This window comes from Pseudomonas sp. TH34 (assembly GCF_016650865.1).
In the GTDB taxonomy this organism is placed as follows: domain Bacteria; phylum Pseudomonadota; class Gammaproteobacteria; order Pseudomonadales; family Pseudomonadaceae; genus Aquipseudomonas; species Aquipseudomonas yamanorum.
On record NZ_JAEKFB010000006.1, the window covers coordinates 1 to 57,110 of the forward strand.

Here is a 57,110-nt window from a genome sequence, read left to right on the forward strand (position 1 = left end):
TGCAGCCAGTCACCAATGGCAGCAATCGGACAAAAGCAGCGAACAACGCCAACCCATCCGGCGTTACTGCACCTTGCATAGCCCTTCTCCAAACACATCCGTAGCCGATGTATTGGGCCAGCCTGGAAAATGTTGCGCCAAGCAACACTGGCCGATTTACAAATGTTAACGCCTTCACGTGGCCATTAGCTTTAGGCTTTGACTCACAAAGTCCGATCGGACCCAATCAGCTTTAAGACGGCTCTACAACCATGAATCTGCACGCCATCGCCGCGACGCTTTTTGCGTTTTTCACGCTGCTTCCTTACTCGGTGCAAGCCGCAGCCCCCATCACCCATGTCGCTATCTACCGAGGCCCCGCGGGCTGCGAGGAATGCTCGGAGAAGGTTAAAACAGCCCTGCTGCGCGTCCGCCCGAATGCGCAGATCGACTTTGTAGGTGCAGATGAATCGATCGACATCACGCCGCAAAGCCTCGCTCGTTATGACCTCTACGTCCAACCCGGTGGCGGTCAGGACATCCCTGCGGCGCTTGATAGTTTGGGGGATGCGCGGGTGCAAGCCATTCGTGACTTTGTCGCCCAGGGTGGGCGCTACCTGGGGCTGTGTATGGGCGCTTATCTGGCCGATGACAGCAATTTTGGCCTGATACCCTACGACCTTGATTCAGAGGCGGGCAGGCCTGGGTTTGAGGTCGCGGGGATTGCGGACGCGGCAGTGCAGGTTGTGTGGGATGGGAAAGCCGATAGCGTCTTTTATCAGGATGGGCCTTACTTTCCCAAGCCTGACGCGACCTCGCCTTCTTCAACCATTGCGACCTACCGGAATGGTGATGTGGCGGCAGCGCGTTACACCTATGAAAAGGGGGTAGTGGTGCTGAGTGGCCCGCATCCTGAAGCGGATCGGGAGTGGTTCGAGAAGGCGAATATTCCCTTGAGCGAGATGCCGCGGGGTGAGCTCTTTGGGGTGTTAGTGCGCAGCATCGAAGAGCGCAGGTAGGGGGCAGACGACCCGTCAGCGAAGATCGAGCCAGAACGGTCATTTGAAATTGTCTGTAACCCACAAGCGCTTTAGCATCGCGTGCAAATAACCAATGGTCGACAGGCGCATCGCTATGACGAGCTCTGCACACATTTGCTACAACTCAAAACGGCTGGGTTTGACGTTGTCAGACGTTGCCAGACATCTGCGAGAAAATTCCTCGTGGCACGTCTCGGTAACGGAGTGGCGCGGCTATGGGATGGTTATCCCGCAATTGCTGGTCCATACCCCCACGCCATTTCTGATTCAAATAGAGGACGACCCAGACTGGGTACCTGGGGAGATTCAGGAAATTATCGAATGGGAAAACCTCGACCCGAACGCCGAGATCGCGCAAAAAATAGCTGAATGTGATGCCAGGTTGGCCATTCAGTCGACCAAGCCAGACCAGGTGATTAATGACGGCTCGTCGATTACCGTCTCTACACTGGGTGCGGCGGTAGACCCTTGCGATCCGGACATTTCGGTTGTGCTGATGCTGTTGTGCCGCAAGCTTGAAGGCGTCATTCACGATTGTGTAAATGGCGGGGTCACCGTTCGCTGATTGAAAAATCGGAGTTATGAAAAATCGAGGTCAGACCACCACAGGTTTAAACGTGGTCTGAACCCATTTTGCACTGCTTCTTTTGTCAGAAGGGTGTGTTCATTTTGAGCGTGGACCGGATAACGCATAGCGACTTGCCTCTTCCATTAAGTCATCGCACATAGGATTGGCTTTGAGCAGGTACGCAGCCGGGTCGATTATCGACAAGCCAAGAGACGTCTCTTCTGTGGCAGATGCCCAAACTTCTCCCATAGGCCCGACAATCTGGCTTTCACCTCTGAATGTCGCCTCTGAGCCTGCATACATTTCCACACCGGTACGATTGGCACAGATTAGCGGAGTGGCGTTTTCCATTGCGCGAATACGCGCAAGCTGGGTCGTCCAAGGTCCGCCATAGTTGGCTGGACAACACAGTAGCTGTGCACCCTGGCGCACCAGCAGGCGGGCGGCTTCTGGCATCCAGAGGTCAAAACAAGTCAGAACGCCAAATCGGCAGGTTCCATCATCGAAACAGGTGAATGAATCGCCAGGTGTGAAGAGCGGCTTTTCTATGCGTGACAGATGGCACTTGCGTTGTTTCCCCAACCATCGCCCTCGCGATACGACAATCGCTGTGTTGTAGATCTGATCGCCATCTCGCTCAGCAATACCCGCAATGAGCGTTGCATCCTTGTCTGCCGACAGTTGTAGCAAGAACTGCGCGGTGGGCCCATCAAGCGCCAACTCGGCGTGCCTGGACAGTGCCTCACGTGAGTCGTGAAAATAACCGATGGTGCAAAGCTCAGGCATCACCAAGAGATCAAATTGCGCCGAATCTACGAGATCGCGAATCTTCCTGAAGTTTGCTGCAGGATTGCCAAACGAAACAGGGTATTGCAAAAACGCGGTGAGCATAAAGTCGTCCAGCCATTAAGGAGGTTTTCCGGGGCCCAGGCTTAGCTTCCGATGGGCGGCGTCAAGTCGAACGACAACAAATCGGATCAGACCACCCTTGTTTTAAATGTGGTCCAACCCCCGATTTTGCAATTTTGGACAGGCTACTTGAAATAGCCTGTGCGGCGTATCCGCAGGCTGTAGACCCAAACAGCAATCAGCAAGGCTGCTTGTAGGGCGGCCGGCAGTACGAACCAGGCAACCTGCACATATTGGCTGGCCGATACCAGGAAAACTTCCGGAAGCATGAGCGGGATTAGCATCAGCCCGAAAAGTAACGAGCCCAATAGAAACCACGAAGATTTTGCACTGCGCAACCACAACAACAGGCTACCCACGGCCAACAGAATGCAGGTCAGCGCAGCGGGGAGCAGCATGATGATCGAGATATCACCCGTCCTGGCCATACCCCAGCCGTCGCTGACCACCCAGTAGGCAATTTTTATTGTGAGAATCAAGCAATAAGCCACCGAAAATGTGACCATCGCCGGGCGCGAGGGGTTTCTTACCTGAGATGTACTTGTATCCATAAGTTCCAGATCCAGCGACAGGCCGGATCATCCAGCCAACTGCTGCAGTCTACCGAACGCTCGGGCAATCACGAAGCTGCCGGCGAACATGGCGCACGTCGAGCAAAACTCAGCCCAACTCCCGTCCCAAAAACGGCGCCGTCCGGCTGCTCTTGCTCTTCGCCACCTTCTGCGGCGTGCCACTCACCACCACCTTCCCGCCTCTATCCCCTGCCCCCGGCCCGATATCAATCACCCAATCACTCTGGGCCACCACACGCATTTCATGCTCCACCACAATCACCGTATGCCCCGCCTCCACCAGATGATTCAACTGGCTCAACAACCGGTCCACATCCCGCGGATGCAACCCGGTTGTCGGTTCATCCAGCACATACAGCGTCGCCCCCCGCGCATTGCGTTGCAGCTCGGTCGCCAGCTTGATCCGCTGCGCCTCTCCGCCCGACAACTCGGTCGCCGGCTGGCCAAGGCGCAAATACCCCAAGCCGATATCCCGCAGCACTTGCAGCGAGCGCAGCACACCCGGCTCTTCGGCAAATACCTCTACCGCCTGTTCAACCGTCAGCCCCAGCACTTGGGCAATGGTCAGCCCTTCCCACTTGATCGCTAACGTTTCCGGGTTGTACCGCGCGCCATGGCACGTCGGGCATGGTGCGTACACGCTGGGCATGAACAGCAATTCAACGCTGACAAAACCCTCGCCTTCGCAGTTCGGGCAGCGGCCTTTGGCGACGTTGAAAGAGAATTGCCCGGCATCGAAATGGCGCTTTTTCGCTGCGGGTGTGGCGGCGAACAGTTTGCGCACGTTGTCGAACAGCCCGGTGTAGGTCGCGAGGTTGGAGCGCGGTGTGCGGCCGATGGGTTTTTGGTCCACCTGGACCAGGCGGCGGATGTGTTCCAGCCCGCCACTGATGCGGCCACCACTGGTTTGTGGGGCGTCGTCTTCCAGGCTGGGTTCGTCTTCGGTTTCCACCACGCGGCCCAAGCCTGCGCCTACCAGTTCCAATAGCGCCTGGCTGACGAGGCTGGATTTGCCCGAGCCGGAGATGCCGGTGACGGCGGTGAAGCACCCGAGTGGAAAGTCCACGCTGAGGTCGTTGAGGTTGTTGCGCGTGACGCCTTCCAGGCTCAGCCAGCCGGTGGGTTGGCGCGGTGGTTGGCTGACGGGGCGCTTTTCGGCGAACAGGTATTCGCGGGTTTGCGAGGCTTCGATCTGTGCGAGGCCGGCGGGTGGGCCGCTGTACAAGACCTGGCCGCCGTGTTCGCCGGCAGCCGGGCCGACGTCGATCAGCCAGTCGGCGCGGCGCATGGTTTCGAGGTCGTGTTCCACCACGAACAGCGAGTTGCCGGCGGCCTTCAGGCGGTCGAGGGCGGCGAACAGGGCTTCGCCGTCGGCAGGGTGCAGGCCGGCGGAGGGTTCGTCGAGTACGTAGATCACGCCGAACAGTTGCGAGCCCAGTTGGGTGGCCAGACGCAGGCGTTGCAGTTCACCGGAGGACAGGGTCGGTGTGCTGCGCTCAAGGGCGAGGTAGCCGAGGCCGAGGTCGGTCAGGGTGCTGACGCGCTCGAGCAGGTCCTGGGCGATGCGTTGGGCGGCCAGGCGTTTTTCCACGGAGAGTTTTTTATCGCCCTGCCCTTCAGCCACCGGGCGCAGGAGCTCGGCGAGTTGCAGCAGGGACATTTGCGACAGCTCGCCAATGTCCACGCCGGCAAATTTCACCGACAGCGCGGCCTTGTTCAGGCGTTTGCCTTCGCACTGCGGGCATGGGCTGCCTTGCATGAACTGCGACACGCGCTTTTTCATCAGGGCGCTTTGGGAGTGGGTGAAGGTGTGCAGGATGTAGCGTCGGGCACCGGTGAAGGTGCCCTGGTAGCTGGGTTCGAGTTTGCGTTTGAGGGCGTCGCGGGTTTGCGCGGGCGTGAAGCCGGCATATACCGGGACGGTGGGGGTTTCTTCGGTGAAGAGGATCCAGTCGCGCTGCTTTTTCGGCAGGTCGCGCCACGGGATGTCGACGTCATAGCCGAGGGTGACGAGGATGTCGCGCTGGTTCTGCCCTTGCCACGCCAGCGGCCAGGACGCCACGGCGCGCTGGCGGATGGTGAGGGAAGGATCGGGCACCATCAGGGCTTCGGTCACTTCGTACACCCGGCCCAGGCCGTGGCATTGCGGGCACGCGCCTTGGGGCAGGTTGGGGGAAAAGTCTTCGGCGTAGAGCATCGGTTGCCCCGCCGGGTAGCTGCCCGCGCGGGAGTAGAGCATGCGGATCAGGCTGGACAAGGTGGTGACGCTGCCCACCGAGGAACGTGTGCTGGGTGTGCCGCGCTGTTGTTGCAGGGCCACGGCAGGTGGCAGGCCTTCGATGGAGTCGACGTCGGGCACGCCGACCTGGTCGATCAGGCGGCGCGCGTAGGGCGCCACGGATTCGAAGTAGCGGCGCTGGGCTTCGGCGTAGACGGTGGAGAATGCCAGCGAGGACTTTCCGGAGCCGGACACGCCGGTGAACACCACCAGGGCATCACGGGGGATGTCCACGTCGACGTTGCGCAGGTTGTGTTCCCGGGCACCCCGCACCCGCACGAAGCCTGGGCGTTGGGTGGTGAGTGAGGTGTCTGGGGGCAGGTTGCGCTGGGAAGTCATGGGTAACCTTATCGGTGTGTTCAAGGCAGTGAAGATCAACTGTGGGAGCCGGGCTTGCCCGCGATGGCGGAGTGTCAGGCACCCCATCCGGTAACTGGCACACCGCCATCGCGGGCAAGCCCGGCTCCCACAGTGGCTTGGCGTTGCTGGCTGGATCTTCATTCGTCACATCATTCGGGAGGTCAGCACCGAGCGCACCCGTTGCGCCAATTCATCCGGCCCATAGGGTTTGCTCAGCAGGTGAATGTCGGTGCCCAGCAGGTGGTTGCTGGAAAGAATGTCGCGGGTATGCCCGGACGTGAACAGCACCGCTATCGCCGGCACTTGCTCCCGAGCCCATTCGGCCAGGTCGGTGCTTTTGACCCGGCCCGGCATCACGACGTCGGTAAAAATCAGGTCCGGTTGCAGGCCGGCCTGGAGCATCAGCATGGCCCGGTCGCCGTCTTCGGCGGTGAGCACGGTGTAGCCGGATTGTTCGAGCAATTCCACCGCGGCCGCGCGTACGCCTTCGTTGTCCTCCACCACCAGGATGGTCTCCTGGCCGCCGCTGTGTTGTGTGAGCTGGACGGGCGTATCGTGGCTTTCCGGCTCTCCGAGGTTGCGCGGGAAATACATCTGCACCATGGTGCCGCTGCCCTCCACGCTTTCGACCTCCACATGCCCGCCACTTTGGCGCACGAACCCGAACACCATGCTCAGGCCCAGGCCGGTACCGTGCCCATTCGGCTTGGTGGTGAAAAACGGTTCGAAGGCCCGTGCCAGGATCGTCGGTGACATGCCGGCGCCGCTGTCGGCGACGGCCAGGCGCACATATTCACCGGGGTTGATGCTTTTGCCGGCGCAATCCGGGGGATTGAGGATGATGTTTTCGCCGGTGATCCGAATCACGCCCTCGCCTTTCATAGCATCCCGGGCGTTGATCGCCAGGTTGAGCAGTGCGTTTTCCAGTTGGTTGCGGTCGACGTTAATGCACCACGGATTCTGGGGCAGTTGCACATCAATGTGGATGGTTTCTCCCAACGCCCGCTGCAGCAACTCACCCAGGCCTTCATAGATGCGCAGTGGGTTGTACACCGCCGGTGACAGCGGCTGGCGACGGGCGAACGCCAGCAGTTGCGAGGTCAGTTTCGCCCCGCGTTCCACTGCCGCGATGGCGGCGCTGACGCGGCGCTGCACCTGGAGGTTGTCCGGTTCATGCCGGGCCAGCAGGTGCAGATTGCCGGAGACCACTTGCAGCAGGTTGTTGAAGTCGTGGGCCACGCCGCCGGTCAGGCCGCCGATGGCTTCCAGCTTCTGTGATTGGCGCAACTGTTCTTCGGCGGCGGAGCGGGCTTGCACTTCCGCTGCGACACGCTGCTCCAGGTTGTGGGTGAGTTCCTGGCGCAGGCGCTCGGAGATCACATGCTCGGTGGTCTCCACCACAATCGCCAGGACCCCGGCCGGTTGCTGATCGTCACCGGCCACGGGGCTGTAATACAGGTCCATCCACACTTGTTCCGGGCGGCCGTCGCGCAACAGTTCCAGGGGCAGGTTGCGGTAGGACAAGGTGCCGCCGGCCAGGCAGGTGTCGACCACATTGCGGTTGAAGTCGGCGACTTCCGGCCAACCCAGTTCTACCGGCACCCCCAGCAGATACGGGTGGCGGCCGCCGGCAAACACTGAATAGCTGTCGTTGTAGATCATGTAACCCGCCCGTCCCCACAGCATGACCATAGGGATGGGCGATGCCAGCATCATCTGCACGGCGCTGACCAGGCTGGAGGGCCAGGCACCAATCGGGCCGAGGTCGGTGCCGGACCAATCGAATGCGCGAATCCTCTGGGCCATTTCCCCAGCCCAGCCATCACAGCCATGGGTATCGGATAAAAACTGCATCAGTCGGCTCTGCAAAAGATAAAAGGTGGGCGGCGATGAAAACTTTGAGCCCGACAGCGGCGGTTGGTTTCATCGCATATTGCTTATGCGGCCATGAAGGAGCAAGAGCCGGATCAGCGAAAATCCCGGCTGCGCACACTGATGCCCGACAGCAGCGGGGTCAGGTCGGTCAGGCGCCCGGCGATCAGGTGCCGAACCTCCCCCACTGCCTCCCAGCGCCCATCCACTTTAAGCAACCGCGAGCCCACCAGTGCCTGGCGCTGCCGCTCGGCCAAATCGCGCCAGACCACCACATTGATATTGCCGAACTCATCTTCCAGGGTGACGAAGGTGACGCCGCTGGCCGTGCCCGGACGTTGTCGACCGGTGACCAGGCCGGCGACGCTGACGTTGCGCCCATGCTCAACCAGCAGCAACTCTTTGGAGCTGCGGCAGCGTCGTGCGCGCAGTTCATCGCGCAACAATGCCAGGGGATGTGGGCCCAGGGTAGTACCGACGCTGGCGTAGTCGGCATACAGGTCTTCGCCCACTGTCGGTTGGGGCAGTTCCACCACCGCTTCTTCGGGGCTGGCCACACCGGCAAACAGCCCCAGTTGCTTCTGCACCCCGGCCACCTCCCAGCGCGCTCGATGCCGATGCCCGGCCAGGCCGCGCAAGGCACCGGCATCCGCCAGCAGTTCCTGGGCACGGGTGTCCAAATCGGCACGTTCGCCCAAGTCGGCAATATCGAAAAACGCCCGAGCCTGACGCGCGGTTTCGATGCATCGGCCATCTTCTTCGCGAAACCCGGAGATCATCCGCAAGCCCATGCGGATGGCCGGTTGCTGGCCTTCGATGGATTCCAGGCTGCAGTCCCAGTCACTGGCCTGCACATCCACCGGGCGGATCTGCAAATGATGGCGACGGGCGTCCTGCAGGATCTGGTCCGGGCTGTAGAAACCCATGGGCCAGCTGTTGATCAGCGCACAGGCAAATGCCGCCGGTTCATGGCATTTGAGCCAGCAACTGGCGTAGGTCAGCAAGGCGAAACTGGCGGCGTGGGACTCGGGAAAACCGTAGCTGCCAAAGCCCTTGATCTGCTCGAAGATCTGCGCGGCGAAGGCTTCGGTGTAGCCGTTTTTCAGCATGCCGGTGCGCAGGCGCTGCTGGTGAGGTTCGAGGCCGCCGTGGCGTTTCCAGGCGGCCATGGAGCGGCGCAGTTGGTCGGCTTCGCCGGGGGTGTAATCGGCGGCGACCATGGCGATCTGCATGACTTGTTCCTGGAACAGCGGGATGCCCAGGGTGCGTTTGAGCACGCTTTCCAGCTCCGGCGACGGGTAGGTTTCGGGTTCTTCCTTGTTACGTCGCCGCAAGTACGGATGCACCATACCGCCCTGAATCGGCCCGGGCCGCACGATGGCGACCTCGATCACCAGGTCGTAGAACGCTTTCGGCCGCAGGCGGGGCAACATCGACATCTGTGCCCGCGACTCAATCTGGAACACGCCAATGGTGTCGGCCTTGCTGATCATTGCGTAGGTCGCCGCGTCTTCCTTGGGCACCGTGGCCAGGCTCAGGTCCAGGTTGCGATGGCGGCGCAGCAGGTCGAAGCAGCGGCGAATCGCACTGAGCATGCCCAGCGCGAGGATATCCACCTTGAGCAGGCCCACCGCATCGAGGTCGTCCTTGTCCCACTGGATAATGGTGCGATCGGCCATGGCGGCATTTTCTACCGGCACCAGAGTGTCCAGCGGGTGTTCGGAAATCACAAAGCCGCCGGGGTGCTGGGACAGGTGCCGGGGGAAGCCAATCAGTTGTTGGGTCAAGGTCAGCACCCGGCGAAGCACCGGGCTGTCGGGGTCGAAACCACCTTCGCGCAGGCGTTCCAGGGGTGGTGCCTCATCGCTCCAGCGCCCGCAGCAGTCGGCCAGGGCGTTGACCTGATCCGGCGGCAGCCCGAGGGCCTTGGCCACGTCCCGCACCGCGCCAGCGCCGTGGTAACTGCTGACTACCGCCGTCAACGCAGCGCGGGTGCGGCCGTAGCGTTGGAACACGTATTGCAGCACTTCTTCGCGGCGTTCGTGTTCGAAGTCCACGTCGATGTCCGGCGGCTCGTTGCGCTCCCGGGACAGGAAGCGCTCGAACAACATGTTCATCAGGCTCGGGTTGATCTCGGTGATGCCCAGGGCAAAACACACCGCCGAGTTGGCCGCCGAGCCGCGGCCCTGGCACAGGATCGAACGGCTGCGGGCGAAGCGCACAATGTCGTGTACGGTGAGGAAGTAGCTTTCGTAGCCCAGCTCGGTGATCAGCTTCAGCTCATCGTTGATCTGCCCAAGGGTCTTGGCGTCCACGCCGTGCGGCCAACGCTGGGCAATGCCCTCTTCGGTCAAGGTGCGCAACCAGCTCTCAGGCGTTTGCCCTTCGGGCACCAGTTCCCTCGGGTATTGATAGCGCAGTTGGCTGAGGTCGAAGGTGCAACGCCGGGCAATGTTCAGGGACTCTTCCAGCAAGTGTGCCGGGTACAGCGCGGCCAATGCGTCGAGGCTGCGCAAGTGCCGTTCGCCATTGGGATGCAGGCGCGCACCGGCTTCGGCCACCGGTACGTGGTGACGGATCGCGGTCATGGTGTCTTGCAAGGCACGGCGGCCACGCACATGCATATGCACATCGCCGCAGGCCACCGCCGGCAGGTGCAGGCTGGCGGCCAGGTTCAAGCGTTGTTCAAGGTGGCGGGCATCGTTCTGGCCGCAATGCAGCTCCACGGCCAGCCACAGGCGATCGGTAAAGGTGCTGCACAGCCATTGGATATGGGCCTGGGTGTCGGTGTCTTCGACCATCCATAACGCCAGCAAACCTCGCACGGATGTGAAGTCTTCCTGCAGCAGGCGGTAGTGACCTTTTTCTGCACGGCGGCGGGCGATGGTGATCAGCCGGCACAGGTGCTGATAGCCCTCCAGGTTCTCCACCAGCAGCACCAGCTTCGGGCCGTTTTCCAGGCGCATCTCGCTGCCGATAATCAGCGGTAACTCGACTTCCTTGGCCGCCTGCCAGGCACGGACGATACCCGACAAGGTGCATTCATCGGTGATCGCCAGCGCCTCGTAACCCTGCTGTTTGGCCCGCTCGAACAGTTCGCGGGCACTGGAGGCGCCACGCTGGAAACTGAAGTTGGACAGGCAATGCAGCTCCGCGTACTTCATGCGAACCAGCCTTGCAGCCACAGCGTGCCGCTTTCGCCCACGGTGCGATAAGCCCAGCCCTGTTGACCGGCGCGGGTACGCACCAGGTAGTAATCGCGGCGCACATCGGCGCCATCCCACCAGCCGGATTCGATGCGCTCCGGGCCCATCAGGATGTGTAGACCTTGCTCGGCCAGGGGCGTCGGTTCATGCAGCAACCAACCCGGGCGCTGCACTCTATTTGAGGGTGTGCACGGGCGACTGTCAGCACCGGCTTGCCAGGCACATTCCGGGCGGTGGTCGGCGTGAAAGCGCAGGCCTTGCACCGCTTCGTCCCCCAACCGCGCCCGCAGGCGTTCGCGCAGTTGCTCCCACGGCAGGGTTTGTTGCGGGCGCTCGTCGAACAGGTCCTGGCGCTGGGGCACAAACACCGGCAGGTCCTGGGCCACCAGGCGAAAGCCACGCACCGGCGAGGTGACTTGCACTTGCTCCAGGCGACCACGGGCCAGTTCGAACAGCATTGCTGCGTCACGCTCGGCGCTGAGCAGGCCGACCTTGATCACGCTGTCGGGTTCTGCGGCGTGCTCCAGGTGCAGGTCAAAACGCTGCACGCCACTGTCGCGGCCACACAGGAACGCCGATAAATCGCCAGTCAAACGGCGCAAGGGAAACAGCAAAGCCTGGTGGGACAGCACATCAAAATTCAGCTCGATGCGCACATCGAACTGGTCCGGCGGTTGGTAGAACGCCAGGGCCAGGGGCCGTTGCCCGCACAGTGCATCGAGGTGCTTGAGCAGCGCCGCGTCGAAACGCCGGGCCAGGGTATGCCGGGGTAATGCCTGCACCTGAGCCAGGGTGCGCAAGCCCATACGCGACAACGCGGTGGCGGCGTGTGGGTCGAGACCGGCGCGGTCGATGGGGATCGGCGCCAGGGCTTGTTGCAGGCTGTGCTCATCGGCCACGGCCAGGCCGTCGTAAGCATTCGCCAGAATCCGCGCCGCCGCCGGGTTCGGCGCGGCGACGATGCGATGACGAAACCCGAGGTCAGTCAGTTCCTTGCGCAAGCGCGCTTCGAGCAACGGCCAGGGCCCGAACAGGCCCAGGCTCGACTCGATCTCGAACAACAACGCCCGTGGGTAATACACGCTGACCTGGGAGCTGAAACGGTAGGCCCAGGCCGCAAGAAATTGCTGCCAGTATTCGATCTGCGCCGGGTCGTATTCGGCGCAGGCAAAAGCCTTGGTCAAGGCATGGGCCGCCGTCAGGGATTGGCCGGGGCGCAGGCCGAGTTTGCGCGCGGCCTCATTGACGGTTTGCAGCACCCGTCGTTGCGGCGTGCCGGCCAACAGGGCCAATGGCTGATCCGGTTCGGAGCGCAGACGCAGCACCCCGTCCAGCGCCAATTGCGGGAAGACAATACACACCCAGCGCATGCCAACCTCAGTGCCCAAGCGCAATGGGCGCGGGATGGGCCAGGCCGCCCCGGCACTTGAGCACCCGCACTTGCGCCGGGCTCGCCTCAACCGCCAGGCGCAACGCGGCCGGTGACGGGTTGATGGCCTCGTTCAAGGAGCGCCAGGCAAAGGCCAGGGTCTGGCCGGTTTCCGCCGCCACCTGCAAGCGGCGCAAGGCCCGGTCATCGGCCTTGCGTGGCCAGCACAGCACCGCGCCACAACTGCCGGAGCGCAGGCATTGCTCCACGGCCCACAAGGCATCGCGTTCATCGGCCTGGATCACGGAAAGCTGGCGCACATCCACCCCGGCGTTTTGCCAGGCGTGGGGGTACGGCGTGTAAGGCGGCGCCACCAGCACGATGCGCTCGCCGGCCGCCGACAACCGCGCCAGGGTCGGCCACACCAGTTGCAACTCACCCACGCCCTCCTTCGCCATCAGGATTTCGCTCAACGCCGCTTCCGGCCAGCCACCGCTGGGCAGCACTGCATCCAGGGCCGCAAGCCCGGTGGGATGGACGCTGGCGGGCGGCGCGGCAGGCCGGCCTTTCCAGACCCGGCCGCCATTGAACAGCGAGTCCAGTGCAACGACGGCGCCCATCAGCCTTGCCTCACCAAACCGCAGAACACCCCTTCGATGGCCAGGTCCTGATCGGGCCGCACCACGATGGGTTGATAAGCGGGGTTGCGCGGCAGCAAGCGCACGCGCTCGCCGACGTGTTCGAAACGCTTGATGGTGACCTCACCGTCCAGGCGCGCCACCACGATCTGCCCGTTCAAGGCTTCGGCGCTGCGGCGTACGCCCACCAGGTCGCCATCGAGGATGCCGTCTTCGATCATCGAATCGCCCTGTACCCCCAGCAGGTAATCCGGGGTTTTCGCGAACATGCCCGGGTCGAGTAAGAGGCGGTTGTGCACTTCAGCGTCAGCGCCGATGGGCAAGCCGGCAGCTACCCGGCCGAGTACCGGGATGTCCAGCAGCTCCGGCCGCGCCGGTTGATTGAGCAGGCGAATGCCGCGCGCCTGATTGGGATTGACCTCGATAAAGCCACCCTCGGTCAGCGCCAGCACATGCTTGCGCGCCACGCTGCGGGAGGCAAAGCCGAACGCCTCGGCGATCTCGGCGAGGCTGGGAGACTGGCCTTGCTGCGCGATACGGTCGCGGATAAAGGTCAGGATGGCGGTACGGCGGGGCGTTAGATTCGTCATGGAGTACATTTGTACTCCTGTGGGAATTTTCTGGCAATATCCGTCAGTCGCTTCCCATGCAGCCACCGGAAAAGTCCCCGCCAAGTTGACGAACGGTCTTTCGAATGTTCAGATGCCGGCCTGTTTCAGGTGCCCCCTGCCGCCGTGCTTGGGGTGAAACGGGAAACCGGTGCCGCTCTTTTTTTGAGCCAGTCCGGTGCTGCCCCCGCAACGGTAGACGCGTGACCCCTTCGACACACCACTGTGGCCTGCGCGCCATGGGAAGGTGAAGGTGTCCATACGCGTGAGCCCGGAGACCGGCCTGGAATTCTGTTTGGCAAAATCCTGCGGTGGGCGGGCATGGGCCGGTATTGGCGTGTGCTCGGTGCCTACTCGTGCGTGCTTTTCGCGAAAGATACTTTTCCGAGAAGACTATGATTCGACCTTTCAAGACTCCTGTGCCCGGCCTGTTGTTCGGCTGCCTGTTCAGCCCCCTGCTGCTGGCCGACGACAACACCCTGGAACTCAAGCAACTCAACGTTTCCGCACCGTCGGTGGAGTCCACCACCGTGGCCGAGATGGCCCAGTACGGCAGCAAGGTTGAGATCGTCACCCGCGAACAGATTGAACGCGCCGGCCCCGCCGCCGATGTGTCGCGTGTGATGCAGATGTTCATCCCCGGCCTGTACGTGGCACCCAAGAATGGCCCGTTCGACTACGGCACTTATTCACTGCTGGGCGGGCGCAACGACGACACGCTGATCCTGCTGGACGGCGTACGCCTGAATAACCGCCTGTACGGCGGCCTGTACCTGGACACCCTGCCCGCCAACGCCATCGAGCGCATCGAAGTGCTCAAGGGTGGCCAGAGCCTGCTGTTCGGCACCCAGGCGGTGTCGGGGGTGATCAACATCGTCACCCGCAGCCCGCAAACCCGCGAGGCGTCCGGCGAGGTGAACCTGGGCGCCGACACCTTCGGCGGCACCACCGGCGATGCCCGGGTCGAGAAGATTTTCAATAACGGGTTTGGCGACCTCGGCTTACTGGCCTACGTCAGCCGCAACGTCTCCGAGGGCTACCAGCCATTTCGCAACCGCGACATGAAAAACGTCACCGACAAGAAGCGCTCCTACGAAGTCACCACCTTCGGCACCAAGGCGATCCAGTCGTTTGGCGATGACACGCGCCTGGAACTGTTTTACCAATACGCCGACGCCAACCTGGATTTCGCCCGCCCGGTGGACAACCACAAGACCACCAACGACCGCGTGCAGCAAATCGCCACGGCGACCTTCGAGCAAAGCATCAACGAGCGCCTGAGCTACTTCGTCAAAGGGCATATCAACGATTGGGACACGCGCTACACCCGTCTCAACAATGTCGAAGGCGGCGGCACCAAGGTCATCAACCACAACGACTACTGGGGCTTTACCGACTGGGGCGTGCAGGCCGAAGGCAAGGCCGTGTTGCCCGGCGAGCATGTGCTGGTATTCGGTTCCGACAACCAGTGGTTCAAGGGCCAGGACGATGTATTGATCATCGACGACAACAAGGCCCAGGCCCACGCGCTGTACACCCAACTGCGCCCGAATATCGAAGCGTTGCCGAACTGGCACCCGAGCATCGGCGTACGCCACGAAGCCATGAGCGGCGGCGACAGCGCCACCGTCGGCATGCTCACTTCGCTTTACGACCTCAACGACAACTGGGCCCTGCGCGGCCAATACGGCACCGCCTACAAACTGCCGAATGCCGAGCAACTGTTCGTCAACGAAGACGATGAGAAAGGCAACCGCAACCTCAAGCCGGAGAAGAGCCGCAACGCCGAGCTGGGCATAGACTACAAGGGCAGCCTGCTGGCGCGGGACTTCAGCGCCAGCGTGACGCTGTTCAAGCGCAAGATCACCAACCTGATCACCCTGGACGATATCCAGTGGATCAACGGCCAGGGGCAGATCCAGATGCGCGGTTTCGAGGCCGACGCCAAGCTGCAACTTAACGAGCAATGGAGCGTGCAGGCCGACATGACCCGCAACCTCACCGAGTCCCGCGCGGGTGTCACCCTCAATGATATTCCTGGCTTCTTCGCCCGCTCGCGGGTCGGTTATGAATCGGTGGACCGCCTGTGGGGCGTCGGTACTGCCGTGCGTTACATCGGCGATATTGTCAGCTCGAAAAAGGTCGAGTACGGCAACTACACCGTGGTGGATGCCGACGCCTATCGCTACCTCGACAACGCCCACCAACACCGCGTCAGCCTGCTGGTAGAGAACCTGTTCGACCGCGATTACGTCACCAGCCGCGCCAGCAACGTCGACAACCTCGGGCGGCCGTTCACCTCCGAAGTACGCTACACGTATCGCTTCTGATGAGTACGCCCGTGGAAACTCATCCGGACTGGTCCCATGTGCCTGACCACGCCCGTCACGTGTTCCTGTGCACCGGCCCGCGCTGCACCCAGCGTGGCGCGCTGCAATTATGGAAAACCCTGCGCCGCCACCTGCTGGCACACGACCGCATCGAAAAACCTGGCGGCGTGCTGTTGACCCGCACCCACTGCCAGTTCCCGTGCAACCTGGGCCCGATTGTGACGGTGTACCCGGACACGTGCTGGTACGGCGTGCACAGCAACGCAGACGTGCAACGGCTGGTGGAAGTGCACCTGGTGGGCGGCGAAGTCGTCGAGGATTTGCTGATCAAGGAGCGCCCGTGAAAGCGTCGTGGTTGCTGTTGGGCGCCCTGCTCTGCCCATCGTTGGCCCTGGCGGACCGTTATCGCAACTGCAACCAGGACTGGACGGCCACCCACTCACCGCCCTCGCGCATCGTGGCCCTCAACCAGCATGCTGCCGACTTGCTGTTGGCGCTGGATGTCGGCTCGGCATTGGTGGGCGTGGCGTATCTGGATGACAACGGTGTGGCCCACCGACACGGCGAGTATTTCGGCGTGCCGGTGATTGCACCCAAGTACCCGTCCAGCGAAGTGCTCTATGCGCAGAAACCGGATCTGGTGGTCGGTGGGTTCGCCACTGCCTTTGGCACTGGCGTCACTTCCCGCACAGGGTTGGCCGGCAACGGGGTTGGGTCATATTTGCTGGAGTCGGCGTGTGACGGGCATTCGCTGGATTACTTCGGGCATATCCGCAACGACCTGTTTACCCTCGGCGCCCTGGTGCACAAACAGCAACGGGCGCGGGCGTTGAGCGATGCCATGGACGCCGACCTGGCCAGTGCCCAGGCACTGACTGGCAAGGGTAAACCGCTGTCGGTGTTTTACCTCGACAGTGAAGTCAACGGGCTGGACAGCGAAGGCCGGCGGGGTTTTGTCACTACATTGGTGGCGGCTGCCGGGGCGCGCAATTTATTCGCCGGGATCAACCAATACCGCGTCACCGTGAGCAGCGAAACCCTGCTGATGAGTGACCCGGATGTGATTTTGCTGGCGGATGCAGTGTGGTCACCGGCCAGCCGCAAGCGCCAGTTGCTGACCAGTGACCCGGTGCTCTCGCGTTTGCGGGCGGTGCGGGAGAACCGGATGATCGATATTCCGTTTACCCACCTGGTGCCCACGGCAAGCAGCGGGCGGGTGGCCCTGGACCTGGCGCGGCAACTCAAAAAACTGGCTGAATAAACACAGTCTTCTGTGGGAGCTGGCTTGCCGCGATGGCTTTTGCTCTTCACCACTCATGACTTTTGGTAAAGAGTCCTTTTCGGATTCAGCGGTTTTTCTGAAGGAACGAGGAGCCGATACTCGACTCCATTGTTCACATCACTTCAGGAGTCACTCATGTCTATTCCCGCATTCGGCCTCGGTACGTTCCGCCTGCAAGGCCAGGTCGTCATCGACTCCGTCAGCACCGGCCTGGAACTGGGCTACCGCGTCATCGACACCGCGCAAATCTACGAGAACGAAGCCGATGTCGGCCAGGCCATTGCCGACAGCGGCATCCCACGGGACGAGCTGTTTATCACCAGCAAGATCTGGATCGCCAATTTCGCCGAAGGCCAGTTGATTCCCAGCCTCAAGGAGAGTCTGCGCAAGCTCCAGACCGATTACCTGGACCTGACCCTGATCCACTGGCCATCGCCGGAAGACCAGGTGCCGGTCGCCGAATTCATGGGCCAGTTGCTGGAAGCCAAGCGCCAGGGCCTGACCCGCCAAATCGGTATTTCCAACTTCACCGTCGACCTGATGAAACAGGCAATTGCCGCCGTCGGTGCCGAGCACATCGCGACCAACCAGGTCGAGCTGCACCCGTACCTGCAAAACCGCACCGTGGTGGATTTTGCCAAGGCCCATGGTATCCAGATCACCTCCTACATGACCCTGGCCTACGGTGAAGTGCTGAAGGACCCGGTGATCCAGCAGATCGCCGAACGGCATCAGGCAACCCCGGCGCAAGTGACCCTGGCCTGGGCCATGCAACTGGGCTACGCGGTGATCCCGTCGTCGACCAAGCGCGCCAACCTGGCCAGCAACCTCAATGCCCTGGACCTGACCTTGAGCGATGACGACATGGCGCAGATCGCCGGCCTGGAGCGTGGCCATCGGCTGACCAGCCCCAAGGGCATCGCGCCGAACTGGGACTAAGCCACAGGGCTGCGGGATAATTCCCGCAGCCACGGCAACACCCGCAGCCCGCTGGTGGCTGGTGGTGGGTCGATGATGTCCATGAAGTGTTCGAGGTTGACGCTGTCCGGCGCACCCGGCAGGCGCACCAGCAGTGTCGCTGTGGCGGCCGGCGTGCCCAGGTCCCGGATATCGTAGACCAACACATGGCGAATCTGTGGGTGCTGCTCCTGGTAGGCCAGTACCCCGCCCTCGCTGGCCGCCAACCCGGCATTGATGATCAACACGTCGAACGGCTCGGTCGGGATGGCCGTGAGGATCAGCACTTCGTCGAAGGTTTGCACCGGGACGATGCGGTAGTAGCCCAATTGGTTGAGCATTTTTTCGATGTACAGCCGTTGCAGGTGCTGTTCATCGGCGATCAGGATGGTCAGTACTTTGTTTGGCATGGCGAACACCTGAGCAAGGAGCGCTCGTGAGGGACTGGGCGGCCTATTTTCCAGACATATTCCGAAGACTAAATAAGGCTTGTTCCACCTTCATGTAGGAGTTGTCCCAAACAGCTCGAATGACAGCCCTCGCCAGTCAAGTCTGATTGCAATAAACCGACAACCCGTGATGCAGGTGAGCGAGCGCTTCATCCATGCCGTCGATGGCACTGGCCAACTCGTTACGCGCTTGCCGTTCACAGACGTTTTCCAATACTTCGCAGCACTCCATCAATGCCTGGGCCTTGACCATGCGCGCGCCGCCTTTGGTTCGATGGGCCAGGTCGTGCAGGCCGGCGAAGTCGGCCTTGTGTTGCAGGACCACCAGTTGCCCATGGTCAGCTTCAAGGCTGTCGAGCAATGGCACCAGCAGCTCTTTTACTGCGTCGACATTCCCTCCGGTCAGCTTCTCCAGGTCGCGCAAATCAAAGTCTGGCGACAACTCATCCACGCTGACCGGGGCCACCGAGGGCGTGGCTGTGCGCGACATCAGGGCCGCATGCAGGTCCTCAAGCCCGGTGGGCTTGAACAGGCAGCCATCCATTCCCGCCAGTCGGCAACGTTCGGCTTCCTCGGGCTGGGCGTTGGCGGTGAACCCCAGCAACAGGCAAGGCGCCAGGCCGCGTTCACGCTCCAGGGTGCGGATATCCCGCGCCAGCTCGTAACCGTCCTTGAATGGCATATTGCAGTCGGTAATCACCCCATCAAAGCGTCCGGACAACCACAGTTCAAGCCCCTGGACGCCATCTTCGGCGGTGGTGATTCGATGCCCCAGAAAGCTCAATTGCCGGGCCAGCAGCAGCCGGTTGGCCGGGTAGTCATCCACCACCAGGATGCTCAATGCGTGGGCCGGCGAAGTTTCCAGGGCAACGGAGACGGCCGGCACCCGGGTTGCGTCGGCGACGGCCAATGCCAGGGTGACGTCCACCCGGGTGCCCTGCCCCAACAAGCTGCTCAATTGCAGTTGCCCGCCCATCATCTCGCAGAGGTTGCGGCTGATGACCAGGCCCAGGCCGGAACCGCTGCGCGCCGATTGCGCGGTGTTCGTGCCCTGGATAAACGGGTTGAACAGACGTTTCTGGTCTTCGACACTGATGCCGATGCCGGTGTCTTCCACCCACAGCCTGAGGCTCAGGTACCCGTTGGCAATCGCCGACGAACCGGACGCGCCAAGCCGTACCTGACCACGGGTGGTGAACTTGATCGCATTGCTCAGCAGGTTCGACACCACCTGCTTGAAACGCATCGGGTCCACCAGCACGTATCGGTCAATCAACGGGTCGAGCTCCACCTTCAATACCAGGCCCTTGGCCCGCGCCAGCCCCTCGAAGACCCGCGCCACGGACACCAGCAATTCGTGCAGGTTTGAAGGCTGCCAAGCCAGGGACAAGTGGCCCGACTCGATGCGGGCAATGTCCAGGATATCGCCGATCAACTCCAGCGCATCGCGGTCGGCCCGGCCCTGTTCGGCGGCTTTCAAGGCCAGTTCAATCATGCCGATCACGGCGTTCATGGGTGTGCGTATCTCATGGCTCATGGTCGCGAGAAAGGTGGTCTTGGAGCGATTGGCGGCGTCGGCCTCCTCCTTGGCCTCCCGTAGCTGGCCGAGCAGATGCTGCCTTTCACTGACGTCCACCCAGCCGGCGATCATGCCCACTACCCGCTCATCACCGTCGCGGTACGGCAGCATCCAGTGGTAGATCGTCAGAACCGTCCCATCCGGCACCTTGAGCACGCGGTCCTGGATCTGTGGCTCCCCCTGCTCCATCAAGCGCAGGTAGTCCTGGTGAAAAGACTCGGCCTGGGGGCGATTGCCGGTGTCGGTCTCGACCACGGTTTTACCGGTCACGTCCTCCAGCTTGTAATCGAACACATCGAGGTAAGCACTGTTGCACGCCATCAGCCGGCCCAGGCGATCACGCACATAAATCGGATGAGGCGTGCCGTCGATCAGCACGCCCATGAAGCGCATCTGGTCACTCAGGGCGCGCTCGGCCTGCACCCGTTTGCGTATCAGGCCGCGCAGGTAAATCGCCCAGCCGAGGGTGATCAGCAACAGCAGCGCCGCCAGGCTGAAACCTTGAATGATGACGGTGCGGTGCCGCGCCCAGTAACTGTCTTCAACCAATACCTCGCTACGCCAGTGGCCGGCCAATTCGTCCATTTCCTGGGGCGTGATACTCAGCAATGCCTTGTCGAGGATCGAATACAACTCCAACTGGCTGCGGTTGACACCAAAGGCTATGCGGGCCGGCTCGGACCCGATCGTGCTGGTGACCCGCAAGCGGTCACGGTACTCGCGGGCAATCATGTAGCGCGCACTGATCAATGTATTGACGGCCGCATCGGCGCCGCCGCTGGCCACCAGCGCCATGGCGTGTTCAGGGTTGTCGACGTCCACAAACTTGATAGTGGGATAAGCCTGGGCAATCCCCTCTTGCAGGCTATTGCCGCCGATCAGCGCCAGGCGCTTGCCGGCCATGTCTTCCAGGGTGAGAGGGCTGCGGTCATCCATGCGACTGACCAGTACAAACGGATTGGTCAGGTAAGGCCGGGTAATACGCACCTTGTCCGTGCGTTCAACGCTGGGCGTGACCACCGCGATCATGTCCGCACCGCCGGTGCTGACCTTGTCAATCTGCTGGGGCATCGAGGTGCCCGGGACGACGTCAAATTTCAACCCGGTGCGCAAGCTGATACGGGCCAACACCTCGGCGCTCAACCCTTCGAACGCGCCCTGCTTGTCGATAAATGAAACCGGCAGGAACCTGTCGAGTATCGCGACCTTTACCCTGGGGTTCTTCTCCAGCCAACGCTGCTCACTGGCACTCAAGCGCAACCGGTCCGCCCCCAGGAACCCAAGATTTCCGGCACTCCAGCGCCGCAGTATTTCCATCTGCTCACTGACCGGAATTGCGGCCAGCGCCGCATTGATGATCGGCAGCAAGCGCGTGTTGTTGCGAGAAAATGCAAACGCAAACGGATTGACTTCAAGTGAAGAGAAATCGGCCATTCGAACGTTGTTCAGGTGGTTCCTGTTGATCAGGTAGTTGGCGCTGATTGCATCGCCGAGGTAAACATCCGCCTGGCCGAATGCAACAGCGCCGATGGCCTCGAAGGTCGAAGGGAAAAGCTGTAGCCGGGCATGAGGGTAGAACGCCTGTACCGCATCAGGCTGCATGTAATGATAGAACATGGCCACCCGCTTGCCGGCCAGGTCCGCACTCAGGGTCTGGCTCTCGCCCGTGCGGGTGACCAGGGCCGGTTGATCCATGGCATAGGAGCGCGACAGCACCAGTTGCGGGTCTGCCGCCTCGTAGCCGTTGGCTGACCCCACAAAGTCCACCTCGCCGCGCTTGAGTGCGGTGATGACCTCATCCCGGTTGTCGTAACGACGGACTTCAACCGTGATGTTCAGCGCGTCGGCTATCAGTGCGGCGTAATCTGCCGTAATCCCCTCGAGCTCATCGTTGCTGCTCAACTCGAACGGTGCGTAATCGGGGCTGGAGATCCCCATCAACAAACGGCGGCGCTCCCGCAGCCAGCGCCAGTCCGCCTCGTGCAACCCCACCGCCGGAGTTTCGAGGATGGAGTGCCCCAGCAGGTACAGGGTGCGCGCCTCACCCAGGGCCGGGGCTTGCGTGTAGAGCGCGCCCAGCAGCAGCCACGCACTGAGCCACAAGGCCCGGGACCTGGTCATTTCAGATCAGATGATTGCGCTGGGCGAATTTGGACAAATGCACCACCGATGACATGCGCAGCTTCTCCTTCAGACGGGTTTTGTAGGTACTGATGGTCTTGTGGCTGAGCAACATGTCCTCGGCTATGTCCTTGTTGCCAAGCCCCAGCGCCAACTTCTGCAGCACGGTCAACTCACGGTCGGAAAGCTCTGCCACGAGGTCCTGTTCGGTGGACTGCAAATCGTCCCGGCGCACCGAGCTGGTAGGCAGGCTGGGAAAGCAGCTGTAGTTGGACATCACCGCCTTGATGGCTTTTTGCAGTTCATCCAGCTCGCCGGTCTTGGCCACAAAACCCATCGCGCCGGCACGCATGCAGCGGGTAGAAAAGAACACCGCCAGATAGGACGTCAGCACCAGGATCTTGCAAGGCAAGCCCAGTGCCTTGATCCGGCTGATCACCTCCAGGCCACCCAACTTCGGCATCGCCAGGTCGAGGATGATCAGTTCGGGGCGTTCTTCCCGTGCGATCTGCATCGCATCGGCACCGTTGCCGGCCTCGAAGATCGTGTCGAAGCCTTCCTGCTTCAACAGGTACCGGACGGTTGCGCGGATAAATGGGTGGTCATCCACTATTAAAGCTTTGCTCATAAGGCTCCCCTGGGAGGATTCAGTACCGTTGCACATCACACGGGACCTATCTACCTGTGAGAAATGACAGTTCCGACGAGCGGCTCTGAACATTCCTACAAGAAGCAGTCGGGTCCCTCCATTTGAACAGCGCATAGCCATGGGTGGCCGCACCTGCGTGCCTGGCTAGTCGCAAGCGCGCAACCTTACCAATGGAATGACGCGTCACCTGAAGGGATAGTCCCAGTCGCATGTAGGACTTTTCCTCGCTAGAAGCATAGTAAACAGTGGGGTTCCGGGGAGCCGAGGTCGTCTAGTCGGTGGTACTCGGGCTCCAGAACGCCTGTACCACCAGGGTCGAGGTGGAAATGCGCGCCACCAGGGCGTCCAGTTCGTCACCGTCCACCGAGGTCACGGCCAGCGTCGCCTCGATTTCCACCTCTTCAGGACCAAAGGGGCGCACGTCCACATCGCTGGCCGGGTAGTTGCAGCGTGCAAGTTCGGCTTCGAGCAAGGCCAGTACTGCTTTTTGCTGGGTACGACGGGCCACCACATAGAGAATGTTGGTCACCTCGGCCGACACCACGTCCAATGGCTGGCGGTTGATGTTATTGACGATCGGCCGCAGCAACGTGTTGGCCGCCAGCACAAACAGCGTACCCAGCAACGCTTCGAGGATCAGGTCGGCACCGGCACAGGCGCCCACCGCCGCCGATGCCCAAAGGGTGGCCGCGGTATTCAGCCCGCGCACGTTGCCCTCTTCCCGCATGATCACGCCAGCACCGAGAAAACCGATGCCCGAGACCACATAGGCCACGACCCGCACCGCCCCTTCGGCGCCGCCCAGACGGTTGGCCATGTCGACGAAAATCGCCGCGCCCACCGCCACCAAGACGTTGGTACGCAACCCCGCCGTGCGCTGGCGGTACTGACGTTCGAAGCCGATCAGTCCACCGAGGATAAAGGCCGCAGTGAGGCTGACCAGTGTGTCGACCAGCGAATTGAGGTTGATGTTGTTGATTGCTTGCATAGTCAGTCTTCCCTGTTTATTGCCAGCCAAACTTAGGCGAGGAAACCTTCGGGCAGGTACGACCATCCTGGGCCGTGATTGGGTCACGGGCACGACAGGACAGGCCCGCCCGTCGCAAACGACAGGCGCGTCCGTAGTACCGCGATGCAAGGCATCACGTACGGGTCAGCGTCGATGAGAGGGAAATCGGGATCGGGCCAGGACTGGCCGCTACCGGGATGCCGCTTCTCGCTTCTGGGCGAGACAACGGCATCGGAAAAATGCGCGTTACCTTGCCAAGTATGTGCCGGTTATCGAGACCGGCCGACGACTGTCACTCGAACAAGTACCCACTGAGAGTCTCCGCTATTGATGAAAACGCGCAAAGCTTACGCTCCGATTTAAGGAGAGTAAACCGTAGGAAAGCTTACCCGATAAGGTTAGGAATATTCTTCAGGGAGGGTTCAGGTAGGGGCCTCCCCCCCCGTAGCAGCTGTCGAGCCCAAGCGAGGCTGCGTCGGCCACACTGCGATCATCAAGCCAGGCACTGCACCGAGTCGCGCCGAACGCAGCCTCGCCCAGGCTCGACAGCTGCTACGCAAAGGACGGTCGATCACGCTCCACCAGCGCCAAATACTCATTGATCGCCCCACCCGCCAACGCCTTCACCTGAATGGAAACCCGATTCACCTGCCGCCCCATCTCGATGCCATCCCGAGTCCGCACCTGAACATACCCAAGCCGGGGCCAGAACCGCTCGGCCTTGACGTTCCCAACCACCACCGTCAGCCGCAACCAGCGTGCGCCCAGGCCGACTACCCAATCCTGGAAATCAGCATGCAACTGCCGCGCAAACCCGGTGCCATGCAACGGCGTGGCCACCAACAGCAACCCGATATGCCACACCCCAACCGCCAGCAGGTCAGACGCCACATTCACCACCGCAACCAACTGCCCTTTGGCATTGCGATAGCCAATCCAATACATCCGCGTGTAGCTCCAGGTGTCGGGCAGTTGAAGGGTCAACTCATCCCGAGCCTCCGTGGGTGTGGCTGGCTCACCGTTGACCGCGAGAAAATATTCCGGGGCTGCTTCGAAAAAGCGCTGCAGCTCGGCCTCATCCTCAACCGTCAGTTCAACCACCCGGATGCCCGCTATCGAACTGCGCGGCAGGGCCATCGTGTCAACAACATCCATGTTCATCCCTTCTCAATCGTCGCGTGTCAGTACTTCCAACAACTCAATTTCAAAGCGCAGATTACTGTTGGGCGTGATATGCGCGCCCATCGAGCGCTCGCCGTAGGCCAGGTGCGCCGGCACAAACAACGTGCGAATGCCGCCGACTTTCATGCCCATCAGCCCCTGGTCCCAGCCTTTGATCACGCGACCGGTACCGATCACGCATTGAAACGGCTTGCCCCGCTCCCATGAAGAATCGAACACCGTGCCGTCTTCGAGGGTGCCGGTGTATTGCGTGGTGATCAGGGCGCCTTTGACCACGGTTTTGCCGTCACCGAGGCGGATGTCGGTGATTTCCAGTTCGTTGTTCATCATGTTCTCTCGTTATCCAACATCACAGCCAATGCCAAAACCGACTCCAGAACCCCCGCCCCAGATCATTTTTGCAGCCCGCATATTGCGCCGCATACATCTGCGAACGCGCCTGCACCTTGCCCGCCACCGGCATCAGCCAGGCTTTGCTCGCATAGGTGCGCTGACGATACCCGCCCCAGCCTTCGTGGTAGTTCAGGTATTGGCCGTAGGCATCGTATTTGTACACGCCGTTGATGGTGTAGGTCTTGTCCATGTACCAGCCGACAAAATCGATGGCGTCGTCAAAGTCCTCGCGACTGGCGCCCGTACGGCCGGTGCTTTTCTGGTAGTCGCTCCACACTTCATCCTTGGCCTGGGCGTAGCCGGAGGCGGTGGACACGCGGCCCCAGGGGATGATCCATAACAGGTATTTGCGCGGGGTCTTGGCGTCCTGGCGGAAGCCGGACTCTTGATACATGATCGCGAACGGCACTTGGATCGGTACGCCCCAGCGTGCCTGGGTGACTTTGGCCGCGTCGTACCAGTCGTCCTTTTCGCGGAAGATGCCGCAGATGTCGTTGGGGGTGCGGGGTGGCGAGGTGCCGCATCCCGCCAATAAGGCGGTGAGCAGCAACAGCCCTGCGGTTTTTCCTGCGTTCAAAAGCTCACCGTCTCGTCGTGAGAATAAAAGGCGGGCAGTTTACTCGTTCGCCGGGGTTCCTGCAGAGGTGAAAGCAACACGAATCCTGTGGCGAGGGAGCTTGCTCCCGGACCGGTTGACGCGCTATGCCCGAGGCACTGCGATCATCGGTTTTGGGGCTGCTGCGCAGCCCAGCGGGAGCAAGCTCCCTCGCCACATTTTGGTGGGTGGTTCAGGCAGGTCAGGTTTGGGTGACGACCGCCGTCAGTTCCAGTTCCAGCAGGCCGTTGCTGGGTAATCCCGCCACTCCCACCGCCGAACGCGCATGCCGGCCGTGCTCGCCAAACAGCTCAATCAACAGTTGCGACGCGCCGTCGACAACCTTGGAGAAGCCCTGGAAACCTTCCCCACCAAACACAAACCCGCGAACGAACAGGATGCGCTCGACATTCTCCAGCCCTACAACCTGGTCCAGCACGCTCAAGGCCCGCAGCACACAGGTCTGCCCTGCTTCGTTGACCAACTCCGTAGAGGTCTGGTCCGTCACCGGCCCGGTAATCACGCTGTCACCCTGCCGACAAACCTGCCCGCTGACATACGCCACGCCTCCATGAATCGTCACCGGCACGTAGTCACCCTTTGGGCTCGGCGCCTCGGGTAACTCCAGCCCCAGTGATTTGAGCTTTTCACGCACGTTCATGCCGGCTCCTCGACAAATTCCACATGCCCACCCAGCCAGCAACCTTGCACCTGCCCCGCTTCATCCCGGCGAAACCGCAGGGAGATTTGCGAAGGTCGGCCCATGGCCCGGCCCTGGCGGATGTGCACCGGGCGATCATCTGCCGTCACCAGGCCATTCTCCAACAAGCCAAACGCCAACGCGGCAGCGGCGATGCCGGTGGCGGCGTCTTCCGGGTAACCCGAGGACTTGGGAAACTGCCGCGCATCAAACTGTCGGCCTTCCAGATCCGATGGCGCATAGGGGTACAAACCGGTGGAGCCGATTCGCTCGCACAGTTGCTGCATCCGCCGGTAATCCGGTTTCAGGCTGTCCAGTACCGCCACGCTTTTCAGCGCGATGAGGGTTTTCACCCGGCTGGTGCACGCGTTCTGGATCGGCAGCGGCGCCAGTTCGTTGGAGGTGATGCCGAGCACCGACAGTATCTCGGCCTCGACTTCGGCATCGTTCAACGCCTCGACCTGGCCTTTGGGCTGGCTGATTTCCACCTGGATATCCGACGTGCCGGCGGCGGTCACTTGCGCTTCAACCCGGCCGCTCAAGGTCCACAAAGCCAGGCGATCCTTGTGCAGCATGCCCAGCCGATCCAGCAACCAAACTGCGCCTACGGTGGCGTGCCCGCACATTTCCATCTCGTGGTTGGGCACCCAGAACCGCAAGGCAAAATCGAACTCACTACCAACCGGCGCGGCGAATACAAAGCCACATTCATGGCCGTAGTCGCGGGCCACTTGCTGCATGTCGGCATCGCACATGCCATCGGCCACGGCCACGGTGGGCGCCGGGTTGCCGCCACGGGCGGTGGCGGGGAAAACATTGACCAGATGAACCTCGGGCGTCATTTCGCCTCTCCCTGAAGGGTGGAAACAGTCGGCGCCACGGCGTCGACGATGGAGTTGGTGTAGACCTGCTGCGGGTCGAGTTCGACCGGGTCGCTCTCCACAGCGTTCATGAAGCGGATGTTCTTCTCCACGCCGTCCTTCTCGATCCGTGGGGTGGCCGGGTAGGACGGCAGTGAGGCGGCCCAGGCGGCGTTGAAGATGGCGGCGTCGGTGTTGGCGAAATACGGGCGCACCGATTCGCGGGCCTTGTCCGGGTCGCTGGCGATCAGGTGCTCGGCACGCCACAGGGCGCGGACCATTTTTTCGGCGGTGACCTTGTTGTTGGCCAGCCAGTCTTCACGGGCAATCATCGCAGTGAAGAGGAAGCCGTCCAGGGGTTTGTATTCGCCCTTGGCCAGGTCCATCAACACAAAGCCGCCCTGCTTCTCGGCGGTGGTGATGGTGGGTGGCGACAGCGAGAAGCCGTTGATGCTGCTCTGGGAAAACGCCGCGAGCATGTTCGGCGCGCCGCCGATGGGCATGATAGTGAAGTCTTTGTCCGGGTTGAGCCCCGCATCCTTGGCCAGGTAGCGCACCAGCATGTCGGTGGTGCTGCCAGGGCCGGTGACGCCGATCTTCAAGCCCTTGAGGGCCTGGGCACGGGCGGCCAGGGATGAGGTGGCCGACACGCCGGCCTTTTGCGCCGAGGCACCGTCGATCACCACGGTGCTGCCGAACTGGGTTTGCACGGCGGCGAACGCCTGGACATTTTGGCCTTTGGTGCGGGCGCGCACCGCGACGGCGGGCAGGCCGACGTACGCATCCGCATCTCGCCCCAGCACGGCGGTGAGTGCTGCCGAGCCGCCTTTCTGGAATACGATGACGTCCACATTCAGGCCTTCATCGGCGAAGTAGCCTTGCTTCTGCGCGACGTAGATCGGCACATAGAGGAAGCCTTCGCTGGGGAACGCCAGGGTGACTTTGGTCAGATCCTGGGCCTGCGCGGCGGGCAGGCATGAAGCGAGTAAAACGCTGGCGATGAACAGTGGTTTGAACATGATCAAGCTCCACAAGAATAAGGGGTTAAACCGCAACTTCACGTTCCGCTTCGTTGGCCTTCCAAGGCATCAACTTGCGCTCGGCCAGCTTCACCGCTGTGTTCAGAATCAGCGCCAGGACGATGATCCCCACCAGCGCGGCAAATACGCCGGCGGTGTCGAACTGCGAGGCCGCATCCGAAAGCAGGTAACCCAGGCCACGGTTGGCGGCGATGATCTCGCCCACCAGCGCGCCGATCAGCGCATAGGGCACCGACAGGCGCAGGCCGGTGAATACCCAGGTGAAAGCGGACGGGATGACCACCATGGTCAACAGGTCGCGCTCCTTTGCGCCCATCAGCCGCAGGATGGTCAGTTGCTCGCGGGACACGTTGCGCACGCCGCTGTAGGTATTGAGGAACACCAGGAAGAACACCACCGCCGCCGTCAGGATGACTTTCATCGGCAAACCGATGCCGAACCAGAGAATGAACAGCGGTGCCAATGCGACTTTTGGCAGGCTGTAGAACGCGGTCAGGAACGGGTCGAGGATATCCGCCAGCAGCTTGGCGCGGCCCAGTACCAAGCCCGCGATCAAGCCTGCGAGGGAACCGAAGAAGAACCCCAGCACGGCTTCCAGGGTGGTGATGCCAGCGTGGTAGAAAAATACCCCGTTCATGAGGATCTTCCACAAGCTCTGCGCCACCGCCGAGGGGCGGCTAATGAAGAATTCGACGCCGAACCAGCGGGATACACATTCCCAGAACAGCAGCAGGAAGACCAGGAACAACAAGCGATAGATCTGGATCATACGACCTCCAGCGAGTGAGCCAATGAAGCGGGATCAGCAGCACCGGCCATGTCGGGCGCGAGGCGTTTCCAGAGCGCAGCGCAGAGTTCGACGTAGCGCGGATCGGAGCGCAATTGCACGAGGTTGCGTTCGCCGCTCAGGGGAATGTCGAGCACATGGTCGATGGTGCCTGGGCGACCGGCGAACACCACGCAGCGGTCCGCCAGCGCGATGGCTTCGTCGACGTCGTGGGTGACAAACAGCACGGTCTTGTTGAGCTGGCGGCACAGCCGCAAGAGTTCGGTTTGCAGGGTCAGGCGCATCTGCGCATCAAGGGCGCCGAAGGGTTCGTCCATCAACAGGGTTTCCGGGTCGCTGGCCATCAAGCGCGCCATAGCCGCGCGTTTGCGCATACCGCCGGAAAGCTGATTGGGATAGCTTTCGCCAAAACCGGTGAGGCCTACCAACGCCATCAGTTCCTCGACACGGGCATCGATCCGGGCCTTGGGCATACGGCGGATTTGCAGCGGCACGGCGATGTTACCCGCCACGGTGCGCCACGGTAACAAGTGGTCGGCCTGTGTCATGTAACCGACCCGAGTGTTGACGCCTTTAACCTCGGCACCGTCGTAATGCACCTGGCCTTCGGTAGGGCCGAACAGCCCGGCGGTCATGTTGAGCAAGGTGGACTTGCCGCAACCCGAAGGGCCCACCAGCGTGATGATTTCGCCCCGCTGGACCTCAAGCGTTACGTTGCGCACGGCCACAAACTGGCGGCCCTCGACTTTGAAGCTTTTTTGCACCCCTGCGAAGCTGATAAAGGGTTTTGCACTCACCGCCCCTCCTCGTCCGGTAGGCCGGACTTGTTTGTTGTTGACGGGGTGAGGATGAACGGATGACAGATTTGCGGCGCACGGGATCGGGCCGGATCATGCGCGGGATTGGGACATCAAAAAAAGGTTAAGCGGTATCAGCCGCGGCGCCACTCATCCGGCGACACACCCAGCACCCGACGAAACACATGGGCCAGGTGTGAAGGTGATTCATAGCCGACGTTATTGGCGATCTCCAGCACCGACATGCGCGTGTGCCGCAACAAGGTCTGCACCCGTTCCAGGCGCAGGCGCTGGACATAAACCAGCACCGTCTCGCCGGTGTGCAACGCGAACAGCCGGGTCAGGTGACGGCGGGACATGTGAAACGTCTCGGCGATCTCATCCAGCCCCGGCGCACGTTCGAGATTGCCCTCCACGTAAGCCTTCACGTCGCGCACCAGCATGGCGCCATGGCGCTCGGTGGATGAGCGTTGCAGGCTCGGCTGGCTGAGGGAAATCGCCAGGCATTCGAGCAGCAGCAAATGATCGGCCTGGGCTACCTGGCGGCGGCGGTCGATGTACAGGTCGGGTTGGCTGAAGGCTTTTTTTGCGAGTAGCAGATGGTGCAACGGCGCGGAGGTTTGCCAGATGCCCAGGGTGGGCACGCGCAGCAAGCGGTTGGCGTCACCGGAAAGATCCCGCAAGGCGTAGTGCATGTAGTCGGGGTCGACGTAGAACGCCACGTGGCCCTGGCTGGCGGTGAGTGACGAAGAGGAATGGCTGGATTGCGGCGGCACCAGTACGAACTGGCGGTCGATCACCGAGGTGGTGCGCCCACTTTCTTCATCCTTGAAACGCAACAGACCGTGCTCGGGCACCATCAGCATGAATTCATCATGGGCGTGGGCCCCGGTTTCATAGGCGCCGTTGGAGTTGAAGACGCTGTAGATGTCGCGCATCGCCAGGCACTGCCAGTGGGTGTTGGAGTGCTGACACTAGCATGTTTGGTGCCAAGGGAAAGCGGCATCCCTGCCGCTAAAAAGGGTTATGCCAAAGGCACACGACGGGTGGAAATCGCCAGGCGACCTACACCAAAGCTCAACGCCGCACCCAGCAGCAACATCAACAAGGTGCTCCACGCTGCGCGGGACAGTTGCTTGGCCGCCACTTCACCGGCTTCGCGGGCTTTCTGCTCAGCCTGTTGCTTCAGCTCGTCAACCTTCTGCACGGCCTGCTGGTAGGCCTGGGCATAGTTGTCGACGATCTGGGTCGCTTCAGCCTGGCTCTTGCCGGTACGGGCGGCGACGATGTTAACCAACGCCTGCTTGTCTGCTGCATTCAACGCGGGCTCACCGGAAGCCTTGACCCGCTCGAACCATTGCTTCAATTCATCACCGGCCTGGGCTGGGTTGGTCGCCGCATCGTTGGCCGATTGCTTGCCATCCGCAGCTGCCTGATTGGCTTTTTGCTCAACGTTGGCAGGGTCCAGTTCAGGCTTGCCGCTCTGCTTGAGCAATGTGTCGAGTTGGCCTTGCAGGCTGTTCCAATCCAGCTTGATGCCCTGCTCATTCAGTTGCTGCTTGACGCTGTCGCTGATGCCCGGCGCCACGGCGGCGATACCGCTACCGGCCGCCGACAACCCTTTACCGACGACGTTACCCGCGGCACCGACAACGCTGGTGGCCAGCGCGGCGAGCAGCCAGGTGGTCAGCAAAGTGGTGATGGTCCAGCTCAGCACGCCATGCAGGCCGCCGCGATCTGGTGCGGTACGCCCGGCCACGAATGCACCGGCACCGATGGCCAACAGCGTCGAGACAAACAACCAGATCCCGGCACCTGTACCAAAACCGCTCAGCGGGTTACCGGCTGCCATCGGGTTGACTGCACTGGCACCAATCGCGGTACCGAGTACGCTCAACACCAGGTAGGTCACCAGGGCAATTGCACTACCGGCCAATACCGAGCCCCAGGAGACGCGAAACAGCGAACGGTTGGTTTCATAGACAGTGGTCATGTTAAATCCTTTGAACAGTGGGTAGGTGGCCAGTTTGGCGAGGCACCTACCCTGCGGTCTCGGCACAATTGCACTAGGCGCACTGGTGCATTCGCACCCCGCGCCGGGCACTTTCTCTGCACTATCCTGAGCCTCAGGTGTCGTACTTCCCATGCGACTTACCCCAGGAGAAACCATGAGCCAGGCCGTCCTCGCCAAAGAAACCAACCGCCGCCAACTGCAGCAGATCATCTCCGGCTTGTCCGATGGGGTGATCCTCGCCGAGGCCGACCAGACCATCCTCTGGGCGAATGAAGCCGCGCTGCTGATGCATGGCGTGGATAAAGTCGAAGACCTGGGTGCCAACACCAAGGAATACGCCGCGCGCTTTGCCTTGCGGTATCGCAACAACCACCCGCTGGTGCTGGAGAATTACCCCCTGAGCCGGGTGGCAGACGGTGAAGAGTTCAGCGATGTGGTGGTGGAAGTCACCCCCACCGGCGACGAGGAAAAAGTCTGGGTGCATCGCCTGCGCAGCCTGGTGCTCGACGACGCGTCGGGCGAGCCGGAGTTGCTGGTGTTGATCCTGAGCGACGCCACCGAATGGGCCAGCGCCGAACAGCGCTTCGAAAAAACCTTCAATGCCAACCCGGCACCGGCGGTGATTTGCCGCTTGAGCGACCTGCGCTATATCAAGGTCAACCAGGGCTTTCTGGAGATGACCGGCTATAACCGCGACCAAGTGATCGGCCACTCGGTTTATGAGCTGGACGTGCTGGAACAGGCCGAAAACAAGGACCTCGCTGTCAAGCGCCTGGGCGAAGGCGCGACCATTCCGCAGATGCAAGCCGAACTGAAACTGCCCGAAGGCGGCAGCAAACTGGTGATCGTGGCCGGCCAACCGCTGGACATGAATGAGGAAGACTGCATGCTGTTTTCCTTCACTGACCTGGAGCCCCGCCGTAAAGCCGAAACCGCCCTGCGCCAGAGCGAGGAACGTTTCGCCAAGTCGTTCCGCCTGACGCCGGTGCCGACCCTGGTGTGCAACGCCGCCAACCGCCAGGTGGTGGATATCAACGAAGCCTTCATGACCATCACCGGTTATACCAGTGAAGAACTGATCGGCAAATCCATCGAAGACATCGACTTTATCGACAGCCCCCAGGCCTGCACGCAACTGTTCACCACCCTGGAAAAAGCCGGCAACCTCGACGGCCTCGACCTGAAGATTCGCAAGAAAGGCAATGAGCTGATCGACTGCGTGCTGTCTGCCGACACCGTCAGCATCCAGGACGTGCCCTGCTATTTGCTGGTGCTGATGAACATCACCGAACGCAAGCGCTCCGAGCTGGAACTGGTGGCCGCTATCGAGGAAGTGATGCAGGACGCCTCATGGTTCAGCCAGACGCTGATTGAAAAACTGGCCAACGCCAAGAGCGTCAACAGCCCCAATGTACCGAACATTTCCTTTACCGACCTGACCGCCCGGGAGCGCGATGTACTGGGCTTGATTTGCGAAGGCCTGGCCGACAAGGAAATCGCCTCGCGCCTGAAACTGGCGCCCAACACCGTGCGTAACCATGTGGCCACGGTGTACTCCAAACTGGGGGTACATAGCCGTAGTGCAGCCATCGTCTGGGCCCGTGAGCGCGGGCTGTTTGCCGGTGAATTGCGGGTTAAAAAGCCGAAATAGAGTGCAAATGCACCAGTGCGACCGGTGCAAATTCGCCTTATTGCGCGGGGATGCACTGCTTAACCTTGAAGAGTGGGCACAGGGCTTTGGGTCCTGTGCTGTCGAGATGTCATGCCCTTTAAGGAATCCATCATGAAAAGCGAACAAGTCAAAGGCGCCGTCGAGAAAGTGGCCGGCAAGGCTCAAGGTTTTCTGGGTGATCTGACCGGTGACGAACGTCTCCAGGCCGAAGGTGTGGCCCGCCAGGCTGCTGGCCAATTGCAGCAAACCTACGGTGATGCGCTGGACACCGTTGGCGACTTTGCCAAGCAAAAACCCTTGGCTACCGTGGCGATTGTCGCCGGTGTCGGCCTGCTGCTGGGCCTGTTGCTGCGTCGTCGCTGAGGAGAGCCCTAATGTTTACGCTCTCCCAACTGCGCAACTGCATCGAAGAGGCCCTGTCGCCCCTGACCTGCGAGTTCACCCTGTGCCGTGACGCCTCGTTGACCCTCAAAGTCTTCGATGCCGAAAGCGGCCGGGTGGACCTGGTGGTCACCGGGATCAGCGTCAACAAGCTGCAGACCCCGCAGGAAGTGGAAAAGATGGTCGACGAGTTGCGTTACGAATTGCAGAGCAACACCGTCGGCAAACTCAGGCTGGATGACCTGCCGCTACGCCCACTGTAGGACCTCGCGCCTACAGTGAGCGTGCCTTCAACGACGCCCCGATAAAATAGAACACCCCGCCCCCGACGATAAACGCTGCCAACATGTAGAACATGTAGTGGGCCGGCAGGCTGGCCAGTACCAGCCCGCACAGCACCGGCCCCAGGGCAGCGCCGAGGTTGGAGAGGTTTTGCGCGCCGTAATACATGCCCCGCAGATGGTCCGGGGCGATGCGGTCGATAAACATGTACTCGGCCGGGAACACCACGATTTCACCCACGGTGAAAATCGCCATCGCCACTATCCACCACCACACGTTGCTCGCCAGGGCAAAACCGATCACTCCCAGCATGAACATGCCCAGGCCGAAGATCAGCCACTGGCTCAGGTAACGGTGGGAAATCCTCCGGCCAATCGCGTATTGCAGGGCAATCACCAACACGGCGTTGGTGGTGAGTACCGCGCTGATGATGGTGTAGGTGTATTCAGCGGTGGTGGTAGTCACCAGGTATTGCGAGAGGTACGCGGTGAACTGGCCGAACACCACGGCACTGAGCAGGCCGCCGATGGTAAAGCACACCAGCCGATGATCCCGCAGCAGTACGCGGCCCACGGCGAGGAATGACACCGGCTTTTGCGTGGTGTCGACGGTGGCCAAGGTGCGGTCGCCCCAACGCCAATACAGCAGGAAAAATCCGAGGCCCAGAACGGCCGACAGGATAAACGGCAAGCTGATATCGAGCTTGGCTATCATCGCGCCAAAAAACGGCCCTACGGCGTAACCGATATTGGTCAGGGTGTACTTGATGGAAAACGCTTCGCTGCGCTCATCCTCCGGCAACAGGCTGGCAAACCCGGACTTGATCGCAATGTCGATCACCGCGTACGCCAGGTTGATCAGGATCAGGCAGCTGTAGAACGACCAGATTTCCCGAGCCAGCACCGTGCCGATAAACCCCAGGGCAAACACCACGCTCAAGCTGAGCAACAGCCGGTAACTGCTGATGCGGTCTACCAGGAAACCGCCATACACACTCAGCAGCGAACCGACGATCAATGAGCTGCCGATCACCAGGCCGACCTGGCTGATGTCGAGGGCAAAGTGGTTGGTGAGGTAGATCACCAGGTACGGAAACGTGATGGCTTTGGCCAGCGTGAGGATCAGCGTGGCCGACAGCAGCAGGTTCACGGTACGTGGGTAGTTTCTTATTGTGGCAAGCATCCTGCTCTCATTCTGGTCAAGGTAACGAGGCCATTGCGACCCGCAAGCGGATGTACCTTAACGCAAGATGAGACGAAATAAATGCTGATTTATGCATTTATGCAAAAAACAAATGCAGCGGGATGAAGACGCGGTCGCTCATCCCGCTGAACGCTTTATTTTTTAACCGGCGTGATGTCGAGAATCGTGCCGTTGGTGGTTTTGAGCAACACGTACTTGTCGTTTACCCGGGCCCACTGGCTGTCTTCTTCCGGCTGCTTCAGGCCGTGTTTCTTCCAGTCGGCAATGGCCGACTCCTTACGCATCAGAATGTCTGGCGCGCGGTCGCCGGTCTTGAGGTCACGAGTATTGATGTTTGAAGGCTGCACGGTTTTTTGCGGAGTATCAGCCGCCTGGACGGTAAGACTGGCGGCGGACAGGCTCGCGGCAACCAGCAGGCAGGCAACAAGGGATTTGGACTTCATGGGCACTTCCTTCAATGAATGACGCGTAAAGATTCCGACCGCAGCCGTGAAGAATCATTCAGCGCAGTGATTGAAGCGGCGGATGGATGGCCAACGACTGAGGCGACGATTAATCAGATAAGATTGGTTCTTTTTTCCAGCTGCCCAGGAAGTCCAATGACTGGTACCCACGTCATCATCATTTTCGTGACTATTGTCACCTTGCTCGCGCTCTACGTATTCGGCACCTACCGGGAACTGGTGGCGCTGCTTGATCGTTGCAAAAAAGCCTTCGGCCAATTCAAAGAGGCCGAGCAACAACTGGCGGCGGCGCAAAACGCCCCGTCACCCGCCGCGGACATTGCCAGCCTGGAAAGCCGCGTCGCGTTCACCCGCCAGCTGTTCCAGGACTCGGTTAACAACTACAACACCTACAAGCATAAGTCGCCGACGTCGGTGGTGGCCGAGTTGCTGGGGCATCGTGATGATGTGAGCCTGTTGGGGTTTGAGGTCAAGCACACGGCCTGAACCTGCCGACACTTACACAGGTGCACGCTGACGCGTCGGCGTGCCCTGATGAAACACCATCTGCCACTGCCCGCCGCTCTCGCGCCACACCGAACTGCGCAACGACTCCCCCGCCGCATTGGCCTCAGTCGCCGCCCGTTGGCAGCGATACGTCACCAACGCCACGCCCTCGGCCAGCAGCTTCAATGCAAAGTCACTGATGCTTCGAGCAGAGAACACCTCGTCCTGCAAACCGTCGATCACCTCGGCCTTACTGCCCCACACGTTGCCACTGGCACCAAACTCGACGAAATCATCCGCCAGCAGCACCGACAACCGCGTCGCATCTGCACGGGTGGTGCATTGGTGCAGCTCCTGTTCCAGGCTGCGTAAATGCTCCGCCAACTCCATACCCATTGCCTCCATGAAATTAATCCTGTAATTTTTCATGAAATTTATTGATAATAATTTCACGAAGCGCCCATGGACAAGCAAGAAGAACTCGACGCCCTGGCGATCCTGATTCACGACCTGCGCAAGCACAAGAAGCTCACCCTGGCGCAACTCGCGCAAAAGATCGAGCGTTCCGTAGGTTTCCTGTCCCAGGTTGAACGCGGCCTGTCGCGCCCTACCGTCGCCGACCTCACGGCCATCAGCCACGCCCTCGGGGTGCCCACCACCTATTTCTACAGCCTATCCAAACCCAAGGCGGTGGACTGGGTGACCCGCCCTAACGAACGGCGCACGGTGTATTACGCCAATGGCATCACCGACATCCTGGTGTCGCCGAGCATGCACGGCGCGTTCTCGATGCTCGACAGCCTATTGGCCCCCGGCGCCAACAGTGGCGAACAGACCATGAGCGACCGTGCCGAACAGGCCGGTTATGTACTGGAAGGCGAGTTGACACTGTGGGTTGAGGGCGAGGCCGACTCGGTCACCTTGCGCCCGGGTGACAGCTTCCACCTGGCCAGTTTCGCCCACTGCCGCTACGGCAACCTGACTGACCTGCCAGCCCGTGTGCTGTGGGTCTACAACTGAAGGCACACCAAGGAGCGTCACCCGTGAAAAGCCATTCCTCCTCGCTGCTGGCCGAAGTCCGGACCTTTCGCCAGAACCATCCCGATGTGCGTTATGTCGACCTGATTGCCCTGGACATTCCCGGGCATTTCTACGGCAAGCGCTACCCGGTGGACATGCTGGAAAAGGTCGCCGCCGGCAGCCCTTTGAAGCTGCCGCAGAACGCGGTACTGCTGGGTGCCCAGGGCGGCCTGTTCAAGATTGGCGACTATTGCTTTCACGACGGTGACCCGGACGCCAATCGCCGCCTGGTGCCCGGTACCCTAAAGCCGGTGAGCTGGGAAGCGCAGCCCCTGGGGCAGATGCTGATCACCTCCGATGGCACCGAAGCGCCCATCGAATTCGAACCCCGGGAAGTGCTGGCCAAAGTGCTGGAGCGCCTGCACTGTAAGGGCATTCACCCGGTAGTCGCGTTTGAGCTGGAGTTCTACCTGTTCGATAAAAAGCTCAGCGATGGCCTGCCGCAATTCGCCCGCGACCCGTTGAGTGATGACGCCGACGACCAGCCCAATCTACACATCGAGCGCCTGTCGCGTTTCGCCCCGGTACTGGACGACATGGTCGAGACCGCCAAGGCCCAGGGCATCGACATCACGGTGATCACCGCCGAACTTGGCCCCGGCCAGTTCGAGATCAATTTCGGCCACCTGGAAGACGGCCTGCGCGCCGCCGACTGGGCCGCCCTGTTCTGCCGCAGCACCCGTGGCGTGGCCCTCAAGCATGGCTATCGCGCCAGCTTCATGGCCAAGCCCTACCTGCAACATCCTGGCAGTGGCATGCACGTACACGTCAGCCTGTACGATGCTGCGGGCAATAACCTGCTGGCGGCCCATCAACAGCAACCGTTGCGCCACGCGGTGGCCGGCTGTCTGGAACTGCTGCCCCATTGCATGCCAATCTTTTCGCCCAACCACAACGCCTTCCGCCGGCTCGGCGGCACGGTCAACGCGGCCACCCGCGCGTGCTGGGGTTATGAAGACCGCGACGCGTGTGTGCGAATCCCTGAATCCGACCCGCGCAACTTGCGCATCGAACATCGCCTGGCGAGTGCCGATGCCAATCCGTACCTGGTGCTGGCGGCGATTCTGGTAGGGCTTGAACACGGTCTTGAGGCGGCCAAAGAACCCATCGCCCCGCTGAACGAAGACCGCAACAGCGGCGCGGATTTCCCCCTGGAGATGCTCGAAGCAGTGCGCGCCATGCAACATCAGCCAGCGTTGCGTGAAGGCCTGGGCGCCGAGTTTGTCGACGTGTATTGCGAAAACAAACGCCAGGACCACCTGGCATTCCAGCAGGAAATTCATGCGCGGGAATATCGCTGGTACCTCTAACCCACACCTCTCCCCGTAGCAGCTGTCGAGCCCAGGCGAGGCTGCGTCCGCGGTGTATCAGACACACCGCTGACGCAGCCCCGCCAAGGCTCGACAGCTGCTACGACGTGGGGCCTTCGATATGGGGTTTTGCATGTACTCTGATGGCCAACTTCATCTGCGGACTTGCCCATGACCGACCAAAGCGCCCCGGCCCTGAAGGAAATCTTCAACGCCGAACGCCTGCAACACATCGCCACCGAAATGACTGCGGTGTACCCGGCGTTCGACGCCAAGGGTTTTCTCAAACACGCCAAGGCCGGGCTCGCGGACCTGTCGGTGATGCAGCGCATGGCGCGGGTCAGCGAAAGCCTGCACACCGTGATCCCGCTGGATTACCCCCAAACGCTGAAGTTGCTGTATGCCCTGGCACCCCGGCTGAACAGTGCCTTTGTCAGCCTGTTCCTGCCCCACTACGTCGCAAGCTACGGCGGCGAAGACTTCAAGCGTTCCATGGCCGCCCTCAAGTACTTCACCACCTTCGGCTCCGCCGAGTTTGCCGTGCGGTATTTTCTGCTGAAGGATTTCAAGCGCACCCTGGCGGTGATGCAGCAATGGTCGCTGGATGACAACGAACACGTACGACGCCTCGCCAGCGAAGGTTCACGGCCACGCCTGCCGTGGTCGTTTCGCCTGGCCGAGGTGCAAGCCGACCCTAACCTGTGTGCCTCGATCCTCGATAACCTCAAGGCCGACAGCAGCCTCTACGTGCGCAAGTCAGTGGCCAACCACCTCAACGACATCACCAAGGACCATCCCGACTGGGTGCTGACCTTGATCGAAGGCTGGTCCCTGGCCAACCCCCACACCGCCTGGATCGCCCGCCACGCCTTGCGCAGCCTCATCAAGCAAGGCAACACCCGGGCGCTGACGATCATGGGTGCGGGGGCCAAGGCCGAGGTGAAGCTCCATCAGCTCAAGGTTGAGCCGGCGGTGATTAACCTGGGCGACCGGATCAACCTCTCTTTCAGCCTGGAATCCATCGCCGACACCCCACAAAAGCTGGTGGTCGACTACGCCATCGACTATGTGAAAAGCGCCGGTCACAGCGCGTCCAAGGTGTTCAAGCTCAAGGCATTTACCCTGGGTGCCGTGGAGCATCACGCCATCAGCCGCGGCCAACACATTCGTGAATTGACCACGCGCAAACACTATCCAGGCAAGCACGCAGTGCACGTGTTGGTGAACGGCGAACGACTGGGAAGTGTCGAGTTTGAGCTCGCAAAATAATCCTTAAAACATTAACGAAGGCTCTATCTCGGGCCTTTCAGCGAAAATAATTGTCCGACAATGCTAGGCATTCGTGTTGCGATCCATTATCATCCGGCGCCTTCTCGGTACCCGTAGGGTACTTGTGTCAATGTTCCACCTGAGGCGCCCATGCACCGTTTTTCGTTTTACCGTCCCCTGATCTGCATCAGCTGGGGGCTTGCCAGCCACAGCGCGTTTGCCGCCCTGCAACCGATGGCCGAAGCCCCGCTGGCCAGCGACACCGAGCTGCATTGCCACTTCAACCGCGACGCCAGCGTCGACTGCACCACGCGCTACCACTACACCATCCTCAAGCCGAGCGGCCGGGAAATGCTCTCGCGGATCGACTTCAGCTATCAGGAAGAGGACGGCTTTGAACTGCTCAAGGCCGAGTCCACCCAGCCCGGCGGCAAACCGGTGCCCCTGGATCAGGCACAAATCGACACCCGCACCGCCCCCAATCCTGACCAGGGATTCTCCCGGGAAAAACAGACCTCGCTGGCATTCCCCAACCTGCGGGTCGGCACGCAAATCCGCTACACGGTGCGCGAACACTATCCCGCCAAACCGCTGATGACCGAGTTCTACTACGCCTTGCAGTTCGGCCCCAGCGCCGCACGGCGCGACCACTTCAAGGCACGCTTCACCGCCGAGCGGCCCATCGAGTGGCGCAGCGAATTGATGGAGGGTTTCAGCATTACCCCATCGGCCAATCGCAAGACCCTGGACGTGGTGCAAAAGGCTCCGACCTACCTCAGCTACATCAACGAATCCGCCAACGCCTACATACGCCACACACCGCGTATCGAAGTCGGCAGCTCCCTGGATCGCCAGCAATACTTCGGCAATTTTGCCGAACGCTACAACCAGATCCTCAGCGCCAAGCTGCCGCCCCAGGGTGCCGCCGCCGTGGCCTCCGTTCGCGGCCTGCCGCCGGCGCAGCAAGTGGCCGGCCTGATGCAGCACATCAACGACCACTACCGTTACCTGGGCGATTGGCGCGCCTCGGATCGCGGCTACGTACCCTTCAGCCTGGCCGAGATCGAACAGCACGGCTACGGCGACTGCAAAGACCTTTCGACATTGCTGGCGGCCATGCTCAAGGCCAGCGGAATCAAGGCCGAACCCGCCTGGGTCAGCCGAGGTGATGTGGTCAACCCGCTGCTGATTCCCGGCACCGGCGCACCGAACCACGCCATTGTCCGCGCCGAAGTCGATGGCCAAGTGTGGTGGCTGGACCCGACCAACCCGGTCTTCGCCCCAGGCCAGACCCTGCCCGACATCCAGGACCGCTGGGTGCTGGTGACCAACGCCGAGGGCCAGGTACGTGAAGAACACATCCCGCTGCAACCTGCCGCCACCACGTTGATCCTCGACAAGCAAGAACGCTTCGACGCCCAGGGCACCGCCCGCGTCTCGGCCACCGTTGATTTTCGCGGTATGCCGCTGATGCAACTGAGCCTCGCCGACCGCCAGCAAGGCGCTACCGCCAGCGACCAGAACATCTGCGACAACTTTGGCAAACAGATCACCGACTGCCAGGTCGAGCGCCCCGCCACGGCCTTCTTGATCCCGGCCAGCTACAAGGTCAGCGCCAACCTGACGGACATGCGGCCCCTGGAGCCCTTAGGCAATGACCACGTCTACAACGATGCCTTGCTGCAGGAGAAATGGGACGGGTTGCTCAACTACCGCCGCAACGGGCAACTGGCGGACTTGTATGTAGGCAACCCCGAGACGCTGGATTACACCATCGCACTGTCGGGTGGGCAGATCGACAAGGACATCAAGGCCTGCCAGGTGCACTCGCCGTGGTACGACCTGGACTTGACGGGTGAACGCGTCAAGGGCGAATGGCGTTATCACTACCTTCTGGTGCAGAAGATACGCTGGCTGACCCACGATGAAATTGTCAGCGCGCCGTTTGAAAAGATGATCAATGAGATCCGTGCCTGTGGGGAGCAGGTGCATCAGGTGGTGAAGCTCTAACCCTCCCCCAACAAAACCCCTTGCTCCCGCGCGCACAGTTCCACCAGGTAATCCCACAACACCCGCAACCTTACCGACTTGTGCAACTCGCGCCGGGAGCTGATCCAGTAGCTACGCTGGATACTCTCCCCGGCAACAGCGGCACCAGTTCCGGGTCGCTCGCGGCCATGAAGCACGGCAACACGGCAATCCCCAATCCCGAGCGCGCGGCCTGGTGCTGGGCGATCACGCTGGTGCTGTGGAACACCACTTTGGGGTTGCGGCAGAAGCTGCTGAGGAATTTCAGTTCCTGGCTGAACAGCAAATCGTCGACGTAATCGATCCAGGCATGGACGGCCAAATCCTCGCGTTTTTCAATCGGTGGCGTACGGTCCAGGTAGCTGCGGCTAGCGTAGAGCGCCAGGCGGTAGTCGGTGAGTTTTCGGGTTACCAATTGGTCGACGCTGGGGCGTTCCAGGTGGATGCTGATTTCCGCTTCGCGGTTGAGGATGCTGACGAAGCGCGGCACCGCCAGCAGTTCCACTTCCAGGCCGGGGTAGCGCTCGAACAGGCCGCCCATGCGACTGGCGAGAAACATCACCCCCAGACCTTCAGCCACGCCCAGGCGAATCTTGCCCAGGGGCGCGGCAGAATGGGTCAGTTCTTCTTCGGCCAGCAGTGCCACGTTTTCCATGGCTTCGGCGTGTTTGAGCAGGGCTTCGCCGGAAGGCGTGAGTTCGTAGCCCTGTGCGTGCTGCACGAACAGTGCGGTGCCCAGGCTCTTCTCGATGGCCTCGATGTGCCGGGCCACGGTGGCGTGGGTGGTTTTCAAACGCTGCGCCGCGGTGAGCAGGCGTCCGCTACGCTGTAACTCAAGAAAGAACCGCAGATCATTCCAGTCGAACATATCGCCTCCGCTCTCCACCTTGAAAGCATCGCTGTCTAAAAACGCACAGTAGCTGGGTAAAAACTAACATTTTTAAGACGAAAACTAACAACTAGGATGGAGCCAATAAGAAAAACAAGCGAGGTCACAGATGCATTCTGCAGCTGCTGAATACGATTACGTGGTGGTAGGCGCCGGCCCCGCAGGCTGCCTGCTGGCCAATCGACTGTCTGCCAACCCTGCCCATCGCGTGTTGTTGCTTGAAGCCGGCGGTCGCGATAACTATCCCTGGATCCATATTCCCGTCGGCTATCTGTTCTGCATCGGCAACCCGCGCACCGACTGGTGCTTCAAGACCGAAGCCCAGGAAGGCTTGCAAGGCCGTGCGCTGAGCTATCCGCGGGGAAAGGTGCTGGGCGGTTGTTCGTCGATCAACGGCATGATCTACATGCGCGGCCAGGCCCGGGACTACGACGGCTGGGCCGAGGACAATCCCGGCTGGGCCTGGAAAGATGTGCTGCCACTTTTCAAGCAGAGCGAAAACCATTTTGCCGGCGCCTCGGAATTCCACAGTGACGGCGGTGAGTGGCGGGTTGAACAACAGCGCCTGCACTGGCCGATCCTCGACGCGTTTCGCGATGCAGCGCAGCAGAGTGGTATCGAGAGCATCAGTGACTTCAACCAGGGCGACAACGAAGGCTGCGGCTATTTCCAGGTCAATCAAAAATCCGGGGTGCGCTGGAACGCGGCCAAGGCGTTCCTCAAGCCGGTCCGCCAGCGGCCCAACCTGACGGTGATGACTGAGGTTGAAGTCGACCGCGTGCTGCTGGAAAACGGTCGCGCCACCTCAGTGGTTGCTCGCCAGCAAGGCCAGGCCGTTACATGGAGGGCGCGCAAGGAAATCATCCTGTGCGCGGGCTCCGTCGGTTCGCCCGGCATCCTGCAACGCTCCGGCATCGGCCCTTCCAGCGTGCTCAAGCCCTTGGGTATCGACGTGCTGCACGAGTTGCCCGGCGTCGGTGGCAACCTGCAGGATCACCTGCAACTGCGCCTGATCTACAAGCTGGAAAACGCCCGCACCCTTAACCAGATTGCGGGCACCGTGCTGGGCAAGATGGGCATGGGCCTGCGCTACCTGTACGACCGCAGCGGCCCGCTGTCCATGGCCCCCAGCCAGTTGGGCGCGTTCGCCCGCTCCGGGCCGGAACAGACGTCGGCCAACCTCGAATACCACGTACAGCCGCTGTCCCTGGAGCGCTTCGGCGAACCGCTGCACGCCTTTCCGGCCTTCACCGCCTCGGTGTGTGACCTGCGCCCGCAAAGCCGTGGCCGCATCGACATTCGCTCGGCCAACCCGGCAGACGCGCCGTTGATCCGCCCCAACTACCTCAGCCACCCGGAAGACCTGCGGGTGGCCGCCGACGCCATTCGCCTGACCCGCCGCATCGTTTCGGCGCCGGCCCTGAAGCAATTCAACCCGGTGGAATACCTGCCCGGCGAAGCACTGCAAACCGACGAACAACTGCAAGAGGCCGCTGCCCGCATCGGCACCACGATTTTCCATCCGGTGGGCACCTGCCGCATGGGCAGCGACAAGGACGCCGTGGTCGACGCGCAACTGCGGGTGCACGGCATTCCGGGCCTGCGCATCGCCGACGCGTCAGTCATGCCACGCATTACTTCAGGCAACACCTGCTCACCCACGCTGATGATCGCGGAAAAAGCCGCGCAGCTTATCCTTTCGCCGAACACAAGGAGCCTCGCCCCGGAGAAAGAACTGGTCACCGCAATCTGAACAGCGGCGCCGATTCGGCGCCGACAGTGGAACAACAATAAATAATCACTGTGAGGGCTACCCAATGTCAGAACACGCTCAACCCCTGGACCCGGCGCTCGGCGCACGCTCGAGCAACGACACGCAGAAAGTCATCTTCGCCTCCTCCCTCGGGACGGTGTTCGAGTGGTATGACTTCTTCCTCTACGGCGCCCTCGCGGCGGTCATCAGCAAGCAGTTCTTTGCCGGGGTCAACGACACCACGGCGTTTATCTTCGCCCTGATGGCCTTCGCGGCCGGCTTTGTGGTGCGCCCGTTCGGCGCCTTGGTGTTTGGTCGGCTGGGGGACATGATCGGCCGCAAGTACACCTTCCTCGCCACCATCATCCTGATGGGCCTGGCGACCTTCTGCGTGGGCCTGCTGCCCACCTATTCAAGCATTGGCATCGCCGCACCGATCATCCTCGTGGCACTGCGCATGCTCCAGGGCCTGGCGCTGGGCGGCGAGTACGGCGGTGCGGCCACTTACGTGGCCGAGCATGCACCGGCGGGCAAACGCGGCTTCCACACCAGCTGGATTCAATCCACCGCGACCCTCGGCCTGTTGCTGTCGCTGCTGGTGGTGCTGGCGTGCCGTTACTTCACCGGCGACCAGTTTGAAGTGTGGGGCTGGCGCCTGCCGTTCCTGCTGTCGATCGTGCTGTTGGGCATCTCCACCTGGATCCGCCTGAGCCTGCACGAGTCGCCGGCGTTCCTGAAAATGAAAGAGGAAGGCAAGGCCAGCAAGGCGCCGATCCGCGAGTCGTTCGGCAAATGGGAAAACCTCAAGATCGTGCTGATTGCGCTGTTCAGCATCAACGCCGGGCAAGCCGTGACGTTTTATGCCGCACAGTTTTATGTGCTGTTCTTCCTCACGCAGTTTCTGAAGATGGACCCGGCACTGGCCAACATGCTGCTGATCATCAGCGTGGTGATTGGTGCGCCGTTCTTCATCTTCTTCGGCTGGCTCTCGGACAAGCTGGGGCGCAAGCCGGTGTTGATGGTTGGCCTGCTGCTGGCCACCGCGTTGTACTTCCCGATCTTCAAGGGCCTGGCCCACTACACCAACCCGGCGATGGACCATGCGAGCCGCCAGTCACCGATCACGGTGTTGGCGGACCCTGCCACCTGCACCTTCCAGTTCGACCCGGTGGGCAAGGCGCGGTTTGACAGCCCGTGCGACAAGGTCAAGACCTTCCTGGTGAAACAGGGCCTGCCGTATGAAAGCGCGGCCGCCCCGGCGGGCAGCGCGGTGCAGGTGAGCGTGGGTGATGTGCGTATCGATGGTTACGACGAAGCTGCCCTGAAAGGCGCGGTGACGCTGGCGGGTTATCCGCAGTCGGCAGACGTGGCGCAAGTCAACAAAACCATGGTGGTGGTGCTGATCGTGGCACTGATCCTGATCGCTGCCATGTGCTACGGCCCGCTGGCAGCGCTGATGGTGGAGCTGTTCCCGACACGCATCCGCTACACCTCGTTGTCGCTGCCTTACCACATTGGTAACGGCTGGTTTGGTGGGTTCCTGCCAACGGTGTCGTTTGCGCTGGTGGTGTACACCGGCGATATCTTCTATGGCCTGTGGTACCCGGTGGTGATTACCGGGGTGAGCCTGATCGTGGGGCTGATTTGCCTGAAAGAGACCAAGAACGTGGATATCGACAATAACTAAACTTCGATCCGGCTGACGCTGGAGATTCAGTGTGGGAGCGGGCTTGCTCGCGAATGCGGAGTGTCAGTCGCCGGATAGGTTGACTGATACACCGCTTTCGCGAGCAAGCCCGCTACCACATTGGGTTTAGCACCAGACACACAAATTGCTGTATATCCATCCAGATAAAAGTTGCCCAATTCTGATTTATTGCCCATCCTGCTCCCCATTCAATTTCGTAACGAATGTGGTGACCATGCGGCTGTTCCTCTGTGAAAAACCGTCCCAGGCCAAGGATATCGCCGCCGTGCTCGGCGCGACCCGGCGTGGCGACGGTTGTTGGCTGGGTCCAGGCGTGACGGTGACCTGGTGCATCGGCCACCTGCTGGAAACCGCCCCGCCCGACAGCTACGACGCCAAGTACAAGCGCTGGGTGCTGGCCGACCTGCCGATCATCCCCGAGAAGTGGAAGATGCTGGTCAAGCCCAAGACCGCCAGCCAGTTCAAGGCGGTCAAGCGTCTGCTGGGGGAAGCCCAGGAATTGGTGATCGCCACCGATGCCGACCGCGAAGGCGAGATGATCGCCCGGGAACTGGTGGAGCACTGCCGTTATCGCGGCCCCATCCAGCGACTGTGGCTCTCGGCCCTCGACGACGCATCGATCCGCAAGGCCCTGGCCTCGTTGAAGCCCGGTGCAGAAACCTTCAGTCTCTACCATTCGGCCCTTGGCCGCTCCCGCGCCGACTGGCTGATCGGGATGAACATGAGCCGCCTGTTTACCCTGCTGGGCCAACAGTCCGGTTATCAGGGTGTGTTGCCGGTTGGCCGCGTGCAAACCCCGACTCTGCGTTTGGTGGTCGATCGGGACCGCAGCATTGCCGACTTTGTACCCGTCGCCTATTGGGCCATCGATGTGGACCTGCTCCACGACAACATCACCTTCACTGCGCAATGGCGCGCGACCGAAGACGCCTGTGATGATCAGGGCCGTTGCCTCAATCCGGAGCTTGCCCGGGACGCGGCCAACGCCATGAGCAACGCCGCCAGTGCGCGACTGGTCAAACTGCGTACCGAGCGGATGCGCGACGTGGCGCCCCTGCCCTTCGACCTCGGCACCTTGCAGGAAATCTGCTCGAAAAAACTCGGCCTCGGCGCTCAGGAAACCCTGGATGTTGCGCAGTCGCTCTACGAAACCCACAAAGTGATTACTTACCCGCGCAGCGATTGCGGCTACCTGCCCCTTAGCCAGCACGGCGACGCGCCGAAAATTCTCGCGGCGCTGGGCCGGGCCGATCCGGCAGTGAACGCGTTGATGCCGCACATGGACCCACAACGTCGCTCACGGGCCTGGAACGACGCCAAGGTCAGTGCGCACCACGGCATCATTCCCACCGGCGCCGGCAAGGATGTCGGGCAACTGACCGGCAAGCATCGCGCTGTGTACACCCTGATTCGCGCCCGCTACCTCGCGCAGTTCCTTCCCAACCATGAATACGACCGCACCCAGGCCGATTTCGACTGCGCCGGTGAAGCCTTGCGGGCAGTTGGCAAAGTCATCGTGGAACCTGGCTGGAAACGCGCATTGCCGGAAGCATTGGCGCCGGCCAAGGGCCGTGAAGCACCTGCGCCGCAGTCCTTGCCGAAACTGGTTCAAGGCCAGGACTACACCGTGGCCAAGGTCAACCTCAAGGACCTGTGGACCCAGCCGCCCAAGCTCTTCACCGAAGGCGACCTGATCAAGGCGATGAAAAACGTCGCCAAGCTGGTGGAAGATCCGCTGCTCAAGCAAAAGCTCAAGGACACCACCGGGATCGGCACCGAAGCCACCCGCGCCGGGATTATCCAGGGCCTGCTGGATCGCGGTTACCTGGTGAAAAACGGCAAGGCGCTGTCGGCAACGCCTGCCGCGTTCAGCCTGATCGATGCGGTGCCACGGGCAATCGCCGACCCCGGCACCACGGCCATCTGGGAACAGGCGTTGGACATGGTGCAGAGCGGTGAGATGAGCCTGGAGGAGTTCGTGGCCAAGCAGGCGGCGTGGATGAGCAAGCAAGTCACCCGCTGCACCGGCATGCGCCTGACCATCAGCGGCCCGGCCAGCCCGGCAGGACGTGGCGCTACGCCGTGGAAAAACAAACGCAAACCGGCCAAGCGCAAGACAGCCACCAGCCCGAAGCGGGCGGCGAAACCGGCAAACAAAGGCTGAGAGGCACTAAAAAGTCGCGACAATGACGTTTTTCGACGGGATGTATGCCGCTTTGGACCTTGCCCTGCCGCGGGCCATCCAGGATTCTGTAGGGCCTGCTAACCTCCCAACAATAACAACACCGGAGTGGCCTCCATGAAAACCGTTGCCCAAGTGCTGAAGTCCAAAGACCAGCAAAACCAGCAAGTCCACACTATCCCCCACGACCATACGGTATTTGAGGCCTTGATCGTGATGGCGTCGAAAAACGTCGGGGCCTTGCCAGTGCTCCAGGACGGGAAGGTGGTGGGCATCATCAGTGAACGAGACTATGCCCGTAAGGTCATCCTCCATGGATTGTCTTCGGTGACGACCAAAGCCCACGAGATCATGAATTCACCGGTGATCACCGTCGACACTCACCAGACTGTCGAGACCTGCATGACTATCATGACCGACCGACATCTGCGCCACCTGCCTGTGGTAGAGAACGGCGAGCTCCTTGGTCTGCTATCCATCGGCGACCTGGTCAAGGAAGCGATTGCCGAACAGGCCGACTTGATCAAACAGCTGGAGCAGTACATTCGCGGCGAATAATCATTGGGGACCCCATGCTCGATACCCTGCAACATCAAGTCGATAACCAGCTCGACAGCCTGCACCGGGCCATGGCCGAACGGCGCTTCCTGGTGCTGACCGGTGCGGGTATCAGCACCTCTTCGGGGATTCCCGATTATCGCGACAGCGAAGGCGTGCGCCGGGGCAAGGCGCCGATGATGTACCAGGAGTTCCTCGCAACCCCGGAGGCACGCCGCCGCTACTGGGCCAGGGCGATGCTCGGCTGGCCGAGGGTGTGTGTCGCACAGCCGAACGCGGCGCATATCGCGTTGGCCACCTTGCAGCAGCGCCAGCGCATTACCGGGCTGATCACCCAGAACGTCGACACCCTGCACGACCAGGCCGGCAGCCATGATGTGATCGAGCTCCACGGCAGCCTGCACCGGGTGCTGTGCCTGGATTGCCAGCAGACCAGCGAACGGGACCTGATCCAGCGCCAGATGGAAGCGGAGAATCCGTACCTGGCGGGTGTGGACGCGGTTCAGGCACCAGACGGTGACACCCTGCTGGACCCGGCCTTTGAAGGACGCTTCCAGGTGCCCCGCTGCCCCCATTGCGGCGGGCAACGGCTGAAGCCGGATGTGGTGTTTTTCGGCGAGAACGTCGCCCAGGGCACGGCCGCCAAGGCGATGGCGGCCGTGGACGAAGCGGAAGGCTTGCTGGTGGTGGGCTCATCGTTGATGGCGTATTCAGCGTTTCGCTTGTGCAAGGCGATGGTTGAGCAGGGCAAGCCTGTGATTGCCATCAATCTGGGCAAGACACGGGGCGATGAGCTGCTGCAACTCAAAATCGAGGCCTCCTGCGAACGTTTGTTGCCATTGCTGGCAGAACGTCTGGGATAGCCCAATCCTGCTTTTCTGTGGCGAGGGAGCTTGCTCCCTCGCCACAAAAGCGTTGCCAAACCCTAGACCCACCCGCACAAAAAATGACGCTCAAGTCACGCTTTCCGCTCTCATCCCCGTCCCACGGGGATTTATGTAGTGCTCAAAAATAATCACTACATAATCGTTGACGTAACCATTTTGTAATTGCATGATTCAAGCGTCTCCCGGATCGGGAGCGTTGGTAACACGTGTTTTGAACAAGCTCGTCTGACCGCCGAGCTGTTTTTTCCGGATGTGCACTGCCCACAAGGCAGATTGATGAAGCTGACCGGCCCGAAAGGATCGGTACAAGGAGCTCAAACGCTGCTTGTCTTCGTTATGAAACCATTGCGTAGCAGTTCATCAGCAAGACTACATGCATCGGTTCAAGACCCTGCCCGTATTCGGCAGACAGTCGCTGACGCCCGGTTTTCTGAGCCGGAGACAACTTAGTAGTTTTAATGGATCAACTAAAGATCGCCAACTGGTCAAGGGGCTTACACATGAATCTGAACAACCAACCAACTATCGAAGAATTGGCTGAGATGTTCGCAGCGCAGAAAGACACGCTCGACGACCATATCCTCTGGATTGGTAAATCGGGCCAGGTCCATATTGACTGCCTGGCGCCCCATACCGTGGAAGAAGAGTTCGACAGGAATAACCGTGAACTGGCAGCGCGCCTGAAGATGTACCGCCGCGGCCAGGGTTATGTCGGCAAGAAAGCCGCCGCTGATCGCAACTTTATCGAGCAGGTCTTTCATACACTTAATACCGAGTGGCAGAACCTTAAAGGCCATTCGCACGTTAAAGTGATCGACAGATACTGCTGATAACTACGCACTGATTACTTAAGCCTGCTCGCTTAAACGAGCAGGCTTTTTTATGGCCGACGGTTATTGCAACAACGCCGGAAAACGCCCCTTCCCCGCTTCATCGCAAAAAATATCAAACATGGCTTGGGCCGCTGCCGAAAGTTCGTGCCCCGGCTTGGTCAATACACCAATCGGCCGTTCAATCACCGGATCGCTCAAGGTGATGCAGTGGGCACCCGCTTCCTGCATCTGGCGCGCACACAACGCCGGCACCGCGCTGACGCCCAAGCCACTGGCAACCATCTTGCCCACTGTCGCCAGTTGATGGCTCTCCAGGGCCACCGGCAGCTTCATGTCCAGCACCTTCAGATGTTCTTCCAGCATCACCCGCACCGTGGACGGTCGCTGCAAGGTGATGAAGGGTTGTTCCAGCAGGGTGTGCCAGTCGATATCGGACCGGCGCGCCAACGCCGAGTCACCGGGCACTACCGCGACAAAGCGATCCACATACAACGGGGTAAACACCAGCGACGAGCTTTCCGTAGGCTCAAACGCCACGCCCAGTTCCACCTGGCGATCGCGGACCATTTCCAGCACCTGCTCGTTGATCACGTCATTCACCGTCACGTTGACCTGGGGATAGCGCGCCCGAAAAATCTTCAGGATCGGCGGCAGCAGGTTCCCGGCAAACGACGGCATCGCTGCCACCGTCACCCGCCCGCGCTGCAAGGTGAAACGCTGGCGCAACTCATCCTCGGCATTGTCCCAATCGGCGATCAGGCGCCGGGCCAGGGGCAGCAGGGATTCACCTTCGGGGGTCAGCGCGACATTTCGGGTATTGCGGCTGAACAAGCGTCCGCCCAGGCCTTCCTCCAGACCTTTGATGGTCAGGCTCAAGGCCGACTGGGAAAGATGCAAACGCTCACAGGCCGCCGCAAAGCTGAGGGTCTGGGCCACGGCAAGAAAGGCGCGCATCTGTTTAACTGTCATGAAGCTTCTCCCGATGGCTGACGACTATGCTGTTTTTTAAATCAATAAACCTTAAAAAACAACTTAACAAATCAATCCGTCAGCGCAACACTCGGTTCATATGGCTGGCCCACAAACAATAAAAGAGGTGCATATGGCAGGTTTTGATAAACGCGTAGCGTCCTATGAAGAGGCGCTGGCAGGCCTGGAAGATGGCATGACGGTGCTGGCGGGTGGTTTTGGCCTGTGCGGCATCCCGGAAAACCTCATCGCCGAAATCAAACGCAAAGGCACCCGCAACCTGACCGTGGTTTCCAACAACTGCGGCGTTGACGGCTTTGGCCTGGGCCTGCTGCTGGAAGGCAAGCAGATCAGTAAGGTCTTCGCGTCCTACGTCGGTGAAAACGCGCTGTTCGAGAAGCAACTGCTCAGCGGCGAAATCGAAGTGGTCCTGACACCCCAAGGCACCCTCGCCGAAAAACTGCGCGCAGGCGGTGCCGGCATCCCGGCCTTCTTCACCGCCACCGGCGTCGGCACACCCGTCGCTGAAGGCAAGGAAACCCGCGAATTCAACGGTCGCCCGTACCTGATGGAAGAATCCATCACCGGCGACTTCGCCATCGTCAAAGGCTGGAAAGCCGACCACTTCGGCAACGTGATCTACCGCCACACCGCTCAGAACTTCAATCCGCTGGCTGCCACCGCCGGCAAGATCACAGTGGTCGAAGTCGAAGAAATCGTCGAACCGGGCGAGCTGGACCCGGCGCATATCCATACCCCAGGGATCTACGTCGACCGGATCATTTGCGGCACCTTCGAGAAGCGCATCGAACAGCGCACCCTCCGCAAATAATCCACCAGTCCAAACAATAAGGAGACAAACAATGGCTCTTACCCGCGAACAAATGGCTCAACGCGTCGCCCGCGAAATGCAGGACGGTTTCTACGTCAACCTCGGCATCGGCATCCCGACCCTGGTGGCCAACTACATCCCCGAGGGCATGGAAGTGATGCTGCAGTCGGAAAACGGCCTGCTGGGCATGGGTCCGTTTCCGACTGAAGAAACCATCGATGCCGACATGATCAATGCCGGCAAACAGACCGTCACCGCACGTATTGGCGCGTCGATCTTCTCCTCGGCCGAGTCCTTCGCGATGATTCGCGGCGGCCACGTGGACCTGACCGTGCTTGGCGCGTTTGAAGTCGACGTACAGGGCAACATCGCCTCGTGGATGATCCCCGGCAAGCTGGTCAAGGGCATGGGCGGCGCGATGGACCTGGTGGCCGGTGCCGAGAACATCATCGTGATCATGACCCACGCGTCCAAGGACGGTGAATCCAAGTTGTTGAGCCGCTGCAGCCTGCCGCTGACCGGCGCCAACTGCATCAAGCGCGTGCTGACAGACCTGGCCTACCTGGAAATCGAAAATGGCGCTTTTGTCCTCAAGGAACGCGCACCTGGCGTCAGTGTTGAAGAGATCGTCAGCAAGACAGCCGGTAAACTGATCGTCCCGGACCATGTTCCAGAAATGCACTTCCAGTGAGGACAGATTCCATGCAAGACGTCGTGATTGTTGCTGCCACCCGCACCGCCGTGGGCAGCTTCCAAGGTTCGCTGGCCAGCATCCCGGCCCCGGAGCTGGGGGCTGCGGTGATCCGTCGCCTGCTGGAGCAAACCGGCATCGACCCCGCGCTGGTGGATGAAGTGATCCTTGGCCAGGTGCTCACCGCCGGCAGCGGCCAGAACCCGGCCCGCCAGGCCTCGATCCTCGCCGGCCTGCCCCACGCCGTACCGGCCCTGACCCTGAACAAGGTCTGCGGTTCGGGCCTCAAGGCCCTGCACCTCGGCGCGCAAGCGATCCGTTGCGGTGACGCCGAGGTGATCATCGCCGGCGGCATGGAGAACATGAGCCTGGCCCCGTACGTATTGCCGGCCGCTCGCACCGGCCTGCGCATGGGCCATGCGAAAATGATCGACAGCATGATCACCGACGGCCTGTGGGATGCGTTCAACGACTACCACATGGGCATCACCGCCGAGAACCTGGTGGACAAGTACGGTATCAGCCGTGAAGCCCAGGACGCCTTCGCCGCCGCCTCCCAGCAAAAAGCCACGGCGGCGATTGAAGCCGGGCGTTTCAGCGATGAGATCACGCCGATCCTGATTCCCCAGCGCAAGGGCGACCCGGTGGCCTTCGCCGTGGACGAACAGCCACGCGCGGGCACCACCGCTGAATCCCTGGCCAAGCTCAAGCCGGCCTTCAAGAAAGACGGCACCGTCACCGCCGGCAATGCCTCCAGCCTCAACGACGGCGCGGCTGCCGTGCTGCTGATGAGCGCAGACAAAGCCAAGGCCCTGGGCCTGCCGGTACTGGCACGCATCGCCAGCTACGCCAACGCCGGCGTCGATCCTGCGATCATGGGCATTGGCCCGGTATCGGCCACCCGCCGCTGCCTGGACAAAGCCGGCTGGAACCTGGGCGACCTGGACCTGATCGAAGCCAACGAAGCCTTCGCCGCGCAGTCACTGGCAGTGGGCAAAGAGCTGGAATGGGACGCGGCGAAGGTCAATGTCAACGGCGGCGCGATTGCCATCGGCCACCCGATTGGCGCATCAGGCTGCCGTGTGCTGGTGACCCTGCTGCATGAAATGATCAAGCGCGACGCCAAGAAAGGCCTGGCCACACTGTGCATCGGTGGAGGTCAGGGCGTCGCACTGGCGCTCGAGCGCAGCTGATTTCCAAGAGCAACATGGAGAAGGCCCGGTTCCACGAAAACCGGGCCTTTTCTTTATCGGTCAGTCCCGCACCTGGGGCACCGCAAACACCGCATTTGCCCGCACGACCACCTTCTCCCCGACCTGCACGCTGACCGTGGCAAACGCCATCTGCCGCCCACGCTTGTGGTGTTCCAACCGCACCTCGATCCACTCCCCCACCTGCACCGCGCCGAGATAATCCAGAGTCATGCTCGCCGTGATCAACGGCAGCGGCGGCTCGCTGGAAAAGGCCATGGCGTAGCCCATGCCCACATCCGCCAGGGTGGCCAACACGCCACCGTGCACGGTGCCGCGTCCGTTGGCGTGGCGGTTGTCGGCGCGCAGGCCAATTTCCAGCTGCACCCCTTCACCACGGCAGTACACCGGGCCCAGCAGGTCTAGCAAAGGGCTGCTGCGAGACAACGGGACAAAACCTTCGGGGACAACATGGGCGGTCATGGCAAATTCTTCCCTGGAGTGAGCCTTGAGGTGTACCCCAGCCCTTGGGCGACGACTATCAAGATCAGCGCTGCAAATCCTTCACGATGCTTTGCGTTAATCCGCCGGACCCGGTTTAATCGCCACTTTTGCACACCCCAAGGAACTGCAATGCGCCATCCGGACGGCAAAACCTCTCTGCTACTGATGCTGCTGGTCTTGGCCGGCTGCTCACCCAAAAGCCATTCCGAAGCCACCGTAATCAGTGGCGAACAAGGCAAGGCCGGGGCGCAACTGGCCTACGAGCATGAGCTGAGCCTCTCGCTGCCCGTCGCCCTGCTCGCACCGCGCATGCAGGCCACCCGCGAAGCCTGCGAGTCGGCGCGGTTCGGCCCGTGCAATATTCTCGGTATCAAGCAAGACAGCGACGGCGGCCAGATGGTGTTGCGCATTGCACCCGCCGGCGTTGAACCACTGGTGGCCATGGCGGCCGAAGGTGGCAAGCTGGGGCAGCGGATTACTACCGCCGAAGACCTGGCCGATGCGGTCGCCGATGTGCAGCGTCGTCAGGAGCGCTTGCTGGCCCAGCAGCAGCGCCTGGATGAACTGGCCAAGCGCAAGGACATCACCGTGGGCGACCTGATCACCTTGAGCAAGGAGCAGGCGAATATCGAAAACGACCTGCAGGAACTGGCTCAGGCCGCCGCAGGCCAAAAGCGTCGCCTGGACACCAACCGCGTGACCCTGAATTTCAGCACCTCCGACGGCCTGCAACAGCAGTCACGCTTGAGCCGCATGTTCAGCAACCTGGGCGAAAACCTGGTGGACGGCACCGCCGACGCCCTGGAGCGCGCCAGCTATGTGTTGCCGTTCGTGATCCTGGCCTTCCCGGTGTTGTGGCTGTGGGTGTGGCTGTGGCGCAAGTTGGTCAAGCGTCGCCCCTAACGCTTCATGCAACGCTGATAACGCTCGTCCACGCGCTTGGCGAACCAGGCGGTGGTGAGGTTGCGGGTGATCTTCGGGCTTTTCAGCACGATGCCCGGCAAGATGGCTCGCGGCACCGGTTTGCCGGCGGCCTTGTCGGCTAGGGCGAACACACGCTGGTACAGGGTGGTATCTTCAAAATCCAGGCGCTCACCCTGCTCCAGCTGGCTGCGGATGCTCGGGTTGCGCATGTCCAGCGCCTTGCCAAGGGAACGCACCGCCAACTCGGTGGTGCCTGGCAGGAACGAGCCGTAGTTGATCAAGTCGCCGTCCAGCGCCAGCGTGGTACCCGAGACCCGACTGACCGCCGCCTGGAATGCCGCATTGCGGCTGGCGTACCAACCGGCATTGAAGTCGGCGAAGCGGAACAGCATCTGGTCGTAATGCACCGGGTAGCCCAGCAAATGGGTGATGCCAAAGTACATGCCGCCTCGACGGGTAAACACTTCCCGACGAATGCTGCCATCCACGGTGTAGGGATAATCCCGGGCCTGCTTTTGTGCGAAGTCGATGCTGACCTGCATCGGGCCTGCGGTATGCACCGGGTTGAAGCCGCCAAACAGGGTATTGCCCAAGGGCACGACGCTGATGAAGTCGTCAAAGATCCCACTCAAATCCCGCTCGGTACGCGCAGCACTCAAGCGCTCCGCGTAGGACTTGCCCGTGGGCGAGCGCAGTTGCAGCGCCGTGCGCACCAGCACCGCCGGCACGTGGACTTTAGCGGCACGGCGCAGGATTTCGTCCTGGGCGATCTTGCCCATGTTCGGCACCGGCGGGTCGACCTGGTAGGTGGACTCCTGCTCGGTCACGGCCAATACCGCGCAGATGTTTTCCGTGCTGGGGTAGATTTTCTG

At 61.2% G+C, this 57,110-nt stretch carries 52 protein-coding genes, 1 pseudogene and 1 riboswitch (1 of these 54 running past the window's edge); of the genes and pseudogenes, 24 read left to right on the forward strand and 29 right to left on the reverse strand.

The window, feature by feature from the left end; genetic code table 11:
• Window positions 1-251 precede the first annotated feature (251 nt).
• A complete protein-coding gene (locus JFU58_RS04145) occupies window positions 252-998 on the forward strand; it encodes a BPL-N domain-containing protein (RefSeq protein ID WP_201139904.1) in 747 nt (248 codons plus the stop codon).
• 115 nt (window positions 999-1,113) lie between these two features.
• Window positions 1,114-1,584, forward strand: a complete 471-nt coding sequence (locus JFU58_RS04150) for a hypothetical protein (protein ID WP_201139905.1) — start codon at window positions 1,114-1,116, stop codon at window positions 1,582-1,584.
• Window positions 1,585-1,683: 99 nt separating this feature from the next.
• Here the strand turns inward: JFU58_RS04150 and JFU58_RS04155 are convergent, their stop codons facing one another.
• The 8 genes from JFU58_RS04155 to lexA form a co-directional block, all read right to left on the reverse strand.
• Window positions 1,684-2,478, reverse strand: a complete 795-nt coding sequence (locus JFU58_RS04155) for a nitrilase-related carbon-nitrogen hydrolase (protein ID WP_063031166.1) — start codon at window positions 2,476-2,478, stop codon at window positions 1,684-1,686.
• 143 nt (window positions 2,479-2,621) lie between these two features.
• Window positions 2,622-3,047 carry a hypothetical protein gene (locus tag JFU58_RS04160; protein WP_063031168.1) on the reverse strand — a complete coding sequence of 142 codons (426 nt, stop codon included), beginning with the start codon at window positions 3,045-3,047 and terminating at the stop codon, window positions 2,622-2,624.
• Between the two features lie 109 nt (window positions 3,048-3,156).
• Window positions 3,157-5,685 (reverse strand): excinuclease ABC subunit UvrA, encoded by a 2,529-nt coding sequence (gene uvrA, locus JFU58_RS04165; RefSeq protein WP_201139906.1) that lies wholly within the window; start codon window positions 5,683-5,685, stop codon window positions 3,157-3,159.
• A gap of 165 nt (window positions 5,686-5,850) precedes the next feature.
• A complete protein-coding gene (locus JFU58_RS04170; RefSeq protein WP_201139907.1) occupies window positions 5,851-7,560 on the reverse strand; it encodes an ATP-binding protein in 1,710 nt (569 codons plus the stop codon).
• A gap of 113 nt (window positions 7,561-7,673) precedes the next feature.
• Window positions 7,674-10,763 carry an error-prone DNA polymerase gene (locus tag JFU58_RS04175; RefSeq protein ID WP_201139908.1) on the reverse strand — a complete coding sequence of 1,030 codons (3,090 nt, stop codon included), beginning with the start codon at window positions 10,761-10,763 and terminating at the stop codon, window positions 7,674-7,676.
• Window positions 10,739-12,154, reverse strand: a complete 1,416-nt coding sequence (locus JFU58_RS04180) for a Y-family DNA polymerase (protein ID WP_201139909.1) — start codon at window positions 12,152-12,154, stop codon at window positions 10,739-10,741. Before JFU58_RS04180 ends, JFU58_RS04175 begins: the two co-directional genes overlap by 25 nt.
• 7 nt (window positions 12,155-12,161) lie before the next feature.
• Window positions 12,162-12,773, reverse strand: a complete 612-nt coding sequence (gene imuA, locus JFU58_RS04185; RefSeq protein WP_017475309.1) for a translesion DNA synthesis-associated protein ImuA — start codon at window positions 12,771-12,773, stop codon at window positions 12,162-12,164.
• Entirely contained in the window at window positions 12,773-13,390 is a 618-nt protein-coding gene (gene lexA, locus JFU58_RS04190) for a transcriptional repressor LexA (RefSeq protein WP_201139910.1), read from the reverse strand. Before lexA ends, imuA begins: the two co-directional genes overlap by 1 nt.
• A gap of 101 nt (window positions 13,391-13,491) precedes the next feature.
• Window positions 13,492-13,700: riboswitch (cobalamin riboswitch) on the forward strand.
• Window positions 13,701-13,794: 94 nt separating this feature from the next.
• On the opposite strand from lexA, the gene JFU58_RS04195 reads away from it, so the two are divergent.
• The 4 genes from JFU58_RS04195 (at window position 13,795) to dkgB (ending at window position 17,950) form a co-directional block, all read left to right on the forward strand.
• Window positions 13,795-15,729 carry a TonB-dependent receptor plug domain-containing protein gene (locus JFU58_RS04195; protein ID WP_201139911.1) on the forward strand — a complete coding sequence of 645 codons (1,935 nt, stop codon included), beginning with the start codon at window positions 13,795-13,797 and terminating at the stop codon, window positions 15,727-15,729.
• Between the two features lie 11 nt (window positions 15,730-15,740).
• Entirely contained in the window at window positions 15,741-16,073 is a 333-nt protein-coding gene (locus tag JFU58_RS04200) for a (2Fe-2S) ferredoxin domain-containing protein (protein ID WP_177070174.1), read from the forward strand.
• The gene (locus JFU58_RS04205; protein ID WP_201139912.1) at window positions 16,070-16,990 is read left to right on the forward strand and encodes an ABC transporter substrate-binding protein; all 921 of its coding nucleotides are present in this window, start codon (window positions 16,070-16,072) and stop codon (window positions 16,988-16,990) included. The genes JFU58_RS04200 and JFU58_RS04205 overlap by 4 nt, the downstream gene beginning before the upstream one ends.
• Before the next feature lie 156 nt (window positions 16,991-17,146).
• On the forward strand, window positions 17,147-17,950 hold the full coding sequence (dkgB, locus tag JFU58_RS04210) for a 2,5-didehydrogluconate reductase DkgB (RefSeq protein ID WP_201139913.1): 804 nt from the start codon (window positions 17,147-17,149) through the stop codon (window positions 17,948-17,950).
• On the opposite strand, the gene JFU58_RS04215 is transcribed toward dkgB, so the two are convergent.
• The 14 genes from JFU58_RS04215 to JFU58_RS04280 form a co-directional block, all read right to left on the reverse strand.
• Window positions 17,947-18,378, reverse strand: coding sequence for a chemotaxis protein CheY (locus tag JFU58_RS04215; protein WP_201139914.1), 432 nt, complete (start codon window positions 18,376-18,378; stop codon window positions 17,947-17,949). The two genes, dkgB and JFU58_RS04215, sit on opposite strands and share 4 nt — an antisense overlap.
• Before the next feature lie 136 nt (window positions 18,379-18,514).
• A complete protein-coding gene (locus JFU58_RS04220) occupies window positions 18,515-22,117 on the reverse strand; it encodes a transporter substrate-binding domain-containing protein (RefSeq protein WP_201139915.1) in 3,603 nt (1,200 codons plus the stop codon).
• A gap of 1 nt (window position 22,118) precedes the next feature.
• On the reverse strand, window positions 22,119-22,745 hold the full coding sequence (locus JFU58_RS04225; RefSeq protein ID WP_063031192.1) for a response regulator transcription factor: 627 nt from the start codon (window positions 22,743-22,745) through the stop codon (window positions 22,119-22,121).
• A gap of 292 nt (window positions 22,746-23,037) precedes the next feature.
• Window positions 23,038-23,754 carry an MgtC/SapB family protein gene (locus tag JFU58_RS04230; RefSeq protein WP_010172203.1) on the reverse strand — a complete coding sequence of 239 codons (717 nt, stop codon included), beginning with the start codon at window positions 23,752-23,754 and terminating at the stop codon, window positions 23,038-23,040.
• A 573-nt stretch (window positions 23,755-24,327) separates the two neighbouring features.
• Window positions 24,328-24,930: a GNAT family N-acetyltransferase gene (locus tag JFU58_RS04235; protein WP_063034002.1), complete on the reverse strand. Its 603-nt coding sequence runs from the start codon at window positions 24,928-24,930 to the stop codon at window positions 24,328-24,330.
• Between the two features lie 12 nt (window positions 24,931-24,942).
• A complete protein-coding gene (locus tag JFU58_RS04240) occupies window positions 24,943-25,284 on the reverse strand; it encodes an FKBP-type peptidyl-prolyl cis-trans isomerase (protein ID WP_167410185.1) in 342 nt (113 codons plus the stop codon).
• A gap of 22 nt (window positions 25,285-25,306) precedes the next feature.
• On the reverse strand, window positions 25,307-25,927 hold the full coding sequence (locus JFU58_RS04245) for a transglycosylase SLT domain-containing protein (protein WP_063031196.1): 621 nt from the start codon (window positions 25,925-25,927) through the stop codon (window positions 25,307-25,309).
• Window positions 25,928-26,147: 220 nt separating this feature from the next.
• Window positions 26,148-26,606 carry a RidA family protein gene (locus tag JFU58_RS04250; protein ID WP_093198356.1) on the reverse strand — a complete coding sequence of 153 codons (459 nt, stop codon included), beginning with the start codon at window positions 26,604-26,606 and terminating at the stop codon, window positions 26,148-26,150.
• Window positions 26,603-27,487 (reverse strand): PhzF family phenazine biosynthesis protein, encoded by an 885-nt coding sequence (locus JFU58_RS04255; protein ID WP_177070166.1) that lies wholly within the window; start codon window positions 27,485-27,487, stop codon window positions 26,603-26,605. Before JFU58_RS04255 ends, JFU58_RS04250 begins: the two co-directional genes overlap by 4 nt.
• A complete protein-coding gene (locus JFU58_RS04260; RefSeq protein WP_063031203.1) occupies window positions 27,484-28,524 on the reverse strand; it encodes an ABC transporter substrate-binding protein in 1,041 nt (346 codons plus the stop codon). The genes JFU58_RS04255 and JFU58_RS04260 overlap by 4 nt, the downstream gene beginning before the upstream one ends.
• 25 nt (window positions 28,525-28,549) lie before the next feature.
• Window positions 28,550-29,314: an ABC transporter permease gene (locus JFU58_RS04265; RefSeq protein WP_177026269.1), complete on the reverse strand. Its 765-nt coding sequence runs from the start codon at window positions 29,312-29,314 to the stop codon at window positions 28,550-28,552.
• Complete coding sequence (locus JFU58_RS04270; protein WP_063031207.1) at window positions 29,311-30,129, reverse strand: ABC transporter ATP-binding protein; 819 nt, start codon at window positions 30,127-30,129, stop codon at window positions 29,311-29,313. The genes JFU58_RS04265 and JFU58_RS04270 overlap by 4 nt, the downstream gene beginning before the upstream one ends.
• Before the next feature lie 134 nt (window positions 30,130-30,263).
• Window positions 30,264-31,067: an AraC family transcriptional regulator gene (locus JFU58_RS04275; protein ID WP_201139916.1), complete on the reverse strand. Its 804-nt coding sequence runs from the start codon at window positions 31,065-31,067 to the stop codon at window positions 30,264-30,266.
• An 86-nt stretch (window positions 31,068-31,153) separates the two neighbouring features.
• On the reverse strand, window positions 31,154-32,122 hold the full coding sequence (locus JFU58_RS04280) for a hypothetical protein (protein ID WP_201139917.1): 969 nt from the start codon (window positions 32,120-32,122) through the stop codon (window positions 31,154-31,156).
• A gap of 175 nt (window positions 32,123-32,297) precedes the next feature.
• Here JFU58_RS04280 and JFU58_RS04285 point away from each other — a divergent pair, with 175 nt between their 5' ends.
• The 3 genes from JFU58_RS04285 to JFU58_RS04295 all read left to right on the forward strand — a co-directional run bounded on the left by JFU58_RS04285 (window position 32,298) and on the right by JFU58_RS04295 (window position 34,459).
• Complete coding sequence (locus tag JFU58_RS04285) at window positions 32,298-33,794, forward strand: PAS domain S-box protein (RefSeq protein ID WP_003211582.1); 1,497 nt, start codon at window positions 32,298-32,300, stop codon at window positions 33,792-33,794.
• A 132-nt stretch (window positions 33,795-33,926) separates the two neighbouring features.
• A complete protein-coding gene (locus JFU58_RS04290) occupies window positions 33,927-34,178 on the forward strand; it encodes a CsbD family protein (RefSeq protein WP_003211583.1) in 252 nt (83 codons plus the stop codon).
• Between the two features lie 11 nt (window positions 34,179-34,189).
• On the forward strand, window positions 34,190-34,459 hold the full coding sequence (locus JFU58_RS04295; protein WP_003211585.1) for a DUF1652 domain-containing protein: 270 nt from the start codon (window positions 34,190-34,192) through the stop codon (window positions 34,457-34,459).
• 10 nt (window positions 34,460-34,469) lie between these two features.
• Here the strand turns inward: JFU58_RS04295 and JFU58_RS04300 are convergent, their stop codons facing one another.
• Window positions 34,470-35,660, reverse strand: a complete 1,191-nt coding sequence (locus JFU58_RS04300; protein WP_093198382.1) for an MFS transporter — start codon at window positions 35,658-35,660, stop codon at window positions 34,470-34,472.
• 155 nt (window positions 35,661-35,815) lie between these two features.
• The gene (locus tag JFU58_RS04305; RefSeq protein WP_177070162.1) at window positions 35,816-36,124 is read right to left on the reverse strand and encodes an RcnB family protein; all 309 of its coding nucleotides are present in this window, start codon (window positions 36,122-36,124) and stop codon (window positions 35,816-35,818) included.
• A 156-nt stretch (window positions 36,125-36,280) separates the two neighbouring features.
• On the opposite strand from JFU58_RS04305, the gene JFU58_RS04310 reads away from it, so the two are divergent.
• The gene (locus JFU58_RS04310; RefSeq protein WP_201139918.1) at window positions 36,281-36,631 is read left to right on the forward strand and encodes a LemA family protein; all 351 of its coding nucleotides are present in this window, start codon (window positions 36,281-36,283) and stop codon (window positions 36,629-36,631) included.
• A 12-nt stretch (window positions 36,632-36,643) separates the two neighbouring features.
• On the opposite strand, the gene JFU58_RS04315 is transcribed toward JFU58_RS04310, so the two are convergent.
• Complete coding sequence (locus JFU58_RS04315; RefSeq protein WP_242488211.1) at window positions 36,644-37,036, reverse strand: nuclear transport factor 2 family protein; 393 nt, start codon at window positions 37,034-37,036, stop codon at window positions 36,644-36,646.
• Window positions 37,037-37,093: 57 nt separating this feature from the next.
• Here JFU58_RS04315 and JFU58_RS04320 point away from each other — a divergent pair, with 57 nt between their 5' ends.
• The 4 genes from JFU58_RS04320 to JFU58_RS04335 all read left to right on the forward strand — a co-directional run bounded on the left by JFU58_RS04320 (window position 37,094) and on the right by JFU58_RS04335 (window position 42,300).
• Window positions 37,094-37,651 (forward strand): helix-turn-helix domain-containing protein, encoded by a 558-nt coding sequence (locus tag JFU58_RS04320; protein WP_063031219.1) that lies wholly within the window; start codon window positions 37,094-37,096, stop codon window positions 37,649-37,651.
• A 23-nt stretch (window positions 37,652-37,674) separates the two neighbouring features.
• Entirely contained in the window at window positions 37,675-39,021 is a 1,347-nt protein-coding gene (locus JFU58_RS04325) for a glutamine synthetase family protein (RefSeq protein ID WP_201139919.1), read from the forward strand.
• 171 nt (window positions 39,022-39,192) lie between these two features.
• Window positions 39,193-40,290, forward strand: a complete 1,098-nt coding sequence (locus tag JFU58_RS04330) for a DNA alkylation repair protein (RefSeq protein WP_201139920.1) — start codon at window positions 39,193-39,195, stop codon at window positions 40,288-40,290.
• A gap of 150 nt (window positions 40,291-40,440) precedes the next feature.
• A complete protein-coding gene (locus tag JFU58_RS04335) occupies window positions 40,441-42,300 on the forward strand; it encodes a DUF3857 domain-containing transglutaminase family protein (protein WP_177026272.1) in 1,860 nt (619 codons plus the stop codon).
• Here the strand turns inward: JFU58_RS04335 and JFU58_RS04340 are convergent.
• Window positions 42,297-43,186: pseudogene (locus JFU58_RS04340) on the reverse strand (LysR family transcriptional regulator). The gene JFU58_RS04335 and the pseudogene JFU58_RS04340 overlap by 4 nt on opposite strands.
• A 130-nt stretch (window positions 43,187-43,316) precedes the next feature.
• Between JFU58_RS04340 and JFU58_RS04345 the strand changes: the two are divergent.
• The 6 genes from JFU58_RS04345 to JFU58_RS04370 all read left to right on the forward strand — a co-directional run bounded on the left by JFU58_RS04345 (window position 43,317) and on the right by JFU58_RS04370 (window position 51,125).
• On the forward strand, window positions 43,317-44,960 hold the full coding sequence (locus tag JFU58_RS04345) for a GMC family oxidoreductase (protein WP_177070151.1): 1,644 nt from the start codon (window positions 43,317-43,319) through the stop codon (window positions 44,958-44,960).
• Between the two features lie 64 nt (window positions 44,961-45,024).
• Entirely contained in the window at window positions 45,025-46,647 is a 1,623-nt protein-coding gene (locus JFU58_RS04350; RefSeq protein WP_010172258.1) for an MFS transporter, read from the forward strand.
• Between the two features lie 235 nt (window positions 46,648-46,882).
• A complete protein-coding gene (locus JFU58_RS04355) occupies window positions 46,883-48,832 on the forward strand; it encodes a DNA topoisomerase III (RefSeq protein WP_201139921.1) in 1,950 nt (649 codons plus the stop codon).
• Between the two features lie 135 nt (window positions 48,833-48,967).
• Complete coding sequence (locus tag JFU58_RS04360; protein WP_063031233.1) at window positions 48,968-49,408, forward strand: CBS domain-containing protein; 441 nt, start codon at window positions 48,968-48,970, stop codon at window positions 49,406-49,408.
• 14 nt (window positions 49,409-49,422) lie between these two features.
• Window positions 49,423-50,271 carry an NAD-dependent protein deacetylase gene (locus JFU58_RS04365; protein WP_201139922.1) on the forward strand — a complete coding sequence of 283 codons (849 nt, stop codon included), beginning with the start codon at window positions 49,423-49,425 and terminating at the stop codon, window positions 50,269-50,271.
• Window positions 50,272-50,795: 524 nt separating this feature from the next.
• Complete coding sequence (locus JFU58_RS04370) at window positions 50,796-51,125, forward strand: hypothetical protein (protein ID WP_063031237.1); 330 nt, start codon at window positions 50,796-50,798, stop codon at window positions 51,123-51,125.
• Between the two features lie 63 nt (window positions 51,126-51,188).
• Here JFU58_RS04370 and JFU58_RS04375 read toward each other — a convergent pair whose 3' ends face one another.
• Window positions 51,189-52,097, reverse strand: a complete 909-nt coding sequence (locus JFU58_RS04375; protein ID WP_177070147.1) for a LysR family transcriptional regulator — start codon at window positions 52,095-52,097, stop codon at window positions 51,189-51,191.
• Between the two features lie 133 nt (window positions 52,098-52,230).
• On the opposite strand from JFU58_RS04375, the gene JFU58_RS04380 reads away from it, so the two are divergent.
• Genes JFU58_RS04380 through JFU58_RS04390 form a run of 3 tightly spaced genes read left to right on the forward strand, consistent with a single transcriptional unit; the run spans window position 52,231 to window position 54,813 of the window.
• On the forward strand, window positions 52,231-52,929 hold the full coding sequence (locus JFU58_RS04380; protein WP_063031241.1) for a CoA transferase subunit A: 699 nt from the start codon (window positions 52,231-52,233) through the stop codon (window positions 52,927-52,929).
• Window positions 52,930-52,960: 31 nt separating this feature from the next.
• Complete coding sequence (locus JFU58_RS04385; RefSeq protein ID WP_017475483.1) at window positions 52,961-53,620, forward strand: CoA transferase subunit B; 660 nt, start codon at window positions 52,961-52,963, stop codon at window positions 53,618-53,620.
• An 11-nt stretch (window positions 53,621-53,631) separates the two neighbouring features.
• Entirely contained in the window at window positions 53,632-54,813 is a 1,182-nt protein-coding gene (locus tag JFU58_RS04390; RefSeq protein WP_093198419.1) for an acetyl-CoA C-acetyltransferase, read from the forward strand.
• Between the two features lie 60 nt (window positions 54,814-54,873).
• Here the strand turns inward: JFU58_RS04390 and JFU58_RS04395 are convergent, their stop codons facing one another.
• Entirely contained in the window at window positions 54,874-55,293 is a 420-nt protein-coding gene (locus JFU58_RS04395; protein ID WP_063031245.1) for a PaaI family thioesterase, read from the reverse strand.
• A 150-nt stretch (window positions 55,294-55,443) separates the two neighbouring features.
• On the opposite strand from JFU58_RS04395, the gene JFU58_RS04400 reads away from it, so the two are divergent.
• The gene (locus tag JFU58_RS04400) at window positions 55,444-56,217 is read left to right on the forward strand and encodes a DUF4349 domain-containing protein (protein WP_177026275.1); all 774 of its coding nucleotides are present in this window, start codon (window positions 55,444-55,446) and stop codon (window positions 56,215-56,217) included.
• Here JFU58_RS04400 and JFU58_RS04405 read toward each other — a convergent pair.
• Window positions 56,214-57,110, reverse strand: partial view of a DUF1615 domain-containing protein gene (locus JFU58_RS04405; protein ID WP_093198429.1) — the 3' portion only. 189 nt of this gene lie beyond the right edge of the window; the window shows 897 of its 1,086 coding nt (coding positions 190-1,086); its start codon lies beyond the right edge, outside the window; it ends in the stop codon at window positions 56,214-56,216. The two genes, JFU58_RS04400 and JFU58_RS04405, sit on opposite strands and share 4 nt — an antisense overlap.

Excerpts from the sequence above, each read along its gene's own strand:
- imuA (WP_017475309.1), bottom strand. The coding sequence starts at position 12,773 with ATGGGCGCCGTCGTTGCACTGGACTCGCTGTTCAATGGCGGCCGGGTC.
- JFU58_RS04225 (WP_063031192.1), bottom strand. The coding sequence starts at position 22,745 with ATGAGCAAAGCTTTAATAGTGGATGACCACCCATTTATCCGCGCAACC.
- JFU58_RS04230 (WP_010172203.1), bottom strand. The coding sequence starts at position 23,754 with ATGCAAGCAATCAACAACATCAACCTCAATTCGCTGGTCGACACACTG.
- JFU58_RS04240 (WP_167410185.1), bottom strand. The coding sequence starts at position 25,284 with ATGAACAACGAACTGGAAATCACCGACATCCGCCTCGGTGACGGCAAA.
- JFU58_RS04375 (WP_177070147.1), bottom strand. The coding sequence starts at position 52,097 with ATGACAGTTAAACAGATGCGCGCCTTTCTTGCCGTGGCCCAGACCCTC.
- JFU58_RS04160 (WP_063031168.1), bottom strand. The coding sequence starts at position 3,047 with ATGGATACAAGTACATCTCAGGTAAGAAACCCCTCGCGCCCGGCGATG.
- lexA (WP_201139910.1), bottom strand. The coding sequence starts at position 13,390 with ATGTACTCCATGACGAATCTAACGCCCCGCCGTACCGCCATCCTGACC.
- JFU58_RS04290 (WP_003211583.1), top strand. The coding sequence starts at position 33,927 with ATGAAAAGCGAACAAGTCAAAGGCGCCGTCGAGAAAGTGGCCGGCAAG.
- JFU58_RS04220 (WP_201139915.1), bottom strand. The coding sequence starts at position 22,117 with ATGACCAGGTCCCGGGCCTTGTGGCTCAGTGCGTGGCTGCTGCTGGGC.
- JFU58_RS04335 (WP_177026272.1), top strand. The coding sequence starts at position 40,441 with ATGCACCGTTTTTCGTTTTACCGTCCCCTGATCTGCATCAGCTGGGGG.
- JFU58_RS04285 (WP_003211582.1), top strand. The coding sequence starts at position 32,298 with ATGAGCCAGGCCGTCCTCGCCAAAGAAACCAACCGCCGCCAACTGCAG.
- JFU58_RS04145 (WP_201139904.1), top strand. The coding sequence starts at position 252 with ATGAATCTGCACGCCATCGCCGCGACGCTTTTTGCGTTTTTCACGCTG.
- JFU58_RS04295 (WP_003211585.1), top strand. The coding sequence starts at position 34,190 with ATGTTTACGCTCTCCCAACTGCGCAACTGCATCGAAGAGGCCCTGTCG.
- JFU58_RS04195 (WP_201139911.1), top strand. The coding sequence starts at position 13,795 with ATGATTCGACCTTTCAAGACTCCTGTGCCCGGCCTGTTGTTCGGCTGC.
- JFU58_RS04305 (WP_177070162.1), bottom strand. The coding sequence starts at position 36,124 with ATGAAGTCCAAATCCCTTGTTGCCTGCCTGCTGGTTGCCGCGAGCCTG.
- JFU58_RS04300 (WP_093198382.1), bottom strand. The coding sequence starts at position 35,660 with ATGCTTGCCACAATAAGAAACTACCCACGTACCGTGAACCTGCTGCTG.
- JFU58_RS04330 (WP_201139920.1), top strand. The coding sequence starts at position 39,193 with ATGACCGACCAAAGCGCCCCGGCCCTGAAGGAAATCTTCAACGCCGAA.
- JFU58_RS04395 (WP_063031245.1), bottom strand. The coding sequence starts at position 55,293 with ATGACCGCCCATGTTGTCCCCGAAGGTTTTGTCCCGTTGTCTCGCAGC.
- JFU58_RS04380 (WP_063031241.1), top strand. The coding sequence starts at position 52,231 with ATGGCAGGTTTTGATAAACGCGTAGCGTCCTATGAAGAGGCGCTGGCA.
- JFU58_RS04360 (WP_063031233.1), top strand. The coding sequence starts at position 48,968 with ATGAAAACCGTTGCCCAAGTGCTGAAGTCCAAAGACCAGCAAAACCAG.
- JFU58_RS04250 (WP_093198356.1), bottom strand. The coding sequence starts at position 26,606 with ATGAACGTGCGTGAAAAGCTCAAATCACTGGGGCTGGAGTTACCCGAG.
- JFU58_RS04355 (WP_201139921.1), top strand. The coding sequence starts at position 46,883 with ATGCGGCTGTTCCTCTGTGAAAAACCGTCCCAGGCCAAGGATATCGCC.
- JFU58_RS04275 (WP_201139916.1), bottom strand. The coding sequence starts at position 31,067 with ATGCGCGACATCTACAGCGTCTTCAACTCCAACGGCGCCTATGAAACC.
- JFU58_RS04180 (WP_201139909.1), bottom strand. The coding sequence starts at position 12,154 with ATGCGCTGGGTGTGTATTGTCTTCCCGCAATTGGCGCTGGACGGGGTG.
- JFU58_RS04150 (WP_201139905.1), top strand. The coding sequence starts at position 1,114 with ATGACGAGCTCTGCACACATTTGCTACAACTCAAAACGGCTGGGTTTG.
- JFU58_RS04310 (WP_201139918.1), top strand. The coding sequence starts at position 36,281 with ATGACTGGTACCCACGTCATCATCATTTTCGTGACTATTGTCACCTTG.
- JFU58_RS04155 (WP_063031166.1), bottom strand. The coding sequence starts at position 2,478 with ATGCTCACCGCGTTTTTGCAATACCCTGTTTCGTTTGGCAATCCTGCA.
- JFU58_RS04385 (WP_017475483.1), top strand. The coding sequence starts at position 52,961 with ATGGCTCTTACCCGCGAACAAATGGCTCAACGCGTCGCCCGCGAAATG.
- JFU58_RS04345 (WP_177070151.1), top strand. The coding sequence starts at position 43,317 with ATGCATTCTGCAGCTGCTGAATACGATTACGTGGTGGTAGGCGCCGGC.
- JFU58_RS04370 (WP_063031237.1), top strand. The coding sequence starts at position 50,796 with ATGAATCTGAACAACCAACCAACTATCGAAGAATTGGCTGAGATGTTC.
- JFU58_RS04170 (WP_201139907.1), bottom strand. The coding sequence starts at position 7,560 with ATGCAGTTTTTATCCGATACCCATGGCTGTGATGGCTGGGCTGGGGAA.
- dkgB (WP_201139913.1), top strand. The coding sequence starts at position 17,147 with ATGTCTATTCCCGCATTCGGCCTCGGTACGTTCCGCCTGCAAGGCCAG.
- JFU58_RS04400 (WP_177026275.1), top strand. The coding sequence starts at position 55,444 with ATGCGCCATCCGGACGGCAAAACCTCTCTGCTACTGATGCTGCTGGTC.
- JFU58_RS04350 (WP_010172258.1), top strand. The coding sequence starts at position 45,025 with ATGTCAGAACACGCTCAACCCCTGGACCCGGCGCTCGGCGCACGCTCG.
- JFU58_RS04315 (WP_242488211.1), bottom strand. The coding sequence starts at position 37,036 with ATGGAGGCAATGGGTATGGAGTTGGCGGAGCATTTACGCAGCCTGGAA.
- JFU58_RS04255 (WP_177070166.1), bottom strand. The coding sequence starts at position 27,487 with ATGACGCCCGAGGTTCATCTGGTCAATGTTTTCCCCGCCACCGCCCGT.
- JFU58_RS04260 (WP_063031203.1), bottom strand. The coding sequence starts at position 28,524 with ATGTTCAAACCACTGTTCATCGCCAGCGTTTTACTCGCTTCATGCCTG.
- JFU58_RS04365 (WP_201139922.1), top strand. The coding sequence starts at position 49,423 with ATGCTCGATACCCTGCAACATCAAGTCGATAACCAGCTCGACAGCCTG.
- JFU58_RS04215 (WP_201139914.1), bottom strand. The coding sequence starts at position 18,378 with ATGCCAAACAAAGTACTGACCATCCTGATCGCCGATGAACAGCACCTG.
- uvrA (WP_201139906.1), bottom strand. The coding sequence starts at position 5,685 with ATGACTTCCCAGCGCAACCTGCCCCCAGACACCTCACTCACCACCCAA.
- JFU58_RS04320 (WP_063031219.1), top strand. The coding sequence starts at position 37,094 with ATGGACAAGCAAGAAGAACTCGACGCCCTGGCGATCCTGATTCACGAC.
- JFU58_RS04235 (WP_063034002.1), bottom strand. The coding sequence starts at position 24,930 with ATGGATGTTGTTGACACGATGGCCCTGCCGCGCAGTTCGATAGCGGGC.
- JFU58_RS04265 (WP_177026269.1), bottom strand. The coding sequence starts at position 29,314 with ATGATCCAGATCTATCGCTTGTTGTTCCTGGTCTTCCTGCTGCTGTTC.
- JFU58_RS04390 (WP_093198419.1), top strand. The coding sequence starts at position 53,632 with ATGCAAGACGTCGTGATTGTTGCTGCCACCCGCACCGCCGTGGGCAGC.
- JFU58_RS04280 (WP_201139917.1), bottom strand. The coding sequence starts at position 32,122 with ATGACCACTGTCTATGAAACCAACCGTTCGCTGTTTCGCGTCTCCTGG.